Source organism: Streptococcus sp. 27098_8_75 (assembly GCF_041432475.1).
Lineage (GTDB): Bacteria > Bacillota > Bacilli > Lactobacillales > Streptococcaceae > Streptococcus > Streptococcus gordonii.
On the sequence record NZ_JAPVZR010000004.1, the window covers coordinates 230,687 to 287,168 of the forward strand.

Annotated in this window: 60 protein-coding genes and 4 pseudogenes (2 of these 64 cut by a window edge); 42 read left to right on the top strand and 22 right to left on the bottom strand. The window is 36.8% G+C overall.

The window, feature by feature from the left end:
• The 8 genes from O3640_RS08160 to O3640_RS08195 form a co-directional block, all read right to left on the bottom strand.
• Positions 1-919, bottom strand: the 5' portion of a protein-coding gene (locus O3640_RS08160) for a replication initiation factor domain-containing protein (protein WP_371586832.1). It extends 314 nt beyond the left edge of the window; the window shows 919 of its 1,233 coding nt (coding positions 1-919); it begins with the start codon at positions 917-919; its stop codon lies beyond the left edge, outside the window.
• Positions 920-1,130: 211 nt separating this feature from the next.
• On the bottom strand, positions 1,131-2,771 hold the full coding sequence (locus tag O3640_RS08165) for an FtsK/SpoIIIE domain-containing protein (RefSeq protein ID WP_008809674.1): 1,641 nt from the start codon (positions 2,769-2,771) through the stop codon (positions 1,131-1,133).
• Between the two features lie 6 nt (positions 2,772-2,777).
• Entirely contained in the window at positions 2,778-3,188 is a 411-nt protein-coding gene (locus O3640_RS08170) for a DUF961 family protein (RefSeq protein ID WP_008809673.1), read from the bottom strand.
• 35 nt (positions 3,189-3,223) lie between these two features.
• Complete coding sequence (locus tag O3640_RS08175; protein ID WP_008809672.1) at positions 3,224-3,538, bottom strand: hypothetical protein; 315 nt, start codon at positions 3,536-3,538, stop codon at positions 3,224-3,226.
• A 121-nt stretch (positions 3,539-3,659) separates the two neighbouring features.
• On the bottom strand, positions 3,660-3,887 hold the full coding sequence (locus O3640_RS08180; RefSeq protein WP_008809671.1) for a hypothetical protein: 228 nt from the start codon (positions 3,885-3,887) through the stop codon (positions 3,660-3,662).
• Positions 3,888-3,891: 4 nt separating this feature from the next.
• Positions 3,892-4,122: a hypothetical protein gene (locus tag O3640_RS08185; RefSeq protein ID WP_020992746.1), complete on the bottom strand. Its 231-nt coding sequence runs from the start codon at positions 4,120-4,122 to the stop codon at positions 3,892-3,894.
• 84 nt (positions 4,123-4,206) lie between these two features.
• Positions 4,207-4,485, bottom strand: a complete 279-nt coding sequence (locus tag O3640_RS08190) for a type II toxin-antitoxin system YafQ family toxin (protein WP_008809670.1) — start codon at positions 4,483-4,485, stop codon at positions 4,207-4,209.
• Positions 4,486-4,758: a type II toxin-antitoxin system RelB/DinJ family antitoxin gene (locus tag O3640_RS08195; protein ID WP_020992747.1), complete on the bottom strand. Its 273-nt coding sequence runs from the start codon at positions 4,756-4,758 to the stop codon at positions 4,486-4,488.
• 158 nt (positions 4,759-4,916) lie between these two features.
• On the opposite strand from O3640_RS08195, the gene O3640_RS08200 reads away from it, so the two are divergent.
• The 3 genes from O3640_RS08200 (at position 4,917) to O3640_RS08210 (ending at position 7,643) form a co-directional block, all read left to right on the top strand.
• Positions 4,917-5,651 carry a hypothetical protein gene (locus O3640_RS08200; protein WP_008809668.1) on the top strand — a complete coding sequence of 245 codons (735 nt, stop codon included), beginning with the start codon at positions 4,917-4,919 and terminating at the stop codon, positions 5,649-5,651.
• A gap of 771 nt (positions 5,652-6,422) precedes the next feature.
• Positions 6,423-6,785 (top strand): helix-turn-helix domain-containing protein, encoded by a 363-nt coding sequence (locus O3640_RS08205; protein ID WP_008809667.1) that lies wholly within the window; start codon positions 6,423-6,425, stop codon positions 6,783-6,785.
• Positions 6,786-6,791: 6 nt separating this feature from the next.
• Positions 6,792-7,643, top strand: a complete 852-nt coding sequence (locus O3640_RS08210) for an ImmA/IrrE family metallo-endopeptidase (protein WP_008809666.1) — start codon at positions 6,792-6,794, stop codon at positions 7,641-7,643.
• 26 nt (positions 7,644-7,669) lie between these two features.
• Here the strand turns inward: O3640_RS08210 and O3640_RS08215 are convergent, their stop codons facing one another.
• Complete coding sequence (locus O3640_RS08215; protein ID WP_008809665.1) at positions 7,670-8,017, bottom strand: hypothetical protein; 348 nt, start codon at positions 8,015-8,017, stop codon at positions 7,670-7,672.
• Between the two features lie 430 nt (positions 8,018-8,447).
• On the opposite strand from O3640_RS08215, the gene O3640_RS08220 reads away from it, so the two are divergent.
• Genes O3640_RS08220 through O3640_RS08230 form a run of 3 tightly spaced genes read left to right on the top strand, consistent with a single transcriptional unit; the run spans position 8,448 to position 10,624 of the window.
• The gene (locus tag O3640_RS08220; protein ID WP_008809664.1) at positions 8,448-9,080 is read left to right on the top strand and encodes a GyrI-like domain-containing protein; all 633 of its coding nucleotides are present in this window, start codon (positions 8,448-8,450) and stop codon (positions 9,078-9,080) included.
• 10 nt (positions 9,081-9,090) lie between these two features.
• Entirely contained in the window at positions 9,091-9,615 is a 525-nt protein-coding gene (locus O3640_RS08225) for a PadR family transcriptional regulator (protein ID WP_008809663.1), read from the top strand.
• Positions 9,616-9,646: 31 nt separating this feature from the next.
• Positions 9,647-10,624, top strand: coding sequence for a BtrH N-terminal domain-containing protein (locus O3640_RS08230; protein WP_371586833.1), 978 nt, complete (start codon positions 9,647-9,649; stop codon positions 10,622-10,624).
• Positions 10,625-10,826: 202 nt separating this feature from the next.
• Here the strand turns inward: O3640_RS08230 and O3640_RS08235 are convergent, their stop codons facing one another.
• Complete coding sequence (locus O3640_RS08235; RefSeq protein WP_008809661.1) at positions 10,827-12,209, bottom strand: PLP-dependent aminotransferase family protein; 1,383 nt, start codon at positions 12,207-12,209, stop codon at positions 10,827-10,829.
• Between the two features lie 88 nt (positions 12,210-12,297).
• Here O3640_RS08235 and O3640_RS08240 point away from each other — a divergent pair, with 88 nt between their 5' ends.
• From O3640_RS08240 to O3640_RS08250, 3 genes are all read left to right on the top strand, one after another.
• A complete protein-coding gene (locus O3640_RS08240; RefSeq protein ID WP_268723147.1) occupies positions 12,298-13,656 on the top strand; it encodes an MATE family efflux transporter in 1,359 nt (452 codons plus the stop codon).
• Between the two features lie 2 nt (positions 13,657-13,658).
• Positions 13,659-14,627, top strand: coding sequence for an alcohol dehydrogenase catalytic domain-containing protein (locus O3640_RS08245; protein ID WP_008809659.1), 969 nt, complete (start codon positions 13,659-13,661; stop codon positions 14,625-14,627).
• A gap of 367 nt (positions 14,628-14,994) precedes the next feature.
• Entirely contained in the window at positions 14,995-15,888 is an 894-nt protein-coding gene (locus O3640_RS08250) for an alpha/beta hydrolase (RefSeq protein ID WP_008809658.1), read from the top strand.
• Between the two features lie 45 nt (positions 15,889-15,933).
• Here O3640_RS08250 and O3640_RS08255 read toward each other — a convergent pair whose 3' ends face one another.
• Both O3640_RS08255 and O3640_RS08260 read right to left on the bottom strand, forming a co-directional pair.
• Positions 15,934-16,179 (bottom strand): TraX family protein, encoded by a 246-nt coding sequence (locus tag O3640_RS08255; protein WP_061596958.1) that lies wholly within the window; start codon positions 16,177-16,179, stop codon positions 15,934-15,936.
• 42 nt (positions 16,180-16,221) lie between these two features.
• Positions 16,222-16,560 carry a TraX family protein gene (locus O3640_RS08260; protein WP_061596957.1) on the bottom strand — a complete coding sequence of 113 codons (339 nt, stop codon included), beginning with the start codon at positions 16,558-16,560 and terminating at the stop codon, positions 16,222-16,224.
• A gap of 105 nt (positions 16,561-16,665) precedes the next feature.
• Here O3640_RS08260 and O3640_RS08265 point away from each other — a divergent pair, with 105 nt between their 5' ends.
• From O3640_RS08265 to O3640_RS08280, 4 genes are all read left to right on the top strand, one after another.
• Positions 16,666-17,277 (top strand): TetR/AcrR family transcriptional regulator, encoded by a 612-nt coding sequence (locus O3640_RS08265; protein WP_371586834.1) that lies wholly within the window; start codon positions 16,666-16,668, stop codon positions 17,275-17,277.
• Between the two features lie 199 nt (positions 17,278-17,476).
• Complete coding sequence (locus O3640_RS08270) at positions 17,477-17,824, top strand: hypothetical protein (RefSeq protein WP_371586835.1); 348 nt, start codon at positions 17,477-17,479, stop codon at positions 17,822-17,824.
• Positions 17,825-18,181, top strand: a complete 357-nt coding sequence (locus O3640_RS08275) for a class Ib ribonucleoside-diphosphate reductase assembly flavoprotein NrdI (RefSeq protein WP_371586836.1) — start codon at positions 17,825-17,827, stop codon at positions 18,179-18,181.
• Positions 18,182-18,214: 33 nt separating this feature from the next.
• Positions 18,215-18,400: a hypothetical protein gene (locus O3640_RS08280; protein WP_045773562.1), complete on the top strand. Its 186-nt coding sequence runs from the start codon at positions 18,215-18,217 to the stop codon at positions 18,398-18,400.
• 775 nt (positions 18,401-19,175) lie between these two features.
• Here O3640_RS08280 and O3640_RS08285 read toward each other — a convergent pair.
• Positions 19,176-19,538 (bottom strand): hypothetical protein, encoded by a 363-nt coding sequence (locus O3640_RS08285; RefSeq protein ID WP_061597420.1) that lies wholly within the window; start codon positions 19,536-19,538, stop codon positions 19,176-19,178.
• A gap of 426 nt (positions 19,539-19,964) precedes the next feature.
• Between O3640_RS08285 and O3640_RS08290 the strand changes: the two genes are divergently transcribed.
• The 4 genes and pseudogenes from O3640_RS08290 to O3640_RS08305 form a co-directional block, all read left to right on the top strand.
• Positions 19,965-20,951 (top strand): ATP-binding cassette domain-containing protein, encoded by a 987-nt coding sequence (locus O3640_RS08290; protein WP_061597419.1) that lies wholly within the window; start codon positions 19,965-19,967, stop codon positions 20,949-20,951.
• A complete protein-coding gene (locus O3640_RS08295) occupies positions 20,948-21,742 on the top strand; it encodes an ABC-2 family transporter protein (protein WP_061597418.1) in 795 nt (264 codons plus the stop codon). The genes O3640_RS08290 and O3640_RS08295 overlap by 4 nt, the downstream gene beginning before the upstream one ends.
• A 1-nt stretch (position 21,743) precedes the next feature.
• Entirely contained in the window at positions 21,744-22,529 is a 786-nt protein-coding gene (locus O3640_RS08300) for an ABC transporter permease (RefSeq protein WP_037585174.1), read from the top strand.
• 424 nt (positions 22,530-22,953) lie between these two features.
• A pseudogene (locus O3640_RS08305) lies at positions 22,954-23,356 on the top strand (SDR family NAD(P)-dependent oxidoreductase); the annotation flags it as partial.
• An 82-nt stretch (positions 23,357-23,438) separates the two neighbouring features.
• Here O3640_RS08305 and O3640_RS08310 read toward each other — a convergent pair.
• Together O3640_RS08310 and O3640_RS08315 are read right to left on the bottom strand one after the other, a co-directional pair.
• Complete coding sequence (locus O3640_RS08310; protein WP_061597417.1) at positions 23,439-23,714, bottom strand: helix-turn-helix transcriptional regulator; 276 nt, start codon at positions 23,712-23,714, stop codon at positions 23,439-23,441.
• Positions 23,701-24,066 (bottom strand): type II toxin-antitoxin system RelE/ParE family toxin, encoded by a 366-nt coding sequence (locus O3640_RS08315; RefSeq protein ID WP_061597416.1) that lies wholly within the window; start codon positions 24,064-24,066, stop codon positions 23,701-23,703. The genes O3640_RS08310 and O3640_RS08315 overlap by 14 nt, the downstream gene beginning before the upstream one ends.
• 399 nt (positions 24,067-24,465) lie before the next feature.
• Here O3640_RS08315 and O3640_RS08320 point away from each other — a divergent pair, with 399 nt between their 5' ends.
• The gene (locus tag O3640_RS08320) at positions 24,466-25,932 is read left to right on the top strand and encodes a serine/threonine-protein kinase (protein ID WP_371586837.1); all 1,467 of its coding nucleotides are present in this window, start codon (positions 24,466-24,468) and stop codon (positions 25,930-25,932) included.
• A 204-nt stretch (positions 25,933-26,136) separates the two neighbouring features.
• Positions 26,137-26,919, top strand: a complete 783-nt coding sequence (locus O3640_RS08325; RefSeq protein ID WP_061597414.1) for a toll/interleukin-1 receptor domain-containing protein — start codon at positions 26,137-26,139, stop codon at positions 26,917-26,919.
• 320 nt (positions 26,920-27,239) lie between these two features.
• Here O3640_RS08325 and O3640_RS08330 read toward each other — a convergent pair.
• Positions 27,240-27,425, bottom strand: a pseudogene (locus O3640_RS08330) (transposase); the annotation flags it as partial.
• A 439-nt stretch (positions 27,426-27,864) separates the two neighbouring features.
• Here O3640_RS08330 and O3640_RS08335 point away from each other — a divergent pair.
• Positions 27,865-28,756: pseudogene (locus tag O3640_RS08335) on the top strand (IS110 family transposase); the annotation flags it as partial.
• Here the strand turns inward: O3640_RS08335 and O3640_RS08340 are convergent.
• Both O3640_RS08340 and O3640_RS08345 read right to left on the bottom strand, forming a co-directional pair.
• Positions 28,735-30,054, bottom strand: a complete 1,320-nt coding sequence (locus O3640_RS08340; protein WP_008809656.1) for a sensor histidine kinase KdpD — start codon at positions 30,052-30,054, stop codon at positions 28,735-28,737. The pseudogene O3640_RS08335 and the gene O3640_RS08340 overlap by 22 nt on opposite strands.
• Positions 30,055-30,744 carry a response regulator transcription factor gene (locus tag O3640_RS08345; RefSeq protein ID WP_003703141.1) on the bottom strand — a complete coding sequence of 230 codons (690 nt, stop codon included), beginning with the start codon at positions 30,742-30,744 and terminating at the stop codon, positions 30,055-30,057. It lies immediately after the preceding gene.
• 171 nt (positions 30,745-30,915) lie between these two features.
• On the opposite strand from O3640_RS08345, the gene O3640_RS08350 reads away from it, so the two are divergent.
• From O3640_RS08350 to O3640_RS08360, 3 genes are read left to right on the top strand one after another with little or no spacing between them, the layout of a single operon-like run.
• Positions 30,916-31,824, top strand: a complete 909-nt coding sequence (locus tag O3640_RS08350) for an ABC transporter ATP-binding protein (RefSeq protein WP_008809655.1) — start codon at positions 30,916-30,918, stop codon at positions 31,822-31,824.
• Positions 31,824-32,564, top strand: coding sequence for an ABC transporter permease (locus O3640_RS08355; RefSeq protein ID WP_008809654.1), 741 nt, complete (start codon positions 31,824-31,826; stop codon positions 32,562-32,564). Before O3640_RS08350 ends, O3640_RS08355 begins: the two co-directional genes overlap by 1 nt.
• Positions 32,561-33,289 carry an ABC transporter permease gene (locus tag O3640_RS08360; protein ID WP_008809653.1) on the top strand — a complete coding sequence of 243 codons (729 nt, stop codon included), beginning with the start codon at positions 32,561-32,563 and terminating at the stop codon, positions 33,287-33,289. Before O3640_RS08355 ends, O3640_RS08360 begins: the two co-directional genes overlap by 4 nt.
• Before the next feature lie 325 nt (positions 33,290-33,614).
• Here the strand turns inward: O3640_RS08360 and O3640_RS08365 are convergent.
• Together O3640_RS08365 and O3640_RS08370 are read right to left on the bottom strand one after the other, a co-directional pair.
• Positions 33,615-34,817 (bottom strand): annotated as a pseudogene (locus O3640_RS08365) (IS110 family transposase).
• Positions 34,818-35,573: 756 nt separating this feature from the next.
• Entirely contained in the window at positions 35,574-35,837 is a 264-nt protein-coding gene (locus O3640_RS08370) for a SemiSWEET family transporter (protein ID WP_002902394.1), read from the bottom strand.
• 272 nt (positions 35,838-36,109) lie between these two features.
• Between O3640_RS08370 and O3640_RS08375 the strand changes: the two genes are divergently transcribed.
• The 11 genes from O3640_RS08375 to O3640_RS08425 all read left to right on the top strand — a co-directional run bounded on the left by O3640_RS08375 (position 36,110) and on the right by O3640_RS08425 (position 44,901).
• Positions 36,110-36,556: a LytTR family DNA-binding domain-containing protein gene (locus O3640_RS08375; RefSeq protein WP_045504207.1), complete on the top strand. Its 447-nt coding sequence runs from the start codon at positions 36,110-36,112 to the stop codon at positions 36,554-36,556.
• Positions 36,557-36,561: 5 nt separating this feature from the next.
• A complete protein-coding gene (locus tag O3640_RS08380; protein ID WP_045634056.1) occupies positions 36,562-37,230 on the top strand; it encodes a membrane protein in 669 nt (222 codons plus the stop codon).
• 126 nt (positions 37,231-37,356) lie between these two features.
• On the top strand, positions 37,357-37,545 hold the full coding sequence (gene rpmB, locus O3640_RS08385) for a 50S ribosomal protein L28 (protein ID WP_001140948.1): 189 nt from the start codon (positions 37,357-37,359) through the stop codon (positions 37,543-37,545).
• A gap of 174 nt (positions 37,546-37,719) precedes the next feature.
• A complete protein-coding gene (locus tag O3640_RS08390; RefSeq protein WP_008809648.1) occupies positions 37,720-38,085 on the top strand; it encodes an Asp23/Gls24 family envelope stress response protein in 366 nt (121 codons plus the stop codon).
• A gap of 2 nt (positions 38,086-38,087) precedes the next feature.
• On the top strand, positions 38,088-39,752 hold the full coding sequence (locus tag O3640_RS08395; protein WP_268723260.1) for a DAK2 domain-containing protein: 1,665 nt from the start codon (positions 38,088-38,090) through the stop codon (positions 39,750-39,752).
• A gap of 248 nt (positions 39,753-40,000) precedes the next feature.
• Positions 40,001-40,876 carry an ABC transporter ATP-binding protein gene (locus tag O3640_RS08400; RefSeq protein WP_045773599.1) on the top strand — a complete coding sequence of 292 codons (876 nt, stop codon included), beginning with the start codon at positions 40,001-40,003 and terminating at the stop codon, positions 40,874-40,876.
• 10 nt (positions 40,877-40,886) lie between these two features.
• Positions 40,887-41,621, top strand: coding sequence for an ABC transporter permease (locus tag O3640_RS08405; RefSeq protein WP_045773600.1), 735 nt, complete (start codon positions 40,887-40,889; stop codon positions 41,619-41,621).
• A gap of 4 nt (positions 41,622-41,625) precedes the next feature.
• A complete protein-coding gene (locus tag O3640_RS08410) occupies positions 41,626-42,726 on the top strand; it encodes a sensor histidine kinase (protein WP_045773601.1) in 1,101 nt (366 codons plus the stop codon).
• Positions 42,723-43,322, top strand: coding sequence for a response regulator transcription factor (locus O3640_RS08415; protein ID WP_045773602.1), 600 nt, complete (start codon positions 42,723-42,725; stop codon positions 43,320-43,322). The genes O3640_RS08410 and O3640_RS08415 overlap by 4 nt, the downstream gene beginning before the upstream one ends.
• Positions 43,323-43,679: 357 nt before the next feature.
• Complete coding sequence (locus O3640_RS08420) at positions 43,680-44,567, top strand: SPFH domain-containing protein (RefSeq protein ID WP_008809642.1); 888 nt, start codon at positions 43,680-43,682, stop codon at positions 44,565-44,567.
• A gap of 115 nt (positions 44,568-44,682) precedes the next feature.
• On the top strand, positions 44,683-44,901 hold the full coding sequence (locus tag O3640_RS08425) for a hypothetical protein (protein WP_008809641.1): 219 nt from the start codon (positions 44,683-44,685) through the stop codon (positions 44,899-44,901).
• Positions 44,902-45,182: 281 nt separating this feature from the next.
• Here O3640_RS08425 and O3640_RS08430 read toward each other — a convergent pair whose 3' ends face one another.
• Positions 45,183-45,923: an amino acid ABC transporter ATP-binding protein gene (locus O3640_RS08430; RefSeq protein WP_223350239.1), complete on the bottom strand. Its 741-nt coding sequence runs from the start codon at positions 45,921-45,923 to the stop codon at positions 45,183-45,185.
• Positions 45,920-47,485: an ABC transporter substrate-binding protein/permease gene (locus O3640_RS08435; RefSeq protein ID WP_125377247.1), complete on the bottom strand. Its 1,566-nt coding sequence runs from the start codon at positions 47,483-47,485 to the stop codon at positions 45,920-45,922. The genes O3640_RS08430 and O3640_RS08435 overlap by 4 nt, the downstream gene beginning before the upstream one ends.
• A gap of 297 nt (positions 47,486-47,782) precedes the next feature.
• On the opposite strand from O3640_RS08435, the gene O3640_RS08440 reads away from it, so the two are divergent.
• The 8 genes from O3640_RS08440 to sufU form a co-directional block, all read left to right on the top strand.
• A complete protein-coding gene (locus O3640_RS08440; RefSeq protein ID WP_371586838.1) occupies positions 47,783-49,702 on the top strand; it encodes a DUF2207 domain-containing protein in 1,920 nt (639 codons plus the stop codon).
• Between the two features lie 88 nt (positions 49,703-49,790).
• Positions 49,791-50,639 carry an undecaprenyl-diphosphate phosphatase gene (locus O3640_RS08445; RefSeq protein ID WP_008809637.1) on the top strand — a complete coding sequence of 283 codons (849 nt, stop codon included), beginning with the start codon at positions 49,791-49,793 and terminating at the stop codon, positions 50,637-50,639.
• 121 nt (positions 50,640-50,760) lie between these two features.
• A complete protein-coding gene (gene mecA / locus O3640_RS08450; RefSeq protein ID WP_008809636.1) occupies positions 50,761-51,489 on the top strand; it encodes an adaptor protein MecA in 729 nt (242 codons plus the stop codon).
• Positions 51,483-52,649 carry a glycosyltransferase family 4 protein gene (locus O3640_RS08455; RefSeq protein WP_008809635.1) on the top strand — a complete coding sequence of 389 codons (1,167 nt, stop codon included), beginning with the start codon at positions 51,483-51,485 and terminating at the stop codon, positions 52,647-52,649. Before mecA ends, O3640_RS08455 begins: the two co-directional genes overlap by 7 nt.
• Before the next feature lie 86 nt (positions 52,650-52,735).
• Positions 52,736-53,506: a Fe-S cluster assembly ATPase SufC gene (gene sufC / locus O3640_RS08460; protein ID WP_008809634.1), complete on the top strand. Its 771-nt coding sequence runs from the start codon at positions 52,736-52,738 to the stop codon at positions 53,504-53,506.
• A 41-nt stretch (positions 53,507-53,547) separates the two neighbouring features.
• The gene (sufD, locus tag O3640_RS08465) at positions 53,548-54,810 is read left to right on the top strand and encodes a Fe-S cluster assembly protein SufD (protein ID WP_143877759.1); all 1,263 of its coding nucleotides are present in this window, start codon (positions 53,548-53,550) and stop codon (positions 54,808-54,810) included.
• Positions 54,811-54,849: 39 nt separating this feature from the next.
• Positions 54,850-56,082: a cysteine desulfurase gene (locus tag O3640_RS08470; protein WP_227221463.1), complete on the top strand. Its 1,233-nt coding sequence runs from the start codon at positions 54,850-54,852 to the stop codon at positions 56,080-56,082.
• Positions 56,069-56,482: the 5' portion of a Fe-S cluster assembly sulfur transfer protein SufU gene (gene sufU, locus O3640_RS08475; RefSeq protein WP_002902442.1), read on the top strand. It continues 24 nt past the right edge of the window; the window shows 414 of its 438 coding nt (coding positions 1-414); its start codon is at positions 56,069-56,071; the stop codon falls past the right edge of the window. The genes O3640_RS08470 and sufU overlap by 14 nt, the downstream gene beginning before the upstream one ends.

Here is a 56,482-nt window from a genome sequence, read left to right on the forward strand (position 1 = left end):
AGATTCTAGCTCCGATTTTTGTTAAGTCCGTTTCCAGCGTGTACCATTCTTCCAAAATATCAAATGCTTTGGTATCATGAAGTTCAATTTCATAACGGTTTTTGAAATTATAAGCTTCATGGATATAGTCAACAGACACATCTTTTAGGAGCGCCTGTTCGTAGTCTTTTTGATAAAAGCGAATCATGAGACTAGATTGACGGCTGCCAAAGTTTAGGGTTAAGCCTTGATTGACAAAGCGATTTTCTACTTTTTTCAAGCCCTCAATAGCAGTAAAGGTACGAAGTTTTCGCATGATAATTTTATTGTCAAAAATACGTGCCTTTATATCAAACAAATCAAGGTTGCCAGTTTTTTTATAGAGTTCATCAAGAGCAATATCAAAGCGAGGAAAGGCTAGAAAATCTTCTAGGGTTCTATCTTTTCGTTCTTGTTCCGCAAAGAGAAAGACATCATGAAGGAAAGAAAACCAATCCCGCCCTTGTTGCAGGAGTAGTAATTCAAGCTCTCTACAACCCGTCCCTGTTAAATCAATGAGCGTTCCAGCTTCCGTTTTTTTCTCGGAATCGGAATAAAGAACACGGATAGAGCCATAGGTTACCATATTTGAATAACTGTAGAGACTTTTTTCTTCATGAAAGAAGTCAGCGGGCTTTAACTGCAAAACCTGTATAATGACCGCTTTAAAATCTAGAGTTTTAAACCGAATTTTGAGCCAGTCCACGGTACTTTCTAGTTTTGTTTCAGATTGACGATTTAAGAACTGAAAGAGAGAGTTTTCAAATTCCTTTGTCATTTTTCGCTGTCCCTGCTCGATGTTGCGGTAATTGTAGTAGCTATATCCGATAGTATCCGCCATTTTCCGCTGGGTAAAACCTAACTCCAGCCTAATACGCTTTAAATCCGTATTGCTTATCAATCTGTTTAACCTCCTTTTGTGTTCATTCTAGCGGTGTCTAGGAACGGGCAAGCTAACAGTCTTTTTAGGGCTTGTGTTAGTTTTAACCCCCCTATTAGTATCGGGTGGTTAAGCCCTTTTGGGGCGTGCCTACGGCACACCCCAAAGCGCCAAACTTGTCAGCTCGGTCGGGCAGGTCGGACGGGCTACGCCCTGACCTTGACCTTCGTGCCTACGTTGGCTCGGTAGATGTAAAATGCTCTAAGACGACCTGTTTATAAGATAAGCCTGATTGTTCCTTTTCCGTTAGTAGTTCCTCCAATAGGCTAATATCCGCCCTATCTAGCATAATGCGATTCTCTGCCCTTGTAAATGTATAGTCCTGTTCTTCTATATATTTGACAAGATTTCGTAGCGTTGAAACGGATATTTCAGCGTCTTCCGCAAATGTATTGAGAGATAGTAGTTTATCCTCTGTTTCTTCCGTTTCAACTGTGTTAGGTAGATGATTAGCAGGTTGGTTGATTGCCAAAGGGTCTTCAAGAGGAGGCAACTTTTTAAACTCATCAAAGAAAGAAAAACCGTCATCAAGTGGTACAAGAGGAGAATAAAATTCTCTAGCGATTTCTCCGCCGTTGGCGATATAGCCACGACCAGAAATTTCTTCTCCGTCAATCTCATCTATTTTCTTGAAAAGTTTATTTGCATTAGCGTCCCCGAACATCATCTTATAGCCAACGTCTTCTAAGTGACCGACTGAAATTCGCTTCATGAATTGGTCACGCAAAGAGGTTTTTAGATATTCCCCGTCAGGTCTTTGCATAGCAGAAATCATATAAACCCCTGATTGACGACCTTTTAGAATTAACTCGGTTAGATACTCAATAAAGGCACTAGCAGAAGCATAGTCTCGCTCTAGTTTAGCAGCTAAAGCAGCTAGTTCATCAATGATGATAAAGCGAGGCTTCAAACCATAGGCAAAATATTTTTTCCCTGCTTGATAATCAGACTGACTTGTCATGTAATCAAAGCGCCTATCCATCTCCTGCTCCGCTTCTTTGAGGCAATTCAGCATATCTTCTTTCTCCCAGAAAACACGTCCTTTAAATACAGGGATATTTTTTAAGCCGACAAAATCCGAACGTTTGGGGTCAAGGATTTCAACATAACCAATTTGAGCTAAAATCCAGACTAAAACCATAATAAGAATGGTTTTACCTCCACCAGTCCCACCACCGATTAGCAAGTGTGGGTGTTTATCAAAATCCCAATAGACACCTTTCATAAGGCGGATTCCCTTATCTGTCATCTTCACATCAAAGATAGACAAGCGCCCTGAAAATTGGTCAATCGCAATGGTATAAGAGACGTAGCCGTTGGTAAATTGCTTATTCATAAAATCCCCGTCAAACATAATTTCTAGAGATTTTTCAAGGGATATAAAGCGTTCTTGAAATCGGCTTCCTTGAAGCTGAAAGGTCACGGTGACACTAAAGCGGTCACGTTTGAGATACACTTTAGGCAAGCTTGTTCGTTCAATAAATCCTTTTTCTGTTTTGATTTTCTTGACCAGCACTAAGTTATTTTCTATCAAAAAGTGGGAAATAATTCGCAAGCTATCTAATCGACTAAAAAAGAGTAACTTCTGGTAACAAATCGCTTGAAGAAGAAGCAGAAGGAGTATGACTATTAAAAGACTTACTCCTAAGCCAATTCCATAAGGAAGGGGAGATTGTTGAAGCTGAACCTGATGAGTGTAAATAAAAAAGCCAAAACCAATTAGGAATGGCAGTAAAAAAATAAAGAAGGTTGTTCTTCTAATCTTTTCATGATATTTTTTGACACGAACACCACGATAGGTGAACAGCTTCATGGCTTATCACCCTTCCTTTTTAGCTTCAGGTTTATTGGGCAGGGACACATCTTTGGCACGGATTTTTACCCCGCTTGATACGATACGATTACCGTTAATGATTTCTGTATTTGTCCAGAAACGAGCAGTTGGAGCAACTAGAACCACTTCATCATTGTAGTTCTTTTCAGCGGTCATTTGGGCTACCTTTGCTTCAGGCGGAACAGTCACTGTAATATCCCCATTCACGGCAGAAGAATAGAGCTTGACGTCCACTTCTTCCACAAGGTCTGTTTCCCGACGTTTTTCTTCACCTGTTGCTTCATCCACATAGTCTTCCCATTTTTTGTGAAGAATCGTTTCTAGAAAGTTCAGTGTTCCTAGTGTTTTTTCAGTATCAAATGTTTCAATTACATCAGTCGCATATTTTACAGTCATATTTATTCTCCTTTATTTAGCTATTTTCTAGGTTTTTATTTTGTTTTAATAATCCGCATTTCTTCAGCTACAAAGACATTTTCACGTTTTCGTTTTCCTCCAAAGCGGAAGTTGCGGCGCTCAATTGCAATCCCACGAGGGAAGACAATTTTTTGACGACCTTCAGGGACATCTGACATTTTAAAGCCTTCTACAATCAAGAAAGCGGATGGCTCTTTACGGCTTGAGATTTCAAAGACACGATAAGAGACAGGGTTATAGTCATTGGCACGAATTTCTTCCATACCTGATACAAAGACCTCGTTTCCAAGGACAGTATTTTGGTCAACATAAACTTTTGTAATTTCCATTGATTTTTACCTCATTCATTTATTTTTCAGACCTTTTCATGACTTGTCTAGGTCAATTTTAAGTAATAATTGGTTCAAGTTTTAGTGATTTGGTGCTCTTACTCTAGTCATTTCTATCTCCTCATATTCCTAGATAGGCTTTTTTGACTTTGCATTGAAAAGCATTCTTACAGTCCAGAAGCTTTTTAGCAAATCGGTCATGGGTATCATGGCGCAAAAAAAGACTGTCCATTTCACCTAGGCAGTCTTGGTAGCAGGCTTCACGACGTGAAGAATCATAACTATAAATTTTAAGAGAGAAAAGAAATTTTTCATAAATCTGTTGAAACCGTTCTTCAAAGTAACTCATCTATTTAACCTCCATTCATCATGTAATAGTGTTGTACTTTAAATTTGTAGTGATTTTTCCATTGTACTAGGGGATAAAGTGGCAATTCTAGCTTTCGGTAATGTTCAAATAAGGTATCTATCCTTTCTAAAATCTGATAAAGTAAGAGTTTTTGGTGGTATTCATCAGGATATATTTTTAAAGAAAAAACGAAGCTTTCATAGATTCGTTGAAAACTTCGTTCATAATAGTTCATATCAGTCCTCCTTTTTAAGATTTTAACTGTTTCATCAGCTTAAAAGAGTAGAAAACAAAAAAGACAGCTCACAAAGAACTGTCTTTACATCTTAAACAAATCTGCATGACTGCCTGTATCGGCTAAAGTAAGGGTTAGAATATCGTCTTCAATCAGATAAATCAAGAGCCAATCGGGTTTGATATGGCATTCCCTAAAGCCGACGAAGTTCCCCTTCAATTCATGGTCACGGTATTTTTCTTCGAGTGTCTGCCCTAGGCGAAGTTTTTCAATGACTTCATCTAGCAGGGCTATATCTAAGCCTCGTTTTTTTATTCGTTTATAGCTCTTTTTGAAAGCAGAGGTAAACTTGACTTGATACATTTAGGCTTCCAGAGCTTTCTTTAAATCTTCCATATTGTCATAGGAGGCTACAGAACTATCACGAGAAATCCGTTTCGCTTCAGCAATAGCTTCGAGTGTTTTTGCATTGTAGTTTGGTACTTCCACCGCAAAAGGAATCCCTCCACGTAAGACACATTGGCGAAGAAAAATGTTGACTGCGCTGGACATATCCATGCCCAAATCATTAAATAATGAAGTTGCTTGCGCTTTTACGGTCTCATCAATCCGAATTTGAGTTGGTACAGTTGCCATCAGCGTCACCACCTTTCATTATTTATTGTAATACGTTTAGTTTACATTGTCAATCGTTTGTATTTGTTTTGGATGTTTTCTACTCTTTTAAGCAGGAATCATCTGTTTAAAAGAGTAGAAAAAGTGATATAATAAAATAAAAATTCAGGAGGTTTTCTATGCCTATTGATTTTTCAACCATGCTACCTTATGATATTGACTACATTGATTTAATGAAGCACTTTGAAACATTTCCAATATTTGATAATCGAAATCTTCAAAAAAATCACCTTAATAAATGGAAAACAGTATTAAAAAGTGCTGATTCCAAAATTCGTAAAATCTTCAAGAATCCTAAGAAATTAAAAGATATTCTAGATATTGTTATGACAGAAGAATCCTTTCAACAAGTTACTCATTTTGGTAAGAATACAGTAATTCTTAATTTTACTATTGCACCTCTTGTCAAACTAGCTGAACAAAATAAGCAAAATGCCATAGAAATCCCATTAACTTATTTTGAAAAATCTAGGGAATTTGTTACTTGGACACCTATTTCACAAACAGATAATAGAAGTCTTAAAGTCCTACCTATTTTATTAACCCATTTTTACAATGCCAGAACATTTGGTTTTCTTCTTATTGACGGGAATCATCGAGTATCACAAGCTATTAAAAATCATGATAAAACAATTGAGGCCCTAATTTTTGACCCAAGATACATGCTAAATGATAATATTTTTAGAAGTGAATTCGACAAATTATTCTTCATCTTTCAAAATGAACTCTACTACCTATCTCATTGTAAAAAGCAACATCAAATGAAAGACAAAGAACTTTTATCACGCTCTTATCTAACAAATTTTGAATTTAACTTTTTAGATGTAATGCCTGACCTAAAGATTTGGATTTGAACTAATAAATCCTTTCCCTTGACCAACTTTACCCATGACCAGAATGTGGGGATTGGTATAAGGTTTTTGACAATTTTCTTTATCTACTTTAGGTTTATAAAAAACTATCTTTTTCAACATATACCTCACTTTCTATAAACAAAAAAGCGAACTAACATTAGCTCGCATACAGTTATTCACCTTTTTCTATTCTTCTAAACAGGAAATCCCTGTTTAGGGTGTGCTCATATCGTCGCACACTCATATTTTGTCACTATTCTATAGTTGTACTTGTACAATCTCTGTAGTATGTACATCTCACTTCACTATAGATTAGCTTACCGCCTATGCTTACCCCAGCAGAACTAGTCTTACCTGTCAGCATTTCCGACGCTACCAGCGCCAGCAGTTCCCCTTTGTTATTCGGTCAAGAGGGGCAAAAAGCCGAGTGCGTGAGATAACTCCAAAGGATTTTTGTGTTTATCTACTCCAACCTCCTTGACTTTTTGCGATAAAACCGTTACAATAATAGTTGCTAAACAATATTGTGTGTTGGTCGACTAAGTTTTCGTGAGGTTGTCTGACGCACTTTTTTATTCAATTTTCAAAGGACAAATTCAACTATTTTGCTAAATTGCCTTGTCTATTCTTTATCGAAGGTAATTTCACTTTTAGGTCAAGTCTAGCAAAATTATTATATAGTCAACTGACTATATTTATATTATATAGTCTTGTGACTATATTGTCAAGAGTTTTTTGTAAAAAAAGAAATTTCTTTAAAGAGGTACAAAAATGTTCCCTGAACGCTTAAAAGCTCTGCGTTTAGAAGCCAATCTGACACAAAACGATATAGCTAAAAGTTTAAATATATCGCAACCTTCATATGCCCAATGGGAAAATGGACGAAGAAAACCATCTTCAGAAACATTAGAAAAGTTTGCGCAGTTTTATAATGTTTCGACAGATTATCTTTTAGGTAAATCTGACTACAAAAATTCAGATGAAATTGACTTATCAACGTTTGAAGTTCTGTATCGGAAAACTTCTAAAAATTTATCTGATGAAGAGAAAAAAATACTAGAAGAAGATTTGAGAGAATTTCTGTTAGAGAGAGAAAAAGCCATTAAGGCTATGAATAAAGAAAAGAAAGACTGATGTTTCGTGCAAAGAATTTACTTTAATGTTTGGAATCGTGTCAAACAAACACTTTATCCATTCATGAAATTAAATAAAGTACATCCTCTTTATTATACCTTTCAGGATTACTTCAATTATGAAGTCAACAAGAAAAATATACTGGTTATTCCTCACCATATCCGAATAGATATAGCAGGTTTTAATATCAATGATGATGTTTTAACGATTTCCTATCAAGATAGCGATTCTATCAATCGTCAAAATTTCACAAAATGTCATGAATTAGGACACATCTTATTAAATCACAGTGGGCGAGTATTCACTGATTTTCATGATGATTCTTTACAAGAAAGAGAAGCCAATTTTTACTCAGCTTTTCTCTTAATGCCTGATATTGTGCTTCTAACTAAGATTTTTTATCAGCAAATGGCTTTTCAAGAGGTAGAAACAGCATTACAAGTTTCTGGACAAGCTCTTAAAACTCGTTTGACGGACTTCTTAAATTTTGAATTAGACATCAATAGATTATCTGCAAGACAAATTGTAGAAGATTATTTAACTAGAAAAAATAAACATATTATCGGTTATTTCAATCAAGTGAAAGACTATATCATCTCTGATTACAATGGATTTGAACCTAGTGCAGTAGAAAAATTTAAATATTTAATGAATCAGTCAAATTTTATTTCAGACATTGACTTACCAGAATTAGCAGATAATCAATTGATTTCTTTGGTAAAACAATGCTATCCCAAATTCAAAGTTTGGGGAATATATGAGAAAGGGAAGTCAATTAGCTATGCTTGGAATCCAAAGCAAATGACAGAAGCAGAAGCTAAACGACATGCAAAGCTCCTTTTAATAACAAAAAAATGACTTAGAGAAAATTTTCTAAGTCATTTTTATTTATCATATCCATATTTCTTCAGAGCTTTTTTATAGGCCTCACTACCTTTTTTATAATAATCTCGTTTAACACCTGTTAGATTAGCTGTAAATATACCATCTTTATAAGTATAATCATTGGTTGTTCCCGATGATGTTTTATAATTTTTCTTATCCGTATCTAAAGTAATGCTATATCCACCATCGCTATTAACAGTTCCCTTGTTATTGTCAATGGTTAGAACTAGGTCATTGCGAACATCATCAATCCAATAATACTCTCCATTTAAACTATCTTGTTTGGAGCAAGAAATCAAAAATAGAGCAGCCATACCTAAAAACAACAAAGTAAATAGTTTTTTCATTGTGAGAAACCTCCTTTCGTAATATTATACTAGAAGAATGTTACAAACATATTCTACATTTGCGAAAATTATTAGTAAAACATAAGATATTGCATACAGTTTGGCAGGTAGAAAAGCCTATTTTGACAATAATTTAAAACAAAGTGATGAATTTGAGAAGGCTCTAGGTCTAGTAGTATTAGCAGTTAAATATCTTGACCCACAGACCAAATCAACGCAGGTATCACAGTTCAGACTGATGCTTGAAAAGAACGAGGGGGAATTGGAAGATTGTAAAATAAGTGGTCTTTATAGTGTCAGTGTGACAACTTTTTAGTGGGCACATTGATTACTAATTTTCACTTTTCTTGACAAAACTATATTCTAGTGTTAGAATATAGTTGATTAATATTCTAACACTAGAATAAAATTAACAAAAGGAGAAAATATCATGGCATTTGATTTCAAAAAAGAGTTGAAGGAACTTTATCCGACAAAGACTAATCCAATGATTGTCAAGGTTCCTAAAATGAACTTTTTGGCAGTTCGGGGACAAGGTGATCCTAATGAAGAAGGTGGCGAATATAAGCAAGCTATCAGTTTACTTTATCCGCTGGCCTATGCCATTAAAATGAGCAAGAAGACAGATTACCAGATGGACGGTTATTTCGATTTTGTTGTCCCACCTTTGGAAGGATTCTGGTGGCAAGAGGGAGTCACAGGTGCTGACTACAATCGTAAGAGTGATTTTCATTTTATCGCCATTCTTCGCTTACCTGATTTTGTCAGTAAGGAAGATTTTGACTGGGCAGTCGCGCAAACGACCGTCAAGAAGAAAATAGATTTTTCTAAGGTTGAATATTTTACCTATGATGAGGGGTTGTGTGTTCAATGTCTGCATATCGGTTCCTACAATGACGAGCCTGCAACAGTTGAACGCATGCATGCTTACATGGAGGAAGAGGGATATCAACTGGATATTACCGATGAACGTATGCACCATGAAATCTATATTGGTGATGTCCGTAAAGTGGCGCCAGATAAGCTAAAAACAATTATTCGTCATCCCATCAAAAAGAAGTAGGGAGTAAAAAATGAGCATTAAGACATCTTTAACAGAAGAGTTGATTCTAGGACTATTGGCAGAGCAACCTAGACATGGTTATCAAATTGAAAAGCTAATTGAAGACAGGGAGATGAGGCGGTGGACCGAGGTTGGTTTCTCTTCGATTTACTATGTCCTTGATAAACTGGAGAAAAAAGAGCTTGCTAAAAGTGCACCAGCAAAAGGAAAGGAGAAAAAAGAGTATGCCATTACAGACTTAGGACTAACAGTTTTGGCAGAAAAAACCAAACAGCGTTTGCTAGAGCGCCAACCAGCCAATTCACATTTCATGACTGCCTTGGCTAATAGTCAAAATATGTCACCAAAGGATTTGTTACAAGCTTTCAAGGCACGTAAGAAAGTTTTAGAAGAGGACTTGCAGGTCTTGAAATTACAAGAAGTAAGGGAAGGTTTTGCACCGCGCTCTGCCCAGCAATTATTCAGTTTAGGCATGACCATGCTCCAAGCAGAATTAAATTGGTTAGAATCTGAAATAGAGGATTTGCAACTATAATGAAATTTGAAAATTTTTCAGAGGATAGTATATGAAGTTAGATATAAAACCGTTCATAGGACAGCATTGTGAATCTACCGCAACAGGAACTCTCTTGAACCAACTTGGTATTGAATTAAGTGAGCCGATGTTATTTGGTTTAGGAGAAGGTCTGGGATTTGTTCTATGGAATATGAAAACCATGAATATGCCATTCATAGGTGGGAGAATTAAACCTGATTTACTGACACAAAATATAGCAAAAAATTTAGGATTAAAACTTGAGGTAAAAGAAACTTCTTCAAAGGATAAAGCATGGAAATCTGTCAAAGGATTATTAGATAGAGGTAAGGCGGTTGGTCTAAAATTAGATTGCTACCACTTGGAATATTTTACTAATCCAATCCATTTTGCAGGGCACTATGTTGCTATAATTGGATATGATGACAAAGATGCTTTTTTAGTAGATACTGCCCAACAAGGAGGTGAAGTGATAACTTCTCTAAAAAGTTTAGAGCAGGCACGGAGTGAAAAAGGTTCTATGTCGTCTAAGAATTTGTTTTATACAATTGAAAAGGGAAAAGAACTAATACCCTTAAAGGAAGCTATCATGAAAGCAATTCATAGCAATGCAGTAACCTACTTAAATCCAGCAATAAAGAACTTAGCATATAAAGGTATTTATAAAACAAGTGATGAAATCCTCAAATGGTTTAATAATTCAAAGAGTATTGAAGAAGATCTTAAGATGACTGCCATGTTAATGGAAAGGGCAGGAACAGGTGGTGCAATATTTAGAAATTTATATCGCGATTTTCTAGAAGAGGCATATACTATAACAAATAATTACAATATTAAAACAGCTTATTTGGATTTTATAGAGATTGCCAAGAATTGGGAGACGATTATTGCTATATTCAAAAAAATATCTGATACTAAAGACAGATATTATATTTTAGAAGCTTCAGAAATGATGAAGAAAATCTCGGTACAGGAAAAGGAAGCTATGTATATATTAGCAAATTTCTAGTAATACAAGATAATTATTTATGTTATTTTCTTCATGATAGCGCAGTGATCTCATGCTGATATTTGTTAAATCTGAGACTTCCCCAATTTTCATAAGTCTTCCTCCTGTTGTTTCGTCTATTATACAGCTTGACATCATGTGAAGGTCAATAAAAAATTTCTCTTTTTAAAGAAAACTTAAGGAGCATTTTGGGATTCTTATACTATGCAAGAGGCAGCAGCTTTTTTAGTAACTTAAGGCCTTGTTCTAACTCTTCTGTTGTATCTGGTGAACAGGTGGCTACACGAAGAAATGATTGTTCTGTTGCTCCTCCTACCAGAAAGCGTTCTGCACATAAAATTTCCACACCGTTTTTCTTGGCCAATTCTTCAAAGTCATACCCATTTATGTGCTCAGGCAAAGGCAGCCATTGAAATAAAACGTAAGGATTGGCAGCAGCTGATTTTGGAAAATACTGACGGTACAAAGCATTGCGTTCTTGAGCTAATGCTTTTTTTCTTTCAATAACCTCATCGGCTTTACCGCTGACAATTAGCTCGCTGACGATATTAGCATTAAGCAAGGGGATATGAGTGTTAAGAGTGTCAGCAGTTTTTGTAAATTGAGGCTGCAAATGATTAGGAACAACCATATACGCCACACGCAGACCGGAAAATAGAGACTTAGACAGTCCATGAATGTAAATCGTATGTTGGGGAATGAGCTGAACAAAAGGTGGTGTATCTTTAGCATTTATAAAAGCATAGGTATCATCTTCTATCAGCAGCAGCTGTTTTTTGACAATAAGCTCTGCTAACTGTTTTCGGCGCTTCATGGACAGGCTGACAGCGGTTGGATTATTAGAGGTCGGAACCAAATAAAGGGCCTTGAGTTTCTGCTGTTTGAGTGTTTTTACTAAATCTTGAATGAGTATTCCTTCTTTGTCACTTTTTAAAGGCACCAGCTCAATCTGGAATTGATTAGCAAGAGCTATAAAATTTGTATAGGTAAAAGTGTCTACTCCAATTTTATCGCCAGCTTTAAAGAGAGTCAAAAATGCGATGACTAAAGCGTTCTGGGTGCCATCAGCCAGCAAGATATTGTCAACAGAAGTTTGAACTTGAAATTTTTGCAGCCAGTTTTGAGCAGTAATTTTTTGCTTTTGCTCCTGTTCCGTTTGACCGGCATCAAATTCAAACAGCTGATCAACTGATTGGCTCTGCATCAATTTTCTAGATACATCGGATACGATATGATTCAGTTGATAATAGGAGCATAAGACACTGAGACGGATACAAGTCTCGTCCTTTTTAAAGGCTGATAAAGGAAGAGGAGGCTGAGATGAGACAAAAGTCCCCTTGCCAATTACGGCATGAATGAGCCCCTTTTGCATGCAAATTTTAAATGCTCTTGTGACAGTGCTTAAATTAATGTCCAAAAAATCTGCCAATTCTCGCTGTGGCGGAAGCTGAGTTCCAAAAGGTAAGCGTCCTGCCCTGATGTCTTGTTCCAAGAGTTGGGCTAAATGAAAATACAGGGGTGTTTTTAGTAAATTTCTGTCAGGCTTCCAAGTCATAGGGTAATTTTCAAACGAATTAATAGACATAGGCTCTCCTTAAATTGTCTGTCATACAATCTTATCGGTCCTCGTCAAAGAGTTTTCCTTTATAATAATTGTATGGATTGTATGCTTTATTATATCATTTTTAAAGGAGTTTAAAATGACTGACCTAACAAAGGGAAGTGAATTAAAAGGGCTTTTTGTTTTTGCTCTCCCTATTTTCTTAGGAAACTTATTTGAGCAGCTTTATAATGTTACAGATACTGCTATCGTTGGTAATTTTTTAGGGGCTGAAAAACTTGCAGCTGTCGGTTCTAGTACTCAAATAGTGGCGCTGACAGTCTCAGTATCTACAGGGATGTCTATTGGTGCAAGTGTTATTATTTCCCAACTTTATGGCGCTAAAAGAAATCAAAATATGAAAGAGGTCGTTGACACAAACCTTATTTTTATCTGCTTGTTTTCTTTCTTTTTAATGATCTTTGGCCTACTTTACTCTCCTGTTTTTTTAGAGCACTTAAATGTTCCAGCTGGTTTGTTATCCGATGCAAATGCTTATTTACAGACTATTTTGTTAGGTTTGCCCTTCCTTTTTGCTTATAATACTCTAGCCAATGTTTTAAGAGGTTTGGGGGATTCTAAAACACCGACTTTTATTTTGATTAGTTCAGTTTTTCTAAATGTTTTGTTAGACGTTATTTTTATAAAAATTTTTACTTACGGTGTTATCGGCGCTGCTCTAGCGACTGTACTTGCACAGGGATTTTCCTTTGTGGTCTGTTTGTGCTATATGTATAGGTATTATCCTAAATTAGCTCCTAATCTTCGTCATTTAAGGTGGAAAGTCAATATTTTAAAAACTTCTTTGGCTATCGGGCTTCCTGCCATGTTACAGCAAATTTTTATCAGTTTAGGTTTTTTGGTTATCCAATTTTTAGTTAATGGTTTTGGAGCAAATGCGATTGCTGCTTATACTGCCGCTTCCAAAGTGGATGCTTTTGCAGAAATGCCTGCTATTAATTTAGGTCAGGCTCTTATGAATTTTACAGCTCAAAATAAAGGAGCAGGTGAACAAAAGCGGATTGCAAAAGGTGGTAAGAGCGCTTTAATAATAAGTTTGGGGCTTTCGATTGCTATTTCTGCACTTATTTACAGTTTTGCTCCTCATTTTATTGCTATTTTTAATCATCAGAAGGCAATTGTTCAGATTGGAAAAGGCTATTTACGAATTGTATCTATTTTTTACTTTGTTTTTGGCGCTATGCAGGTGTTGAATGGTCTATTACTGGGATATGGGAAATCCCTATTGCCATTAATTGCTTCTGTCACTACCTTTTGTCTGTTGCAGGTTCCGTTAGCTGTCTGCTTATCCCATACAGAACTAGGTTTTAACGGTATCTGGTTAGCAGCCCCTTTTGGATGGTTTGCAGGCTTCTTAATGAGATTAATTTATTTTATTAGTATCTCAAAATATGTTGAGAGAAAGGAGTAGAAATGAAAGCAGTTTACGTTTATGAGCAGGGAGACCCTTCAGTCATCCAAATTGGTGATTTGCCTGTCCCAGAGGTGATACCTAAAACAGTTCTCATCAAAGTTTTGGCAGTTTCGGTCAATTATGTTGATACCTTTATTCGCTCGGGACTCTATCAGACCCAGTTGCCTCAACCTTATATTCTCGGTCGGGATGCTGTTGGCGAGGTGGTCAGCGTTGGTGATGACGTTAGCCAATTTGCCGATGGTGATTTAGTCTGGACCAATAGTATGGGTTATGATGGCAGGCAGGGAGTTACTAGTGAGTATGCTTTAATCCCGGCAGAAAGGCTTTTCTCAGTTCCTGAAGGAGCCGATCCAGTAAGACTCATTGGAGCTGTTCACTCTGCTGCGACTGCGGCCATCGTTTTGCAGGATGTTATGCAGCTGGCAAGAGGTCAAACCTTATTAATTGAAGGGGCAGCAGGCCATGTAGGCAGCAAACTGCTTTGTCTTGCCCATGAAGCAGGTGCAAAGGTTGTTACTACCTCGAATTGTAAGGACTTTTCAAAATTGCGGGAAAGTGGGAGTTCTGCCTGCTTTGATTACCATGATGACAGGCTTTTTCAGAAGCTGACAGAGCAATTTTCAACAGGTTTTGATCATATTATTGACACTTCTGGGGAGATAGCTTTACAGACTAATATTGATTTACTGGCTTTAAAGGGTGTCATAACCCTCATAACAGCTCCTCGGATGAGTGCCTTTGATGCCCAGCAACTCTATATGAACTGTCAGCAAATCAAAGGTTTTGTTATCAGTCAGGCCAGTTTAAGTCAGTTGCAAATGGCAGGAAGACTTTTGAATAAAGCCTTTAAGGACAACTTGCTTTTAGAAGATGATATTGTTATTAAATCATTTGACGAGGCAGCAGAGGCCCACCGATTACTGGATAATAAAAAAGAAAAGCGAAAAATTGTCTTAGTACCGTAGCAACTGAGGATATCAAAAGCTCGGGAAAAAGAAATCATATTATGATGTGCCACCTATCCCAATAGCTCAGTGGGTGGGAGTAAGACTTGTTGGCTATGCCAAGACCCCTTTCCCTTGCACAGTTTATTAGGTGCTTTAGCACCAATGAACCACTGCTGGCTGGCCTTGCTTTGCCTGTCAGCAGTTAGCATCACTTGCCTAAAATTCTAGTCGCTTTTTACGCCCTTTGTATCTTGTGATTGAACACGGGCTAAAAACCTAGTAAAAAAGACAGAGCTCCTTGAGTCTTTGCAGACTCTCCGTCACTCTCCTATTTTTATTTGGTTTTCTTTACGCCCTTTTGTATCTTAGTTAAAGGAGAATTCTCATGAAAATTAACACATATGAACTTTGGTCAGGAGCTGATAAAAGCTCGGTTACTTATACAGCCTACTTAGTGGAGGAAACGCCAGATATTAAGAATCATAATCCACGCCCAGCTGCGATTATCTGCGGTGGGGGCGGTTTCTTTAAAATAACAGACCGGGAGAAGGAACCAGTAGCGCTTTATTTTCTTAATAAAGGCTTTCAAGCTATCACGCTTGATTATACAGTTGGCAAAGATAGTAGCTACCCGACTCCCCTTTATGATCTAGCGAAAATGCTGTTAGTAACAAGAGAAAAAGCGCAGCAATGGAATATTGATCCAGATAAAATTATTCTTATTGGCTTTTCTGCAGGTGCTACTCACTGCGCTTCCTTGGCTAATCGCTGGAATGAGTCTATTTTGCAAGACTATTTTAACTATCCAAAGGAAAAAATAAGACCAACTTTAGTAATTTTATCTTATCCCTTATTAGACTTCAGCTATCAATATGATAGTGTTGTGGCGGATCCAGATAATCAGCGGCCAACAAAATTATCTCCCATGCCCAAGCTAGACTTTTTAACTGGGGCTCTGAAAACGGTCGTGGGCAAAGAGCTAATCAGAGAAAATCTGCAAGAACACAGCCCGATAGAACATATTTCCGCAGATACCGTTCCCACTTTCATTTGGGGTATGCAAAATGACGACTGCATCTATAACAATGCTCTCTTGGACTATGCAAAAAAACTAAAAGATAATGCTGTTTTATATGAATTGCACATGTTTGCGATGGGAGAACACGGTTTATCTGTCATTAATCAAAATACACAGACAGAATTTTCAGACTATAAAGAGTTAGCAATTTGGAAAAAATTGTGTATAAACTTTATCAATCAGGTATTAGACTTAAATTAAAGAATATCAAAAAACGAGACTTTGCATACATCAAAGTCTCGTTTTCTAATGCCCTAAAAGGATAAAGCGGATAAGCCAGAGCAGGCTGATATGCAGGGGATAAAAAGAGTAGAAGCCCCATTTGACCCAGAGTGGAGAGCAGCCGTGCTGGCCATTGTAGGCTTCCAGCAGCGGAATGACCAGTAAAATACCAAATTGGGCTAGAAAGACGGTCCGGTTTTCAAGACTGGGATAGGACAGCAGCGCACTGCCATATAAGAGAACAAAGGCAAGAAAGATACTGCCAACCACTTTGCGGATACCATTAGGCTTTTGATAAGTATGGTAGAATCCTCAGATAATAAGAATGCCAAAGATTTCCCAGTCAGAGAAAATGGTTAGCATAACAAAGAGTGGCAGCAGCAGAGCGTTTAAGACAGGCTGTTTAACCTTTTCCAAACACATCATCATGAGCACGCCCATCATAAGGGTGAACATGATATTATTAAAATAGGGAACAGGAAAGCCAGGGTTGAACAGAGATTCAAAAGGAATGATGGAAATCAGCCAGAAAATAGCCATCCGTCCTACATATTTCCACTTGCTGTGGGTGTACGGTTGAAAAATTCTTAGAAAAATAAAAGTAATTACCAGTAGGGGGATGGTACCCTGGTTTCGTCTTTCCTTGAGCATAGCTCAACCTCCAAAATATAATCTAAAAAATAATTTGATTAGCAAACTATCTTTTTTGTATAGTATCGCATAAATGCTTGACAAATAGCAAGAATATGTTAGAATATGAATGAATATATAAATCTATTCATTCATAAAAGAGGCATAGAAATGGATAAAAAAAATGAGCTGTTGGCTGCGGCTAGGGAAGTATTTGCAGAAAAAGGCTATAAGGCAGCTGGAATTTCTGATATTGCTAAGAAGAGCCGAATGGCTGTCGGATCCTTTTACAAGTATTATGAGTCCAAGGAAGATATCTTCTTGGAGGTTTATGTAGCTGAAAATAGCCGTATACGTGAGGGAATCATACAACGCGTAGACTGGCAGGGCGAACCCGAGACAATCGTTGAACAGCTTTTTGCAGTCACTTTTGAATTGATTTCACCCAATAAAATTCTGGCTGAGTGGAACAAGCCAGGCATTTCTCAGATTCTGCACGATTACTATAATCAGGATTCCGGACGAGCATCCAATGCCTTTCATCAGTTTCTGATTCAGACCTTCAGCCAGCGCTTGCAGGAAGAGGGCTTTTCGCAGGAGAAAATAGCTGAGATCATGAAGGTTTATGACTTGATTTATTACATAGACATGCATGTCACAGAGCAGGATTTTTCAGGCTACTTCGATAGTCTTGAGACTTTAGTGAAATATTTTGTTAAGGGAATTTTTTCCAAATAGAGGAAATTCCTTTTCTTAGAAGCAGATATGAATGAATATATATAACCATTCATTCACGAATAAAGGAGGTGATGGCTTATTTAGTGCGAATAGGAATAGGAAGAAATGTGATTGCATAAGTATAAAGTGAATTACTTTTTAGAAAGATTTGAATGAATATTTGGAAGCGTTCATTCAAAAATAGAAAGTGAGGAAAAGAATGAATAAGCAAGGAGGATTTGCTATGAGTGGAATGGCTATTTTGGGTATCTGTCTGGTCGCAATTGGTCTTTTGACCATTGGCTACGGCGGTGTGACAGTTGGTTTTAGTTTAAGTGTGGATTTTCAGTCATTTTTAGTCGGAGGTCTCATCCTTGTCCTAATCGGAGCAGCTTTGATTCCGGGTTTGCCGGCAGTTGCTAAGCTGACAGCACTGGCTTTGACAACTTTGTCATTGCTGATTTACATTCACATGATGCCAGATTTAGAGTTTATGCTTATGCTCATCTCTGATGTTGTGGTTTTAGGCTTTGCGGCCTGGTTTGCTATCCTTTTTTTAAGAAAGTAGGTGATGAAGATGATTGTAGTTTATGATTCAAATACTGGTGTTGGTAAACGATTTGCAGAATCACTGGGCTATCCGACCCAGAGCATTAAGGAGAAACTGGAAGTGCCCTGTATTCTCATTACTCGAAATGCTGGAGCTGGGAAAATTCCTTGGTCTACCAAACGCTTTATCAAGAAACATCCTGGGCTGATTAAAGGTTTTGTTAACAATGGTGACTCTGTTAAACACGGCCGGACCTTCTGCGGAGCGACTGCCTTGATTATCGAAAAATATGGGCTCCAGCATATCTGCGATATTGACCAAGGCGGTAGTTCAGAAGATGTCAAGACTGTACAGGCATTTTTGGCGGAGTGCTAGTCTCATCAAGTTTTGTATAAATGGAGGATTCGTATGTCTAGGTTCAAGAAAATTGGGAGCTTGTTTCTGGCTCTGATTTCTGTCTTTATCCTAACGGCCTGCGGGCATGTACAGAAAGATCCTGACACTTCAGATAAGACGGAAAGAAATTCTTCCAAACAAGAAGAAGTAGATCAGAATCAGGTAGACGCAACTTCCAGTGCGTCACAGAAAGATTGACTTTTTTCTCAAAATAGAAGATCTTAATTTGTTCAATGATTTTTAGGTCATCTTTTGACCTGTTTTGTGTATTAATAGGAGAGAGAAGACTTAGCATCTTCTTTCTCCTTTTTATTATAAAACCCTGAGAGCATTCCTATAGTTTTTTAATAGTCAATTCACTTAGCTGATGATGGCTATCTAGTAAATGCCAATTACAAAGGAACCATTAAACAAATCCAAGAATTTTTACTACAAACGAAAGATTTATCGATTGGCGGTTATTCTTTAAAATTGGCATCGTCCCAACCATTAGATACTGTTTATTTTCTTTCTCAAGTAGGATTAAATGATTCGGGGACTCTTATTGTATCAGATAAAGTTATTAAAGAATTGAACGAAGACTTTTCAACTGTAAAAACAACGTTTTTAAAAAATTATGCTCAAAATACTTCTTCCCTATCCATAGGTGGATAGGGTTTTTCGTTGTTCATTACACGTTCTAAACATTCAACACTAGATTGCAGATGAAACATTTCATATTTTCTATCTACCTCATCTCGAGAATTCCATAGTCCTTCTAGATGTCGCTTTATATGCCAGATCGCTCTTCTAATATTTTCTTCTTTTAAATTATTCATGAATCCATTGTATAATAAAATACAATCCAATCTCTTTGATTAAACTAATTTGCATGAAATATAAACTATTCGGTTAAGAATAAGTTTAAAAGTTTTTTGAAGTAATCTATTCAGCACAAAAAAACACCTATTCGGTAAAATAGGTGTGAATGATGTTATTTATATCCATATTGTTTTAGAGCCTTTTTATACGCTTCGCTACCTTTAAGATAGTAGTCATGCTTAACTCCACTAATATCAACAGAAAAGACCCCATCTTTAAATGAATATTCTTCTGTCCGACTTGCAATATTTTGTCCAGTTAATTCGACCGTATTTTTTTGTTTGTTAATGGTAAAGCTATCGGCTTCTCCATGCTCAATGGAAGCATTATTTCCTTTAATAGTAAACGCTAACTCGTTTCTTTCACTTGAGATCCAATAATACTCACCATCAAAAGATTGGTAGTTGTTTTTAGAGCAAGCAATTAACGTAATTATTGATAATGAAAGTAGTAGTATACCTATTAATTTTCTCATAATCTGTGCCTCCTTCTATAATTTTAATTATACCAAAATAATATTACAAGAGTATGTCAGTGTCTGTTATAACGGAAAAATGAAGAAATGTCTATTATAACAGAAAATAATTAATTTTAGGGAAAGTACTTATTTTTCGGAAAGATACGTGAGAATAATAATCTAAGAAGAATTCTGGAGCCATATAACCAAAAATTTTTTTAGAGCTAATTATCCTTAATTATGTACTTTATTTAAGTGAAAACTAAAAATTTTTCAAATGTACATTTTATAATTAATTTTTAGGTGGAGAATTATGTTATAATCGAATTGAAATTGAGGCTAGATAATATAAGGAGATTTATAATGGCGACAGTGTTTGATGTAGCATTTTGGTAAAGTATGGAAAAAGTACAAGTAAATATATTTTATCGAAAGGAGAGATATATGAGTGAAATAGTTATTAATGCTCAGAATTTATCTAAAAATTTCTATAATTTTGATTCAAGACTCCCATTTATCAAGAGATTTTTGAAACGTAATCAAATAACGATTCGAGCTGTTCAAGATATTAGTTTTACGATTAAGAGAGGGAGTATAGTTGGCTTTATTGGGAGTAATGGAGCTGGTAAATCCACAACGATTAAAATGTTGACTGGGACTCTTTATCCTAGTTCCGGAAAATTAGAAGTGAATGGAGAAATTCCATTTAAAAGAAGTATAAATTTTAGAAAAAAAATTTCAATAGTAGTAGGAAATAAATTACAGTTATTTCAAGATGTTTCGGCTATAGATTATTTTCAATTGATTGGTACTTTATATGAGGTAGAACCGGCGATTTTACAAGAACGAATTCAGGAGTTAAGCAATTTGTTGAATGTAAAAGATCAGCTTTACCAGCAGGTCCGGACCCTCTCTCTTGGACAAAAAATGAAAATGGAGTTTATCGCGGCATCTTTAACAAGTCCGGAAATATTATTTTTAGACGAGCCTACTATAGGGTTAGATATACAGTCTAAAAAAGATATCAGAACATTTTTAAAGAAAATGAATGAAGAATGTCATACTACTATTATTTTAACGAGTCATGATATGGATGATATTTCGTCTGTTTGTGACGAATTAATCGTCATTGACAAAGGAAAAATTATTTTGCAGGAGTCAATGGATGTTATTTTATCTAAATTTTCTGATTTTAAATATTTAAAGATAAAAACGACATTAGATTTGGTACCAGAGTTATGCTCTGTTAAAGGAGTAGTAGTCATTTCTCAAACAAAATCGGAATGTATACTAAAAATACCTAGAGATTTTGTCTTTGAGACATTAGAATCAATCAATAAGCTTGTAGATATAGAAGATTTTGAAATATCAAATCTTTCTTTAGAAGAAATTATTTTACAAAACTATTTTACAAAAAAGGAGCACAATTGAAAAAAGAAATGTCTATTATTCTGATATCATTTCGATCTATTTTGAACTATAAATCAAGTGTACTATTGTTAATGTTACAGGCAAGTATACAAATTATGATATCAGTATTTTTATGGACATATATATATCAGAGTAACCAGATAAATATAGCAGGATATGATTTTACCTCAATGGTTCAATACTATTTGGGGACTATAATTTTTTCATATTTTGTTTTTTATCCAGTTGATTGGGAAATCAATGACGATGTTCATTCAGGAAATTTTTTTAGCATATTAATAAAACCTGTTACTTTTTATAAGTATTATTTTTGTAAAATGCTTGGAGATAGGATTGCTCATTTATTATTTATCATCATTCCTGTCATTTTATTCTCCAGTGTTTATTACAAGAATGAGTTATTAACCATTGAAATTCTTATTTTAGGAAGTATTGCAATTATTCTATCTATGGTTCTATGGTTTTTAATATCATGTTGTGTAGGTATGCTTTCTTTTTGGTTAGAAAATATATTTTTTGTCCTTACTGTTAAAGAAATAGTAATTCAGTTTTTATCAGGAATATTATTGCCTTTAAGTTTTTTTTCGAATAATTTTCGTCTGTTTTTAGATGTATTACCTTTTAAATACTTAGTATATGAACCGCTTCAGATGTTTAGTAATGATACATATAAATTAATAGACTATTTGAGAATTATTTGTATTCAATTGATTTGGTGCATCATTTTTTATATTATATCAAGATTCATATTGAGAAAAGGAGTGGAGCACTTCTCAAATGTGGGAGGATAAAATGTTTAGAATAAAAGTAATTTTTAGGCTACTTCATTTTGGTTTTAAATCTGATATGAATTTTCATTTTGACTTCTTTTGTGGTCTATTTTCGTCGATACTGTGGATTGGTTTACCTATTGTATTTTTTAGATTGATTTTCTTAAACATAGACTATTTTAATGGTTGGGACTATTATCAAATTTTATTTTTGGTAGGTTCCTACACTATTGTAGATGGAGTTATGATGGGATTGTTAATTAGAAGTATGGGAATTTTAGAATCAGATATTTTGAGTGGTAACTTGGATCAAATTTTATTGAGGCCGTTTGATACTCAGTTGTTCTATATTTTTAGATCATTTAATTTAGTTCAATTCGTGAATACTTTTTTTGGTCTTGCGATCATTTTTATAAGTTATGGAAATTTAAATGTACATTTAAATTCATTAAAAATATTATTTTATATCCTTTCTTTAATGTGTGGTTGTATTATATATTATTCAATTTGGTTTCTAATAACGATTAGTTCATTTTGGTTCCCAACTAAATTTTCAAAAGTAGATGTATTTTTGAATTATATTGGAATTTCTAAGTATCCATATAATATTTTTACAGGTATTAACAGATTGATCACTATGTTATTTGTTCCCAATTTATTAATTGCCAATCCTGCAGTATTAATATTTTTAGGGAAAGATACATTGAACCTATTTTTCTATCAAATAGTTTTTACAGTTTTTTTGATTATTATCAGTCGTACAATTTTTAGAAAAGGATTGAAAAAATATGAAAGTGCAGGAAGATAAACAATGTTGTTCAGTTATATGTTTGACTAAAGGAAGTGATTCGCTGTACTTTGTTTTGTGGTCATTGAAACATCAGATAATTATAAACTATAATTTAAAGAATAGTATTATTAACTTATAGGTGCTAAGAAAAAATTTAAAGAAATTCCCTCATTCAATCAAACTTATTCATATTTTTTAAAATAAGAAAATAGTTGGATTTTGATGATGGTTGATATAAAGCTAAACTGAAAGTACCTGAAATCCAACTGTGCCAAACCAGGATTGAAAAAGGCCCGTAAAGCGTCACAATTTAGTAAACGTTAAAACTTATTTACACTTATTGAAAGCATTTCGTCTAATACGAGATGCTTTTTTCTGGCTTAATTTTACAAATTGGGGGAAAATATAAATTCACTTTATTAAGAAAGAGGTGTATAATGTAATGATTCATCTAAACATTGAAGCTTTAACCATTTTATCAACTCTGTATGTGAGAGATTATAAAGATTGTAAAGGTGCTCAATTGATTAACTTATCATCTAGAGGCGGATATGATGGTTTCAAATGCGGTTACATACTGTGCGAGTAAATTTTATGTCAGTGCTTTCACAGAAGGTTTGGCATTAGAACTAGAGGCAAATAAAAACCAATTAAAAGCTAAGGTTTTGGCTCCAGCTGCTACAGATTCGAAAGAGTATGATTACGATGAACACTTTGCCAAATATCATACGGGCAAAGAGATGGCACAATTTTTGATAAAATTATATCAAAGTGACGAAGTTGTTGGTTTAGTTGATGTTAAAAACCTTGAGTTCCACCTTTGTGGGCCATTGTTTAGCCATTGATTGTTACATATGATATTACATGTGATAAAAAAAGCTGATGAATTTATATTTCATCAGCTCTTTTGAGAGCTTAATTTGACTATTAGCTTATGTTGATAGTTAGATTTTTATTCAGAGCAAGTGCAATTTTGCTCATTGTTTCAATGCTTGTGTTATTTCCGCGTTCAATGCGAGCAATGGTAGACTGTGGGACATGAGATAGGGAAGCTAGCTCTCTTTGGGTGAGGCCTGCTGTTTGTCGTGCGTCATAAACTGCAATAGCACTTTCCAAAATAGCTTTTTCAGTTAAAAAGCCTTCTTTAAAATTATTGTTTGCTAGTTCGTTTTCTAAAAAATCATCAAATTTAATTGTGGTCATGGTTGTTGTCCTCAAATTCTTTCTTTAAATCCTTAGCGTGTTTTATCTCACTCTGGGGTGTTTTTTGTGTTTTTTTGGTAAAGCCATGGGTGATGATGTAGCGTTCATTGATAACATGAAAATAAAGTGCCCTTTGAATGTTAGAAGCAACCTTTGAGCGGATTTCAAAGATGTCGTCATCTAGCTTTTTCACCCATTCCATACGTTGAGCAACTAAAAGACCATGCTCTTGTATAGTGGCGATAGTTGCCAGTAATTTTTGTTTGTCTTTAATTGGTATAGTTTGTAAAAATTCTAGGAACTCGGTGTGTCCATTTAACCGAGTATAAAACTCAAATTTTGGCTTTTTCATTGTACCTCCATGATAGCATATATTGTTCTTTTCTTCAAGAATAATGGTGTGAGCTTTATCCAAATGCTATGCTACAATCATATAGTAATTATGTATTTTTTATTCTTAATCTTAGTTTTGGTTGTGAAAATAGTAGTAAATTTATTCTATCTGTTGACGGTTGAGATAAACTCTAAGTGACATATATGTATGCCAAAGGAACACTTTGGGTATTTCTTGTAATTTTAGATTAATTTCTATATTAGGATAGTGTTGTATTATGTCACTAAATAAAAGGAAATTATAACTAAAGTAGAATTGGATTTGGTATAATAGTAATTGAAGTCACTGTACAGTAATTTTATGTATAACTTGAAAATTATTTTGTAAAGAAAGATTCTAAGTTAGAATGGGGTTATAATGGCAAAAATTACTTTTCATGATAAAAATATAATAAAAAAATTTTTCAATGAAGGTGGGTATGTTCTAGATTTTTCAAATCGTACCTTTGATGAATTTACATATCACTCTGTTGGTGTAAAAGTTCAAGAAAAATACGGTTTATCAAAAGGGAAATCATTTGAAGCATATATAGATGAAGCTTTTGATGAAGATGTTATTAAGTTGGTAGGAGATTTACTAATCTATTATGATGACCTTCCAGATGATAGTTTTAAAAAGAGTGATATTAAGAATAGGCAAGCAGAGAAACTAAGAAAAAAGATAAATGCCTATATAGAGAAAGTAATAGTAAAAACTGACAAATCCTTTCTCGCTAAAGGTGGATTTGCTGATATTTATTTACAAAATCATTCTCAACGGATTGTGAAAAAGTTGAAAAATGAATATAAACAGAACTCTGCTCTAAAAAGTCGCTTTAAAAGAGAGTTTGAAATCATGCAGTCTCTATCGCAAGTAAATGGGATTATTAAAGTTTATGAATTCGATGAGTCAGAGTTTAGCTATACGATGGAAAAAGCTGATTTTACTTTAAATGATTATATTGTAAATAATGAATTAGAATTAAACCAAATATTTAATCTGTTGTTTCAAATATTGACAATAATGGCTGATGTTCATTCTCGTGATATCTATCATAGAGATTTGAGTCCAAGCAATATTTTTCTATGTGATGGGATTATAAAGATATCTGATTTTGGATTAGCTAAAGATTCTACTGTCAATCATTCTCATTTGACTATGAACACAAATAATTATGGGCAGTTTTATTATTGTGCGCCAGAACAGATAACTGGTCTAAAAAATGCAACTAAAATGAGTGATGTCTATTCGTTAGGAAAGGTGGTTAATTTTTGTTTAACTGGAAACCCAACTAATGAAAAACATGTTCTACGAACTTTTGTTCAAAAAGCCACCTCTTATCAACCAGAATTAAGGTTTAGAGATGCAGGGGAAATGCTTGAACAACTAAGTTATCACCTGCGAATTTTTCATCAAAAGGATTCAAAGCAGAAAATATTAAAAAAAATTCAACAGAGAGAATATGATGAAACAATAACGATATATCTTAATAATATTTCGAACGTGGATTTGTGTCGGGAACTTATTGACATAGGAGAAAATTACAAATTGGCTTGCATTAAATTTATGAAAGTAAGCCCAGAAAATGCACTATTCTTGATTCAAAAACTTTTTCCATCATTAAAAGAAGTTGCAACCTCTTTTTCTTCAAATGATATTTTTGCATCTCTTGCATTTGATGTATTAAAAGATAAGCATTTTGATTACTTGAGTAAAGAAATGGCTGCAAGGATGTTATATTATGTAGCTCGGGAAGTAAATCGTTTCTATGCCCAGAGGCTTATAGAGGACTTGAAACATAGTTCTATCGAACCAATGTTAGAAAATATTTTAGATGGTGAGTAATTATGTAGATTTGGCTTAAGTTGGGAATAAGATATTGAAAAGGAACATCTTAATGTGTACTCCCTCATACAGTAGACAGTGAAAAACAAAGCCTTTATTGTACCCAAAAATCGGTGTTTTCACATAAAGGGATAAAGACTGTTATTAAAGTATGGATTTATGATAAAATAGTTTTCTTATAAAAAAGAAGTTATAGGGGATTGTATGATTTTTATTAGTTATAATCACAATGATCAACAGTTAGTTGATATGGTTGCTAGGCAGTTAGAGGTATCATTTGGTAGAAATAATATTTTTTACGATAAGTGGTCAATGCAACCAGGTGACAGTATTGTAGGTAAGATGAATGAAGGACTAGAGCAGTATACTACTTTTTTCTATTTTTTATCTAATAATTCTCTTAAAAGTAATATGGTTATAAGGGAATGGCAGAGTGCATTAATGAGTGCAATTAGTAATAATTTAAAATTTGTACCCATCCGCCTTGATGATTGCAATCCTCCAGCTATTATGAAAGATTTGCTCTATATTGATTTATATGGTTCTGGTATTGATGAAGCTATTTCACAAATGCGAGCTGTCGTAAGTAGAGAAAATAATTACAAACCCTTAGAGGATAAAGAAAATCTTGTTGCTATTTTACATAAAAAAACGGACTTTGAAATTGAATTCGAGATACGAGCAACAATGTTTAGTGTCCAAAGTGTTGATTTTGCATTTGTATGCGATAATGATTTTGATGACTTCGATGTTTTAATTCATGATGAACAAATGATATATACTCGAAATGGAGAGGCGTTTAAAGTTTTATCAAATGGGGAACAGAAAAATATAAATATGGTTGTTAAAACAATATATAGAGTTTTAACACCAAATAGATCATTGAGAGGTGTCTTAAAATCTAAAAAATCCCCTCTTAATTTCGAAGGGATTCTTCATTATTTGTCCGAAAATAATTTTAAGGAAATAAATTTAATTTGGACGTAAAATTGTTAAATGGTGTGAATTTTATGGTAAAATCTAGCTCAATCCGTTTATTTTTAGGGGAAAATTCACACCATTCAACTGAAATTTATTCAAATTAAATGAAAATGTTCTTTCTGAAAACGTGGGAAAACATTGATTTTAAGCATATATTGAAACTTATTCAAATAAAAATCTTTCAAACCAGGTCTTAAGAAAGCACGTAAAGCTTCACAATTTAGTAAACGTTAAAACTTATTTACACTTATTGAAAGCATTTCGTATCAAAAATACGGGATGCTTTTTCTGTTCACCCCAAATATTTGAACCTTGAATTTCCTTTAATACGTTCCGTTACGACTGTTGGCTTTAAAATAATTAGCTTTATCGTAAGGCTCATACCCTAAAAAGGCTGATAACTCTGCTTGAAGCAGATCGTTCATAACTGTTTCAAGGGATGAACGAAAAAATTCATCAATATCTTGCTTTTGGGCTAAGAAGTTAAGTAGTTCTGTGGTAAACTGAGTCATAGGAATAAACCTCGTTCTAGTAATGTTTCGTAACTCTACTATAACGGATTTCTTCCTTTTTGTGTTTACACAACCTATTTTACACTACCAAAAGAACTTTAGCTATTGGGTATGCAAGCTAAAGTTCTTGGCTCTATAATTTCTGTAGTAGGTAAAGCCACCATAGGAATTATAGAGTCTATTTTGTTGTAGAAAACATACTAAGATTAGTAGTGAAGAAATCTCCGACGCGAGAGAGTACTCACTACTTTTTCTTTATGTTAAAGTAGTGGTGTCTTGTAAAGTCGTAGTGCTCTATGGCGCTAGACGTCGTTTGACAAACTGGCAAGACACCTTGTTTTAGGTGGAGTTTGATCAAAGTATGTGGGACGCTAAACGTCGCGTATTGAAAATAAAATCATTAAAACATGGAATTATTCAAGACAAAAGAGGTAATGTCATGCGTGCAGTATTTGGAATTGATGTCAGTAAAACAAGTTCTGAGGTGGCCATTTTAGTCAACGGTGAGAAGGTTCATGGCTACACCATACTCAATGATGCCATTGGATTCAATCGCCTGTTGGGGGACTTGAAAACTGTTCATAACCCTAAGATTATATTTGAGGCCACAGGCGTCTATTCTCGACGTCTTCAGGCCTTTCTTGAGGAATGTGGTTACTCTTATACACGGCTAAATCCACTGGAAGCTAAGAAGCAATTGGACAGTCTGCGAGTTCGTAAAACAGATAAAATTGACGCTGAAAAGTTGGCTAAATCTCAGCTTGTGCACAATCGTAAACCAACTTACGTGCAGGAAGAAGTTTATCAACACCTGCGTGATTTAAGCCGTTTCTATCAAAATATGACTGAAGATCTTGTTCGAGCTAAAAACCGTGTAAAGAGTTTGTATTAAGCCTATCTCAAAGTGACTTGTGTGAGATTATCCGTCAATCTACCTCCAAACGCATCTCTGAAAAGCGTATTGCTTACCTGACTGATAAACTTATAAAACTCGCTAAACAATCTTTTTGTGCGGTCAAGAATTGCTTCGTCTTTCTGAACGCAGACAAGTTATCTTAAACGACATGGTAGCTCTAGCTCAGCCTTTACCAGAGTATGACATCTTACGCTCGATTCCTGGCATCGCAGAAACCACAGCGACATCTATCATTGGCGAATTGGGAGATATTCGTCGCTTTCAGTCTACCAATCAAATCAACGCTTTTATTGGCATTGACCTGAGACACTATGAATCTGGGAACTTTCTCGCCAAGGAACACATCACTAAACGAGGGAATCCCTATGCCAGAAAAATCTCGTTCAAGTGCATTCACAACATCGCTTCAGCTACTAAAGGTAAAGAAATGGTGACTTTTAAGCCTGGATGATTGTCCAAAAAAACAATTTCACCTTGATGTAATTTAACAATTTGTTTGGTGATAACTGTTCCCATACCATGTGATTCATAATTAGTTGATTTTTGATTTAGCTCAGTAATTTTTTGAGCTGTAATATCTCCTTGATCCGCAATGACGATGAGCACTTTATTATCAGATAATTGATAAGTCAGATCAATCTGGTTAGAGCCGCTGTGCATAATACTATTAAGCAAGAGATTTCTAAAAGCTCTTGCTAATAAAGTTACCTCTCCTTTTACCAACACTGTCTCGGCAGGCAAATCAAAATGAAGTGTAATTGTTTCATAATTATTCAATATATCGGCAATTACTGTTCGTAGGACAGCAACCAAATCAAGATTGGAAAATTCGGAGTGACGCTTTTGGTTATCCAATAAGTAGCTCATATTGAGATTAGAAATCATTTCTTTCATAGTTTGAATCTGATTTTCAATTTCCTCTGTCTGCTTTCCTTTGCCATATTGCTGCTCTAACTGACTGTTATAACCTGATATGAGCATAAGAGGATTGCGTAAATCATGACTGACCCCTCTAATCCATTGCTCTTTCATCGTGTTGCTTTCTTCCAAAATATGAGATGTTTCATTGAGAGCCGTCTTAATTTCAGAGAAATTTCCCTTTTCTTTAAGAACGATATTTTGACCTTGAGATAAAGAAGTGACAGCAGTAATAATCGGCTCCATCTCCTTTTTAATACGCAACTTTGATCGGCTCAAAAGAATAAAAATAAGTAAAAGAATAATACCCAAGAAAACAAGTCCCAAACTGAGAAAATTCCTAATAAATTGCGTATTAGCATAGAAATTAAATTTTGCTAAGGAATGCTTTTTAGGATAGCCCAAAACTAAAATTTGCTGACCACGTACATAGGAGAAAACAGGGTAATCTTCTAAATACCAACGTGAAAATTTAACCATATCAGCATTCGTATAATGCCTTTTGAGTCCTTTAGGTAAATGATAAGATTGGACAATATTGCCATCTTGATTCAGTACCATAGCCCAAGTATTTTGTTTATCCATTTCAATTTTGCTGCTTTTATCAAAATTGAAATTATTCTCTTGACTCGATTGAGCGATTTTAGTGTAAAGTAGTTCCGGTTTTTCCTTTCCATAGAAACTAAAATAGGCTGAGAAAACCAAACCATAAACAAAAACAAGTCCTATGATTAAAGCCAAGATTAATAGAACATACCTGGTTAATAACTTAGTAAAAAATTTAACGGTATCCATTTAATTCACCTTTAGTTTGTAACCCAAACCTTTAACCGTTATTAAGCTTTCTGGTTTAGAAGGATTGGCTTCAATCTTTTGTCGAATCTTACGAATATGAGCCATTAGGGTATTATCATAGCCTTGGTATTGTAATCCCCAGACCTTTTCTAAGAGTTGGTCAAAAGTGACAATGCGATTCTTGTTATCATATAAGACCTTAAGAATACTGTATTCCTTAGCTGTCAGCTGAATCTCTAGTTTTCCTTTGGTAATCAAGGCTTGGCTAAAATACACCTGGCAAGCAGGTAAAACAAGGGTATCTTCCTTTTCGGGATAGGCTCTTTTTAGGATGGAAAGAATACGCAACTCCAAATCTCTTGGACGGAAAGGCTTGATAATATAGTCATCTGCCCCTAACTCAAAGCCCTGATATTGTTTTTCTATATCGGAGATTGCTGACAAAAACAAAACAGGAACCATTGAAGTCTTACGGATGCCCTTTAAAACTTCAAATCCTGATCCTTCAGGCAGCATAATGTCTAAAATAACTAAATCAAAAGATTTTTCTTCAAATTGCTCCAAAGCTTCTTTTTGTGATTGTACACTTGTTAGATTGCTAAACCCAGCAATGCTCAATGATTCTTGCACTATTTCTAAAATTTCTGGGTTATCGTCTAAAATTAAGATCTTCTTTTCTTTATAATTCATACTATTACCTCAACAAGACTAGTATAACACATTGCTTCCTTGGTCAAGGACTTTAAAGTAAAAATTAAGGAAGAATTAAGGTAATGAACAGGTTAAAATAAAGGAGGTTCATTATAATGAAAATAGCGAAAGGATATAACATCACTCTAAGATTTTTAAAGGAGAAAACAAATGAACAATTATATCGTTGAAACCAACCAATTAAGTAAGGATTTTTCAGGTGAAGTAGCCGTTAATCAGCTCTCTATTCATATTAGAAAAAATGAAATTTATGGTTTTTTGGGACCAAATGGTGCTGGTAAGAGTACTGCTATGAAAATGCTTTTAGGATTGTTGCAACCAAGCCACGGTTCCATTAAGCTCTTTGGAAAAACCTTTAATAGCAATCAAATATCACTCCTCTCAAATGTAGGTTCCCTCATTGAAGAGCCCTCTTACTATGCTAATCTGACCGGTTATGAAAATCTTGAAATTATCCAAAAATTGCTTAAATTACCAAAAAGAAATATTGATGAAGTCTTAAAGATTGTCAGACTTTTCGATCAAAAAGACAAGCTAGTTAAAAACTATTCACTAGGCATGAAACAACGTTTAGGAATTGCGTTAGCTATTGTTAAATTTCCTAAATTACTGATTTTGGATGAGCCAACTAATGGTTTAGACCCTGCCGGTATTCAAGAAATTCGTGAGCTTATCAAGTCTTTACCACAAAAATACGATATGACTATCATCGTTTCTAGCCATATTCTTTCAGAAATTGAACAGATGGCTACAACTGTTGGCATTATCAATCATGGTCAATTACTTTTTGAAGGCCACCTATCTGACCTTGAAGAAGATGAAAAATATCTGTTTGAGACCAGTGATGATGTAACTGCTAAAAGAATACTAATGTTCAATGGTTTTAATTTGGATGATGACCCAAAATTGATTATCAACGATAACAATAAAGTTAATATAGCTACTGCTATTCGACTCTTAGTTGAAAATAATGTTGATATTTATCAAGTTCGTATGATTCGTCGATCGCTGGAAGATGTTTTCCTTGATATGACAGGACGGGAAGGAAGTGTTTTGTAATGCTAAATTTACAATTAGAATTTATCAAACTAAAAAGACGGTCTTTCTTGCTATCCTTGATTGCTATTGTAGCAGTGGGCTTGATTTGGAGTAGCGTTGTTATCAAATATGAATTACCTAAAACACATGAGGCCTATAATGCCATTTATACCATGACTTACTTGAATGATTTTATTTTGCCACTTTTCATTGCAGTTTTAGCGTCTAGACTACTGGAATTGGAACATCTAGGCAAAACTTTTAAACTCTTGCAAACCAGTAACGAAAGTCCTTGGCAACTTTTTAAAGCTAAATTGACTGTGATGGCTATTTTTGCCTTTGTTGTCAGTTTGATTCAAACGCTTTTTCTGAAATTTATTATTCAAGGCATGCAGGTCAGTGTGACACCTGTTTCATTGAGTCTCTTTTTGTTCACAACTTTTTTGGTTTGTCTCTTTCTGTCTTGTTTACATCTTTGCTTAGCTTTTATCTATCCAAAGCCAAGTGTGACAGTAGTAACAGGCTTAATTGGTTCCTTCCTGTCATTTATAGGTATCGGTGCGTTACCAGTTCCTATTCGTATTTTCATTCCTTGGCAATATTTCTCTATGATGGGAATCGCTAAACGGGTGGCTGGAACTAACACTTATCTTTTTCAATACGATAATGCTTATCCCTTTAAATTAGTCGTATTATTGCTTATCATTTTTTTAAGCATCTTTGCCAGTAAAAAACTCATTGGAAAGGCGGATCTATTATGATTATTTTTGAATTTAAAAAAATCAAAAAAAGTGCTATTCCGATAACGCTAATCTTCTTTAACCTTGTTGGGTCCTTATTGGGAGCAATGATTTACGCTCTCAATCGAAAGGTGCTCCTAGATGGTACACAAGCTCACGTCCTTTGGGGACAAACAGTTTTCTATTCCTCGCAGATATTTACTCCTATTCTGATCGGGATTATCTGTTCCATCAGTTGTCAATTCGAGGAAAATAATAAAAACTGGCAGCGCTTATTAAGTATTCCAGTTAAAGCCAATCGTATCGTTTTATCAAAAATCACCAGCTTGTCACTAGTCATGGCTATTAGTCAACTGATAGCTCTCCTCTTTTATATTATCAGCGCTTTGGTTTTGAAGGTACCTTTTGCAAATTATCTACTGGACTTTTTGCTTTGGTCTATCACAGGTTGGCTAGCAACCATTACTATTGTCACCATTCAAATTTTTCTTAGTATTCGCTTAAAAAATTTCGCAGTGCCTATTCTTATATCAGCTATTTTGGCTATAGCAGGGCTTATGACCCTCTTTATTGGACAAGGTCTTTTTAGAATTTTCCCTTATGCTCAGATTGCTGTTGGTGATCGAGCTCGTTCCTTAGTCCCTTTTACCTTATCTGAATTTATCCTTTTCTTAGTTGTCAATGGTGCTTATATTTTTGTCTTCTATACCTTAGCAGTTAGACAGCTTAAAAAGGGATTTATTTAATCTCATTTATAGTGAAAAACATGAAAAAAGCAAAGAACTATCGTAATTGTTATACAATTAATGATCAGCAAATAAAAAGTGTAGAGATTTAATAAGGATATATCATAAACCAGTTTCGTATGAGACTGGTTTACTTTTTTAGGCTCTTTTCTACCATTTGTCAAGTCTATCAAGGCTTTAAGTAAAAAAAGAGATAAGACAGTATCTATTCTGAGGTTACTGTCTTATTTTTAACACTTTTTAATCTATAAATGGGCATGCTAAAAAAACACCTCATCTGGTATTTTTTGAAACAAGGGGTTACAATAATACGGCATAGACAGCCTTATCGATTTTGGGTCAAAGAGTAATCGTAAAGTTTGTTATGCGTTATGAAGTAATACATTGTTCGAATGAGACGATGTATAGAGGCAATCGTATGTGGCTTAGTTGAAGCTATTGTCGATTGTCTTTTTCGTTTCTCATAAAAGTCAGCGATATGGCAGGGATTGGTATGACTAGTTGAAGCTATGTTGTGAATGCACTTGAATAAGATTTTTTTGGCATAGGGATTACCTTGCTTAGTGATGTGTTCCTTGGCGAGAAAGTTCCCAGATTCATAGTGTCTCAGGTCAATGCCAATAAAAGCGTTGATTTGATTGGTAGACTGAAAGCGACGAATATCTCCCAATTCGCCAATGATAGATGTCGCTGTGGTTTCTGCGATGCCAGGAATTGACCGTAAGATGTCATACTCTGGTAAAGGCTGAGCTAGAGCTACCATGTCGTTTAAGATAACTTGTCTGCGTTCAGAAAGACGAAGCAATTCTTGAGCATAGTAACGAACCTCTTCAAGCATTGGAGAGGTTTTCTTGACCGCACAAAAAGATTGTTTAGCGAGTTTTATAAGTTTATCAGTCAGGTAAGCAATACGCTTTTCAGAGATGCGTTTGGAGGTAGATTGACGGATAATCTCACACAAGTTACTTTGAGATAGGCTTAATACAAACTCTTTGCACGGAAAAGCCATCACTAAGTTCCAATATTGCTCTTCAGTAGGTGTGGATAATAGATTTTCCAATTCAGGAAATGTGACTTGTAGGACCTTGTGTAGACGGTTTTTAGTTCGAACAAGATCTTCTGTCATATTTTGATAGAAACGGCTTAAATCACGCAGGTGTTGATAAACTTCTTCCTGCACGTAAGTTGGTTTACGATTGTGCACAAGCTAAGATTTAGCCAGCTTTTCAGCGTCAATTTTATCTGTTTTACGAACTCGCAGACTGTCCAATTGCTTCTTAGCTTCCAGTGGATTTAGCCGTGTGTAAGCGTAACTATATTCCTCAAGAAAGGCTTGAAGACGTCGAGAATAGACGCCTGTAGCCTCAAATATAATCTTAGGGTTATGAACAGTTTTCAAGTCCCCCAACAGGCGATTGAATCCAATGGCATCATTGAGTATGGTGTAGCCATGAACCTTCTCACCGTTGACTAAAATGGCCACCTCAGAACTTGTTTTACTGACATCAATTCCAAATACTGCACGCATGACATTACCTCTTTTGTCTTGAATAATTCCATGTTTTAATGATTTTATTTTCAATACGCGACGTTTAGCGTCCCACATACTTTGATCAAACTCCACCTAAAACAAGGTGTCTTGCCAGTTTGTCAAACGACGTCTAGCGCCATAGAGCACTACGACTTTACAAGACACCACTACTTTAACATAAAGAAAAAGTAGTGAGTACTCTCTCGCGTCGGAGATTTCTTCACTACTAATCTTAGTATGTTTCATACCGTTGTCTTGACTATCCTCCTTAGATGATATGGATAGTTGAATTCCTTTTCATGAGTTTTGACAAAGAATTTTTGGAAAATCTAGATATTGTTTTAATCTCTATTTATTTTTCTAAAACGGGGAAATCTGATATAATAAGCTTTGTAGGTGTATTATTTTAATACTTACAGAACTAAACTATTCCCCTATTTAAAAAATATTGATTCAAATTTTATGAAATTAATCAGTAGATATCATTCTGAAAAGCCTTGATATTACGCTGTTTTTAATCCAATTAAAACTCATACTTTCCAAACCAGGTTTTACGAAAAGTTTTATTTGTACCAAATTTGTACCAAATTGAATTTTAGTCTATTTGTATATGAAATCTAATTTAGTTAAATTAGCTTTAAATTCGGCATATTATTGTTGAGTTTAGTTCGTCCAAACAACTAGAATGCTTGCAATCGGCAGAAAGAAAACCAGCAACTTTTTCATGGGTTGCTGGTTTTGTTTATATAATTTTTATAAAGAAGTAAGAAAAGTTAGACCGCCTAATATCACTCCCGCCGCATTGGGAATGATAAGGATCCAGTCTTTTTTAGGTTCTTTGGTCCAACCATAGATTACCCAAATTAAACAAGAAACTGCTGCGAATAGTGGTTGGAATGGTTGAGCTTTTTCTCCTTGCAAGTTAGCGATAATTTGTGGAATATATGCAATAAAGACAAGAATCCCAATAAAAGCTCCAATAGATCCGACAAAGCGATTAATTTTTTGTTTAGACATATAGTACCTCCTGAAGTACTATTATATCAGAAGGAAAAAAGTTTTCAAATTCGTTTGATCATAAAATAAGACAGATATTCAATAAATGTAAGTAGTGCTTTTATACTAAACGAATCTATTGGAGAGTCTAGGATGAGAAATCAAATTTGCTTAACATTTTTTGAGAAGGGTAAGCAACCACTTAGTTATCAAAAATAACCACTTACTGAAAATGCCTTGTTTCTTTTTTGAAAATTGTTATAATGAAGTCAGAAGCAAGGAAAGGAGTGGCTATGAAGATTAGGATTGAGCTTGATACAGATATGGCAGAAACTGAAGTCGTTATCCGAACGGCTCAATATGGTGAAGAGGTGGCTCGTATTCAAGCAGCTCTTGAACAAGCCAACCGTCAACCGATAGCTTTCTATAAGGATACAAGTGAATATTTTGTCGATTTGAAGAATATTTTATTTTTTGAAACAGATGGCACTAAAATTTATGCTCATAGTAGGGATGATGCTTATGAAGTCAAATTGAAGCTATACGAATTAGAAGAGAGACTTCCGGCATATTTCTGTCGCATTTCAAAGTCTACTATTGCCAATGCCAAGGCTATTTACGCTTTGGATAAATCATTTTCGGGAACCAGTACTATCCAATTTTATGACACACATAAACAAGTGCACGTTTCCCGACACTATTATCAAATTTTAAAAGAAAAGTTAAACGAAACGAGGTAAATATTATGAAAAAAACATTGATTGGAATTCTCTTCCTTGGACTAGCAGCATTGGTTTTATTCCAGGGGCAGTTTGGATTTCCTTATTTGAATATTAATATTTGGACTCTTGCAGTGATTGCTGGCTTTGCTTATTTTTCAATTGAGAACTTTTTGAAGCGAAATATGGCTGCTGGCTTTATATTTGGTTACATTGCTTTAGTCATTGCAAATAGTCATTACCACTTCTTGCAAATTTCTAGTGGTACCTTGTTTGCTGCTAGTGTTTTAGCTTGTATTGGTTTAAGCTTAATTCTAAAACCTAAGACGATTTGGCCATCTAGTCGTTTTTGGAAGGAAAAAGCCTTGTCTACTAAAGAAGGCGAAATAGCATTTGGAACTGGGACGCGCTATATTCATTCAGAGAATTTTACATATGAAAAAATAGATTGTTCTTTTGGCAGTGCTTCTGTATATTTTGATAATGCGACTATTTTGGGAGAGTCTGCAACCTTCGAGGTAGACTTATCTTTTGGTAACGTGACTCTGTATGTTCCAAGTAAGTGGCGAGTAGAAATTGAGGTGGATAACGCCTTTGGTTCTGTTACTAATCCTCGCAATGTCAACGAGAAAGAAAAGACTTTATATGTCAGAGGTGACGTTGCTTTTGGGTCTTTAAAGATTATATATATTTAAGAAAACGGATTAATTTCGAAAGTTTGGAGAAATGTACTTGTCAAACGTCAAGTTTTTTGGTAATATAGGAAGGTATGTGGTGCTAGCACATCCGTAATATTAGATCTAATAGGAGGAAACACGATAATGGCTAAAGTATGTTACTTTACTGGTCGTAAGACTGTATCAGGAAACAACCGCTCTCACGCGATGAACCAAACAAAACGCGCTGTTAAACCAAATCTTCAAAAAGTTACTGTTTTGATCGACGGTAAACCTAAAAAAGTTTGGGCTTCAGCTCGTGCCCTTAAATCAGGTAAAGTTGAACGCGTTTAATTAATAAGGTAAAGGAGCCTATAAGGCTCTTTTTCTTTGGAATTGTAAATGAGGAAGGTTTGGATATATTTTACTATGCTAATTATTGATTTTCTAAGTTATTCCCGTCCTTCTCTTTTACAGCTTGTCTAAAATATGGTAAAATAAACTATAAAAACTATCGAGGTACATGTCATGACTGTAAAAATCAATACAAAAGATGGCCAAATCGAGCTGACTGATGACGTCATTGCAACAATTGTTGGCGGAGCAGCGACTGAGATTTTTGGTGTAGTGGGTATGGCTAGCAAAAATGCAATTAAAGACAACTTCCAAGCTCTTTTAGGTAAAGAGAATTACTCAAAAGGTGTTGTTGTAAGAACTACAGAAGAAGGAAGCATTGCAGTTGATGTTTTTGCAGTACTTAGTTACGGAACAAAGATTAGTGAAGTTTCAAAAAACATTCAGGAGCGCGTGAAGTTTAGTTTAGAAAATCAACTAGGCATCACAGCACAAACGGTGAATGTCTATATTCAAAATATCAAGGTCGTAGGAGAATAATCGTGACAAATATTACAACTAGTTTATTTCAAGAAATGGTGCAGGCAGCATCAACTCGTCTGAATAAACAAGCCGAATATGTGAATTCTTTAAATGTCTTTCCTGTTCCAGATGGTGATACAGGGACCAATATGGGAATGACTATTGAAAATGGTGCAAAGGAAGTTTCTAGTAAATCTGCTTCTTCAGTAGGTGAAGTAGCAAGTATTTTTGCCAAAGGCCTCTTGATGGGTGCTCGTGGAAACTCTGGGGTTATCACCTCTCAACTCTTCCGTGGTTTTTCACAAAGTGTGAAAGAAAAAGAGGAATTAGACGGACATGATTTGGCGCATGCTTTTCAGGCAGGTGTAGAAGTTGCATATAAGGCAGTCATGAAGCCGGTTGAAGGAACTATTTTGACGGTTTCTCGTGGTGCAGCAATCGGAGCCAAGAAAAAAGCAGAAGAATCGGATGATGCTGTTGAAGTTATGAAGGCAGCTCTTGAAGGTGCTAAGACCGCTTTGGCAAAAACTCCAGATATGTTACCAGTTTTAAAAGAAGTTGGTGTTGTGGATTCAGGTGGTCAAGGTTTGGTTTTCATTTATGAAGGTTTCTTGTCTGCTTTGACTGGTGAGTACATTGCTTCGGAGGACTTCCAGGCAACTCCTGCTACTATGAGCGAAATGATCAATGCGGAGCACCACAAGTCTGTTGCAGGTCATGTTGCGACCGAAGACATTAAGTTTGGCTATTGTACAGAAATTATGGTTGCTTTGAAGCAAGGGCCAACTTATGTGAAAGACTTTGACTATGATGAATTCCGTAACTACCTAAACGAGCTTGGGGATTCTTTGTTGGTCGTTAATGATGATGAAATTGTAAAAGTCCATGTTCATACAGAAGATCCAGGTCTTGTTATGCAAGAAGGACTTAAGTATGGTAGCCTAGTCAAGGTGAAAGTGGATAACATGCGGAACCAGCATGAAGCTCAAGTTGAAAAAGAAGAAAATGCATCAAAACCAGCTCAAGAAAAAGAATATGCTATCATTGCCGTCGTAGCGGGTGACGGACTAGCAGAAATCTTTAAAGCTCAAGGTGTTGACTACATTATCTCTGGTGGTCAAACGATGAACCCGTCGACAGAAGATTTCATCAAGGCTGTTGAGCAGGTTAATGCTCGCAATATCATTATCTTGCCAAATAATAAGAATATCTTCATGGCTGCCCAGTCAGCTGCAGAAGTCTTGGAACAACCAGCAGCTGTCATCGAAACGCGTACAATTCCGCAAGGTTTGACAAGCTTACTTGCCTTTGACGAAAGTAAATCAATTGAAGAAAATCATGATCGGATGACAGCTTCTCTGTCAGATGTTATTAGTGGTAGTGTGACGACTGCTGTCCGTGATACAACGATTGATGGACTTGAGATTCATAAAAATGACAATCTAGGAATGGTTGACGGAAAAATCGTCGTATCTAATCCAGATATGTTTGCGACCTTGACTCAAACCTTTGAAAAGATGCTAGATGAGGACAGTGAAATTGTTACAATCTACATTGGTGAAGAAGGGGATGAAGACTTGGCCAATAACCTGGCTCAAGACTTGATGGAAAAATATGAAGATGTAGAAGTTGAAATCCATCAAGGAAATCAACCGGTTTATCCATACCTCTTTAGTGTAGAATAATCTTTCTTGCTAATTTATACTTAAAAAAGAAGATCGGAAAATTTCCGGTCTTTTTTGTTATGACATTTGTCATGTCAGACGGTGACAAAATCAACTAGTAGGAAAAATTTCTTTCCCTTATAATATAGTTAACAACATGATAAAAGGTTGCTGTAAGAATTCAAAAAGCATTTGGTCTTTCTTCTTCCGGTTTTGGAAAAATAAAGGAAAGATGCACATGCGCTTTATCGAATCAAAGGAGGAGCAAAATGGAACTGATTGAAGTAAAGAAGCTTTCAAAAAGCATTCATGGTAAGGAGATTTTAAAGGATATTTCGTTTGAGATCTCTCAAGGTGACTGTGTGGCCTTGATTGGTCCCAACGGAGCAGGGAAAACGACTCTCATGGATTGTTTGCTGGGCGATAAGTTTCTGACAGCGGGTGAAGCAAGGATTCAGGGACTCAAACCAACTGATAGCCAACTCAAGCAATCGGTAGCGATTTTACCACAAGAAAATACAGTGGTGGAGGATTTGAAGGTCAAGGAACTCTTGACGTTCTTCCAAGCCATTTATCCAAATAGTTTATCCAATCAAGAAATTGATGACTTGCTGCAATTTACAGACAAGCAAAAGAATCAGTTGGCCAGCAAGCTGTCTGGTGGACAAAAGCGTCTCTTCTCTTTTGTTCTGAGTCTGATTGGCCGTCCTAAGATTCTGTTCTTGGACGAACCAACTTCAGCTATGGACACCTCCACTCGTCAGCATTTCTGGGAAATTGTTAATCAGCTTAAGCAGCAGGGAGTGACCATCGTTTATTCCTCTCACTATATCGAAGAAGTCGAGCATACAGCTGACCGGATTTTAGTGCTACACAAGGGCGAGTTGATTCGAGATACGACGCCTTATGCCATGCGCAGTGAGGAGCAGGAAAAACACTTTACCTTGCCGCTGACTTATCAGTCTGTGCTGGAAAAACTGGATAATGTGACTGATTTAGAAATCAAGCAAAAGGCTTTATCTTTTGCGACTAGAGATGCTGGTCAAGTATGGCAAGTCCTGCAGGAACACGGCTGTACAATCGAAGAGATTGAAGTACGTAACCGTACCCTCTTGGATAGTATTTTTGAAACGACACAAGAATAGGAGAGTAATCATGAAAAATATGGCAAGTCTTATGAAGGTTGAGTTGATTTTAATGAAGCGGCAGGCAGCTTATTATCTCTTGTCTATTGGTCTGCCCAGCGTCTTTTACCTGATTTTCTCAGGAATGATGTCTGGAAGTGATACGCCTGAACCTGTGCTTCGAGGCTACCTCTTCTCTATGACTCTTTTTAGTATCATGTCTAGTGCCTTCTTTAGCATTCCAAGCACTTTACAGTCTGATAAAAATAATAACTGGCAAAAAATGATTCAGCACTCTCCAATTTCTATGGTAAAATACTATATATCAAAACTTTGCAGTACGCTGTTGACTTTTATGCTTTCTATCATTGTAGTTTTCTCAATTGGGCATTTTGTTCGCGGGGTTAATCTACCAATGGTGGACTGGCTTCTTATTGCCTTGATCCTTCTGGTAGGAAGTGTGGTCTTTATTGCCATGGGGGTATTGGTCAGTCTCTTGCCAAGTGCTCAGCTCATGTCTGTAGTGGGCAATATCGTCTATATGGCACTGGCTGTTCTAGGAGGTCTATGGTTCCCTCTGACTATGTTTCCAAAATGGCTCCAGCCAATTGGTAAGTTGACACCAAGTTATCAACTGATGCAGGTCGTGTCTTCTTATCTAGAACACCATCAGTTTAATGGCAAGGCAGCTTTGATTGTTCTGATTTATACGGTTTTGGTCAGCATTCTTGTGTTACAACTTAAAAAGCGAATTGAGGTAAAATAAAACCATGTGGGAAAAACTTAAACAAGTCCACTATATGTTTCATATTGCGCTGGTCTTTATCATCTTTCCAGTTGCGGGAGTGATTAGCGGGGAATACCCGCTTTTCCTCTTGTTTTGGACAGCTATTTTTGTTGCTGCTTACTATGCGGTCTTGTTGAGCAACCATCGCCTTATCCAGTTTTTTTCTTGGTGGCTCTTAGTTGCTTACATATATTATGGTTCTGTCTGGCTAAATACAGGTTTTACCTGGTATATTTTTTATCTATCTAATCTGCTTATCTACGAACTGGATGATATTTCTTTTAAATCCTGGCGCTTTCTGACCTTTATCGCCTTGCAGCCCATTATTGTGATGACTAATTACTTGATGGGTCATGTTGGTCCAGCGGAGTTGCTTTTCTTTGTTGTAACCTTTCTCTTTTCGGATGGTTTGACCTTTGGTCTCCATCGGATTCAGATGACGGAGCGAATCAAGGAAGAAAAGGTCAAGCAAAATGCCCAACTGAATCTTTTTCTGGCAGAAAATGAGCGCAATCGGATTGGTCGAGACTTACATGATAGTCTAGGACACACCTTTGCCATGCTCAGTGTTAAAGCGGAGCTGGCTCAACAGTTTTTACAGATGGAAGCTTACGATAAGGCAGCAAAAGAACTGCAGGAAGTGCAAGAGATTAGTAAGAAGTCTATGGCTGATGTTCGACGGATTATAAATAATCTAAAGGAGCGAACTCTGGATGAAGAACTAGTAACCATTCGAGCTATGCTTGAGATGAGCGGTATTCAGGTAGAAATAGATAATCAACTCAATGTTGCTAGTATTCCACCGAGTCAGCAGTCAACGATTAGTATGATCTTACTGGAGGCGGCGACCAATATCATTAAGCATGCCCAAGCTAAAAAGAGCTGGTTTTCTTTAGTGAAGAAAGACGACAAACTTGTTTTGGACATTCGAGATGATGGTTATGGTTTTCAAAAACTAACTGGTCAGGAGTTGCATAGCATTCGAGAGCGATTAGTTACTATGTCAGGAAGGGTCGAGATTCTTAGCAGTAAGAACCCGACACAAGTTCGAATAGAATTACCATACGGAGGGAAGGAAGCATGAAACTTTTGTTAGCAGAAGATCAAAGTATGCTGAGAGATGCTCTAGCTCAGCTCTTGCAGTTGCAGCCAGATGTTGAAGAAGTCTATCAGGCAGAGGATGGGCAGAAAGCTATCGATTGTCTCAAGTCAGAAAATCTTGATGTAGCAGTTTTGGATGTGGAAATGCCCAACAAAACTGGACTAGATGTTCTCGAATGGGTCAAGGCCAATCGACCCAACATCAAGGTCATCATCGTCACAACCTTCAAGCGACCGGGCTACTTTGAGCGAGCTGTTAAGGCGGATGTAGATGCCTATGTGCTCAAAGAACGCAGCATTGCGGATTTGATGAAGACCATCCATACCGTTCTAGATGGGCAAAAGGAATATTCGCCGGAATTGATGGAGGTACTGATGACCAGCAGGAACCCTCTCTCTCAGCAGGAGAGGCTAGTCCTACAAGCTGCAGCGACTGGCCTGTCCAATAAAGAAATTGCTGAAAAACTCTTCCTGTCAAATGGAACGGTTCGTAACTATATGTCGGCTATTTTGACCAAGCTAGATGCTGAAAATCGAACCGAAGCAGTCCGAATCGGGCAAGAGAAAGGTTGGTTATAAGATCTCGGTTAAAAAAGAAGGTGTCAGATGAATAGCCTTTTGAAATTGAACCCTGTTATATACACACACACATATATATATATATATAAGTAAATAGGTTAAATCCTCTAATCCTGTAAGTTCAGAGAATAGCTGACAGGATTTTTTGTTGAAGAAAAAGCCTTTTCTTTTTAATTAGAAAAAAGGAAGAGAGCTTCCAAATAAGTTTGAAAATATTTTTCTTTTTTGTTGATTTTTCTTTGCTCTCATTTTTGCCTTATGCTATAATACATTCTATAAAAACATGATTTAAAAGGTAGAGTTTAAGCCGTTTCAGGACAGTTTAAATCCCTTTGGATCAAAAAGGAGAAGCACATTATGGGAATTGTTATTCTATTAGTTGTCATCTTTTTAGCTATTTTATTGCTAATAAGTTCCATTTATGTTGTTAGACAACAATCCGTTGCCATTATTGAACGCTTTGGTCGCTACCAAAAGACAAGTTCAAGTGGTATGAACTTCCGTATTCCTTTTGGAATTGATAAAATTGCAGCGCGTGTTCAATTACGTTTGTTACAAAGTGATATCGTCGTTGAAACAAAAACGCAAGATAATGTATTTGTTACGATGAATGTTGCGACACAGTATCGAGTAAATGAAAATAATGTTACAGATGCCTATTACAAGCTGATGCGTCCTGAGTCACAAATTAAGTCATATATTGAAGACGCTTTGCGTTCTTCTGTTCCTAAATTGACCCTCGATGAGCTCTTTGAAAAGAAAGATGAAATCGCACTTGAAGTTCAAAAACAAGTGGCTGAAGAAATGTCTACTTATGGATACATCATCGTTAAAACATTGATTACAAAAGTTGAACCAGATGCAGAAGTTAAGCAGTCCATGAATGAAATCAATGCTGCTCAAAGAAAGCGTGTCGCTGCTCAAGAATTGGCTGAAGCAGACAAGATCAAAATCGTTACTGCTGCTGAGGCTGAAGCTGAAAAAGATCGTCTACACGGGGTTGGTATAGCTGAGCAACGGAAGGCTATTGTTGATGGTTTGGCAGATTCTATTAAAGAGTTGAAGGGTGCTAATGTAGAGTTGACGGAAGAACAGATTATGTCTATTTTGTTGACCAACCAATACCTTGATACACTGAATAATTTTGCAGATAAACAGGGAAATAATACAATCTTCCTGCCAGCAAATCCTGATGGAGTTGAGAGTATTAGGACTCAAATTCTATCTGCCTTAAAAGCTAAGTAAAAGTTCTCAGAATATTCTGAAATATTTAATTTCCGTTTACTATCTTGTTCTTATTGACAAATCAACTAAAAAGCTTTAGAATTAAATATCGATAATAATTAGATAGGAGAACGAAATGGCAAAAACAAGTTTTGAAAAAGTAGAAGCAGTCGTAGGTTGGGTTCGTGAAAAAAAATTAACAGGTTACCGTATCAGTAAAGAGACAACAGCCCGCGAAATGTCTATTATTGCTCTAGCTCAAGGTCGTGCTCAAGTTAAAAATATCTCATTTGAAACAGCTCTTAGTTTGATTGACTTTTATGATAAAAACCACGATAAGTATGAAGATAAATAATGAGTAGGCATAGCCTACTCCTTTGTTTATTTACACAATAACAAACATTTTTCTACAGTTGTTTTTAGGGGCATGTGTTTGTTTGTAGATAAAAGTTTGGAGAAATTATCCAATAAGTCTAAAAATGAATGGCTTTGTCTTTAAATTAGATATTCAAAATGCAAGTTATTTGAAAGTTAAATAGTTTGATTTAAAAATGAATAAAAACACAGAATGGCGGATAGCCATTCTGTGTTTTTTAGTTGGTCAGTTAGTTAGTACTCAACAGGTATTTGTTAAGATTATTTAAGATAGCGTTGAAGGAATTCTCTGGTACGTTCTTCCTTTGGCTGAGTAAAGATAATTTCAGGTTTACCTTCTTCAGCAATGACTCCCTTGTCCATAAAGATGACTCGATGCGAGACATCTCGAGCAAATTCCATTTCATGGGTAACGACGATCATGGTTAGGCCTTCTTGAGCCAATTCTTTCATGATCTTTAAGACTTCGCCAACCATTTCAGGGTCCAAGGCAGAGGTCGGTTCATCAAAGAGAATAGCATCTGGATTCATGGATAAGGCGCGAGCGATAGCGACACGCTGCTTTTGACCACCGGACAATTGTTTGGGTTTAGCTTGCCAGTATTGTTCGCCCATGCCTACTTTTTCAAGGTTTTCTTTGGCAATTTTCTCTGCTTCAGATCGTTCGCGCTTGAGAACAGTCGTTTGGGCAACGATTGTATTTTCTAAGACATTTAGATTTTCAAATAGATTGAAAGATTGGAAAACCATTCCTAATTTTTCACGATAGTGCGTTAAATCATAATTTGGTTCAAGGACATTTTGACCTTTGTAAATGATTTCTCCAGCGCTAGGTATTTCAAGTAGGTTGATAGAGCGAAGGAAGGTTGATTTCCCGCTTCCGGAGCTTCCAATAATGGAAATAACTTCCCCTTTGCGTACGGTGAGTGAAATGTCTTTTAGGACTTGATTTTCACCGTAGGATTTTTTCAAGTGTTTGATTTCTAAAATTGTTTCTGTCATGGTTTCAATTCTCCCGTCTGCATTTGATTGGCTCCGGTGGTGTAGCTATCAGTATCAAAACGATGCTCAACGTAACGAAGGATTCGGGTTATAGTAAATGTCAGAACAAAGTATATAACGGCGATGATGGTGAAGGTTTGGAAATACTTGTAGGTTTGAGTCGCTATGGTATTTCCAGAGAAGTAGAGCTCTACTACAGAAATAACATTCAGTACGGAAGTGTCTTTAATATTGATGACAAATTCATTCCCTGTAGCCGGGAGAATGTTGCGAATGACCTGTGGTAGGACGATTTTTCTCATGGTTTGTCCGTGAGTCATGCCAAGAGCAGTAGCGGCTTCAAATTGACCTTTATCAACAGCGAAAATTCCTCCACGTACGATCTCGCTCATGTATGCACCAGTATTGATGGAAACAATAAAGATAGCGGCGATTGTTCTGTCGATTGAAATGCCAAAGGCTTGGGCAGAACCGTAGTAGATGACCATGGATTGAACAATCATTGGTGTACCACGGAAGATTTCGATGTAGACGTTTAGGAACCAGCCAAATAGTTTTTGTAAAATTGCAAGAGCTTTATTTTTTGATGTTGGGGCCGTACGGAAAACTCCAATTAGAAGTCCAATCAATAAACCTGTGATGGTTCCTGTGATAGAGATGAGTAAAGTTAAGCCTGCGCCTCGAAGAAATTGAGGCCAGTTTTCTTGCCAAATCTTTGTGACTTCTTTAAAGAAGTTTTGTTTTTCCTTGGCAGGTGTTTTTTCTACAGGCTGTTTCTTGATCATCTCATCCATTAACTTCACTTGGTCTTGAGAGCTAATTTTAGAGATTGCTTCATTAACTTTTGCCATCCGCTGATCGTCTTTTTGCATCCCAATTGCAATGGAAGCATCTTCTTTTCCAACCTCGAAGCCTTTTTTGAATTGAATCATCTTAAAGGATGAATTGGCGGCTTCTGCTGTCAAAGCTTCTGGACGTTCAGAGATGTAGCCATCTATCACTCCGGACTCAAGGGCTTGGCGCATTTGAGCAAAATCCCCCATTGCAGTTTCTTGTTTAGCTCCCTTGAGTTGCGAAATCAGATTGTAGAGGTAAACTCCTTGTTGGGAGGTGATTTTAGCTCCCTTAAAATCATCCAGTGTTTTGGCCTGTGCGTAAGCCCCGTTCTTTTGGACAAGAACAACTGGTTCGCTGGTATAGTAACTGTTAGAAAAGGCAATTTCTTTCTTTCTCTCTTCAGTTGGGCTCATACCTGCAATAATCATATCGATCTTTCCAGAGGTCAAAGCGGGAATTAATCCATTCCAAGATGTTTTAACAATAAGGGGCTTTTTTCCAAGTTCCTTTGCGATTTTTTTTGCAACTTGGACATCGTAGCCATTGGCATATTGGTTGGTGCCATCTATTTTGACAGCCCCGTTTGAATCATCGTCTTGGGTCCAGTTAAAGGGGGCATAAGCCGCCTCCATTCCGATTCGAAGATATTCATCCGCCTGAACAATCTGGCTGGCGCCAAAAGTCAGCAGAATCAAAGATAAGATGCTAAAAAATATCTTTTTCATGGGTTCTCCTATCTATCATATTAAAAAGTAAGTTCTTTCTATTGTACAAGAAAATGCCCTTCTTTTCAATCTTATAAAGTCTCTCTACGAAAAAAATGATATAATGAGAAGAAAATGAAACCGGAGGATCAATGCTAATTTGAACAGTAGAAACGCTAAATTTCTAGCTTTTTTTCAATAACAACTCCTGAATCTGCATGAGGGAAAATAGAATTGGCAGGCTACTTTTTGTATATTGAAGAAGCTTCCAAGGGAAGTGCTAGTGATGATTTTGAAGGAATAGAATGGAGAAAATACGTGAAAAAAAGATTACTATTCATTATATCCATCTTGTTTTTGGTGACTTTACTGATCCCTTTTAGGGGTAAGGCGGCTGAAATTGACAGTCGAATTGAACAATACAATGGGAGATTGGAAATCCATCAAGACAATACAGCAACTTTTATCGAAGAGGTGACCTATGTCTATGATGATCCCTACAATGGTCAATACATTACCCTAGGGCGGGCGGGAAAGGTGCCCTCGAATTTTCAAATAGAATCTAAGCCTTTGGTAGAAATTGAGACGAATGGCAAAACCAAGGAACCCGAAAGTATTGAGGATGTACCGATTGAAGACGGGAAAAAGCTCAAGATATATAATTCTGGAAATAGTGGGGACCGAGTTAAAATCAAAATTACTTGGCAATTAAAAAACCTTCTTTTTCTGTATCCGGATGTAGCTGAGTTAAATTGGATTCCAATTTCTGACTGGGAGGTTGGGATGGATCATGTCTCATTTGTGGTCACCTCTCAGCTGGATTCTAGTGCTCGCTTGGTTGCTCATACTGGTTTTTTCAAAAAAAATCCAGAAGTAAAGAGAATTGAAAATGGTTTTGAAGTAACTTTGGATTCTTTAGGTGCTAAACACCATTTTGAACTTCATGGTATCTGGGATCGGTCGCTTTTTAGTCAATCATTAACCAATGACGGTGGTATTACAAATCGACGGGCTGGTTTTGAAAAACAGGAGCAGGATATTGTTCGCAAAACAGCCTTTTATCAGAATTTGATTTATAGGATACTTCCAGTGGCTATTGTGGTCATTTTTGTAGTTTCTATATACTATTTAATCCGGTATTTTAAGACGACTCGTCAAAAAACAAGCTTTTCGGATCAGGCTCGACTTTATGAAGTTCCACAAGATCTTCCACCCATGCTAGTAGCTCTAAATATCTATGATGTAGATATCGAAAAGGTAGGGCCTGTACAAGGCAAAAAGGGGCGTCTATTATTTTCTAACTTAATTCAGGCGACCTTACTTGATCTGGTAGATAGAGGAAATCTCAAATATGTGACAGAGGGACAATCTCATCGCTTAGAGATTGTGCATTATGAAGGGATGGCAGGTTTTGAGTTGACTTTTGTGGAGATGGTATTCGGTGATGAGAGCTCCGTTGAACCAGACACGATGTTTTCTGCCTATCAGATTGACAAAAAAATTCTCAAAGGAGTTAAGGATAAGGACGACGAGGCTGAGGTTCGTAAGGAAGGGAGCGATAAAAGATATCGTTTTATCAAAGATTTACGCAAATTATCAAATGATATAAAAGAAGAAGAACAAAGACTGGGCTTGCATCCGCATTTTCGTAGTCTAAACAAGGAAGAAGAAAAAATGAGGAATCGTGGTTGCTTGCTCTATCTCTTGGTTTTTCTGCTACTAATGTTTTCTTTAATTGGATTTGGTTTCCTATTTAGGGAGTTCTTTTGGCAATATTCTTTGGGATTTTTGCTGGTCTTGATTATTGGAATTCCTTTGAATGCTTTTGTGACCAAACGTAGCGATAATCTCCTGAATGAGGATTACATTGATGAAGTGGTGGAGTGGCGGAGTTTTGCCAATATGCTTCGCGATATTGCTAAATTTGATAAAACAGAAGTTGAGGGTGTGATCCTTTGGAATCGTCTGTTGGTCTACGCTACTCTTTTTGGTTATGCAAAACGAGTCAGCAAGGTGATGAAAGTCCAAGATATTCATCTAGAAAATGAAGAGCTAGAAAGATTTGTTTTGACGGATCAAAGTCTTCATTTTGCGGGTGGTGTTGACCTGCTAAATTCCTATGTTCAAACCGCCAGTTCAGCAAGTACTTTCTCCATATCAAGTGGAAGTGATTCAGGCGGTTTTGATGGTGGTGGCTTCTCTGGTGGAGGAGGCGGAGGGGGCGGAGGCTCCTTCTAGAAATTCCCCAGTGACACAGTTTTTAATTGAATTTTTTATCGATGTTTTTTATAATTTTTAAAGTATAAAAGTAAATTTAGGAGAAAAGATGTTCTTCATTGAGATTATAAAGTCCGTTATTTTTGGAATTATCGAAGGGATTACAGAATGGTTGCCCATTTCTAGTACTGGACACCTGATTCTGGTTCAAGAGTTTATTCATTACCAAAAGCAAAATGCTGCTTTTATGGAAATGTTCAACGTGGTTATCCAGCTGGGGGCTATCTTAGCTGTTGTCTTCATTTATTTTGATAAGCTCAATCCTTTTAAACCGGATAAAACCCCCCGCCAAGTTCAGAAAACATGGCAACTCTGGGCTAAAGTAGTAGTGGCTTCCTTGCCAGCAGTTATAATAGGAATTCCACTTGATAACTGGTTTGAAAAGAATTTCCATAATTTTGTTTCTGTAGCAATTATGCTGATTATTTATGGGATTGCCTTCATTCTTATAGAACGACGTAATCAGGAAGTAGAGCCAACTGTGACGAATATAGAGAAGCTTCCTTACAAAACAGCTCTCTACATAGGTTTCTTCCAAGTTTTGTCCCTCTTTCCAGGGACTAGTCGGTCAGGAGCAACTATTGTTGGTGGTCTTTTAAATGGAACTAGTCGTTCTGTTGTGACAGAATTTACCTTTTTCTTAGGAATCCCAGTTATGTTTGGGGCTAGTGGTATTAAGGTTCTGAAGTTTATCCTAAAAGGAAATAGTCTTGATTTGGGTCAATTGACTCTCTTGCTGGTGGCTATGATTGTGGCCTTTGGGGTAAGTATGTATGTCATTCGATTCTTGACAGATTATGTTAAAAAACATGATTTTACCGTGTTTGGTAAATATCGGATTGGCCTAGGCACTTTATTGCTTGTTTATTGGGTTTTTAAGGCCCTATTTGCAAAATAAACTGAAAGAGTTGGGATACCAGCTCTTTTCTTTTGAAATCAAGAAGAAGACTGACTTTAACCTTTGAAAAACATAGGGGAATTTAGTATAATGGAAGGACTAGTATGTACGAGGTAGAACAATGGAAGTGAAGCAAATTAGTGAATCAACAATTAAGATCACCATCAAATTAGAAGATCTAGAAGAACACGGCATGGAGATGGCAGATTTTCTTGTTCCTCAGGAAAAGACGGAGGAATTTTTCTATACCATTTTAGATGAACTTGAAATGCCAGAAAGTTTTCTAGATAGTGGAATGTTGAGTTTTCGGGTGACTCCAAAGCCAGACAAATTAGATGTTTTTGTCACAAAATCTAAAGTAGATAAAAATTTGAATTTTGAAGATTTGGCTGACTTGCCTGATATGGACGAACTGTCTCAAATGACTCCGGATGAATTTCTAAAGACGCTTGAAAAAAATATCTTTGAAAAAAGCCGTGAAGATATAGATGCTGTTCAAATGCTGGAAAAAGCAGAAGAGGAAGATGCATCTGAGCCAGAGGAAGGGCAAGAACAAGATCGCTATATTTATTATATCTTGCGTTTTTCTGACTTGAAAAATCTGATCGCTTTCACCAAGACTATCCACTATCCAGTTGATACATCAGAGCTATACAAGATGGATCAGCACTATTATTTGACTATTCTAGTGGATATTGAAGGTCGTCCGAGTCGTTATCCTGCCTGGCTTCTGGCAGCAATGCGTGAACATGCTGAGGACACAGACACGACGAGAGCCCTTCTTCAAGAGCATGGTCACTTGTTGATTGTAACAGATGCTGTGCAACATCTTCAAAAGGTAAACTGCTGATGGTTACATTTCCTTTGAAATTTATTATGGTCTTGCTGGGCACCTTTTTTATCGGTATCTTGTTGACGCCTTTGGTTCGTATTTTGGCCTTTAAAATTGATGCAGTTGACTATCCTAATGCCCGACGAATTAATAAAAAGCCTATGCCTAGTGCAGGTGGCCTAGCGGTCGTTATAGCTTTTTCTATCACAAGTTTAATCATGATGCCAACCATTGTGCAGGTGACTTTTCGTGGAGAAACTTATTTCGATTATATTTGGCCAGTTGTCCTAGGAGGTGGAGTGGTAGCCTTAACAGGTCTGATTGACGATGTAAAAGAGTTATCTCCTTTGCCTAAGTTGCTTGGAATTGTTGTTGCTGCTTCTTTGATTTGGCTCTTGACGGATTTTCGCTTAAATGACTTTAAAATTCCTTTCGGTGGTCCTCATCTCTTTTTCCCTCCTTGGTTATCCTTTATTTTAACCTTGATTTGGATTGTATCTATTACAAATGCGGTGAATCTTATGGATGGGTTAGATGGTTTGGTTAGCGGTGTATCAATAATCTCCTTGCTGACAATGGGAGTTGTATCTTATTTCTTCCTGCCTGACCATAACTTATTCTTAACCCTGACAATTTTTGTCTTAGTAGCTTCGATTGCAGGCTTCTTCCCTTATAATTACCATCCAGCAATTATATATGGTGGAGATACTGGAGCCCTTTTTATTGGGTTTATGATTTCGGTTCTGTCTTTGCAAGGTTTGAAAAATGCAACGGCTGTTGCTGTGGTGACGCCTATGATTATTTTAGGTGTGCCGATTGCGGATACTTTCTTGGCGATTGTCCGCCGGACTTTATCTGGTCAAAAATTCTATCAGCCTGACCGCAATCACTTGCATCACCGTTTGCTTTCTTTAGGCTTGACTCATAGAGGAACGGTTTTGGTGATTTATGGGATTTCGTTGATTTTTGCTACAATCTCTCTATTACTCAATATTTCAAGTCGAGTTGGTGGAGTACTTCTAGTTATTGGTTTGCTTTTTGGAGTAGAGTTGTTAGCAGAATTGATTGAAATTTTAGGACCAAACCGTACACCGCTTTTAAAGATTATGCGGTATATTGGAAACTCTTCTTATAGAGAAGAAGTGCGTCGACGTTGGAAGAATAAAGAACATAAATAAGAACAATTCTAATCAAAATAAAAGCCTTTTGGGCTTTTTTTTGCTATACTAATGAGTGGAATACGATAAAGAAAGGAAAGGACGCAATGTCTGTATTAGAAATCAAAGATCTTCATGTTGAAATTGAAGGAAAAGAAATTCTCAAGGGGGTTAACCTTACCTTGAAAACAGGAGAAGTGGCTGCTATTATGGGACCAAATGGTACAGGTAAATCCACTCTTTCTGCTGCTATTATGGGGAATCCCAATTACGAAGTTACCCAAGGAGAAATCCTCTTTGACGGAGTTAACATTTTAGAATTGGAAGTAGACGAGCGTGCTCGTATGGGGCTCTTTCTTGCAATGCAGTACCCTAGTGAAATTCCAGGTATTACTAATGCCGAGTTTCTCCGTGCAGCTATGAATGCTGGCAAAGAAGACGAAGAAAAAATCTCTGTTCGCGACTTTATCATGAAGTTGGATGAAAAGATGGAACTGCTCAACATGAAAGAAGAAATGGCTGAGCGCTACCTTAATGAAGGTTTCTCCGGTGGTGAAAAGAAACGCAATGAAATCCTCCAGTTACTTATGCTTGAGCCTACTTTTGCGCTTTTAGATGAGATTGACTCAGGGCTTGATATTGATGCTCTTAAGGTTGTGTCTAAAGGGGTTAATGCCATGCGCGGTGAAGGTTTTGGTGCTATGATTATTACCCACTACCAACGTCTGCTTAACTATATCACGCCAGATAAAGTTCATGTTATGATGGAAGGTAAGGTTGTTCTTTCTGGCGGTCCTGAATTGGCAGTACGCTTGGAAAAAGAAGGTTATGCTAAGTTGGCTGAAGAATTGGGCTTCAACTACAAGGAAGAAGTTTAGTCAAACACTCTTTTGACTTTGATAAAAGATAGGAGAATGACATGACTAAAGAATTAATTCAAGAATTTTCACAGTTGCACGCTGAGCCGGAATGGTTGGCTAGTCTCCGTCAGAAGGCTTTTGACAAGATTGATCAACTGGATTTGCCCATTATTGAGCGGGTTAAATTCCATCGTTGGAATCTGGGCGACGGACGGATTTCTGACAGCGAGCCTTTGACCAGTGTGCCAGATTTCACGTCTCTTGGGGACAATCTCAAGTTTATCCAAATGGGGACTCAAACAGTCCTTGAGCAATTGCCAGCTGACTTGGCAGAGCAAGGGGTTATTTTTACAGATTTTCACACTGCCTTAGAAGAGATTCCAGAGCTGGTAGAGAAGCATTTTATGTCTGCGGTTAGGTATGACGAGGATAAATTGGCTGCTTACCATACGGCTTATTTCAACAGCGGCGCAGTTCTTTATGTACCTGACAATGTTGAGATTGACCAGCCGATTGAAGGAATTTTTTATCAGGACAGCGAAAGCGATGTTCCTTTTAACAAGCATATTTTGATTATAGCAGGCAAGCATTCTAAGGTTAACTACTTGGAACGCTTGGAAACTTATGGTGAAGGAGCTGTTCCAGCGACAGCTAATATCACAGTAGAAGTCATTGCTCAGGCTGGAGCTCAGATTAAGTTTTCAGCGATTGACCGCTTGGGCCAAAACGTCACAGCCTATATCAGCCGCCGTGGTAAGCTGGACAACGACGCTATGATTGACTGGGCTATCGGTGTTATGAACGAAGGCAATGTCGTAGCGGACTTTGATAGTGACCTCTATGGCAAGGGTAGTCATGCGGATATGAAGGTGGTGGCTCTCTCAAGTGGTAAGCAGGTTCAAGGGATTGATACCCGCGTAACTAACTATGGCTGCAACTCTATCGGAAATATCCTGCAACACGGGGTTATCCTGGAAAAAGGAACCCTGACCTTCAATGGTATCGGCCATATTATCAAAGGCGCTAAGGGAGCAGACGCCCAGCAGGAAAGCCGGGTTCTCATGCTGTCTGATCAAGCTCGCTCAGATGCTAATCCAATTCTCTTGATTGACGAGAACGATGTGACGGCTGGTCACGCAGCTTCTATCGGCCAGGTGGATCCAGAAGATATGTATTACCTCATGAGTCGGGGTCTTGATAAGGCGACGGCAGAGCGCTTGGTCGTACGTGGTTTCTTAGGCTCAGTGATTGTAGAAATCCCTGTTAAAGAAGTCCGTGATGAAATGATTGAAAATATCGATATTATTCTCGCAAAAAGATAAAAAGCTGGGCCTTGGCCCGTGTAGTAGATAGGAGTCTTTATGTCTGGATTTAATGCAGAAGCAATCAAGCAAGATTTTCCCATTTTGGACCAAATTGTCAATGATGAGCCTTTGGTTTATTTGGACAATGCGGCGACAACCCAGAAACCCACGCGGGTGCTAGCGGCTATCGAGAACTACTATCTTAGAGACAATGCCAACGTCCACCGTGGTGTGCATACGCTGGCCGAGCGGGCGACGGCAGCTTATGAAGCAGCCAGAGAAAGAGTTCGTTCTTTTATCAATTCGGCTTCTAGCAGAGAAGTCCTCTTTACACGAGGAACCACGACGAGTCTCAATTGGGTGGCTCAGTTTGCGGCTGAAAGGCTGCAACCTGGTGATGAAGTGCTGATTTCGATTATGGAGCACCATTCCAATGTCATTCCCTGGCAGGAAGCTTGTAGAAAGACTGGAGCCAAGCTGGTCTATGTCTATCTCAAAAATGGTGCTCTGGATATGGAAGATTTCTGTGCCAAGCTTAATGAACGGACCAAGTTTGTCTCTCTGGCTCATGCCTCTAACGTCCTTGGGGTCATCAACCCCATCAAGGAGATTGCTCAGTTGGTCCATCAGCAAGGAGCGCTTTTGGTGGTGGATGGGGCTCAATCTACTCCACACATGAAGATTGATGTACAGGATTTGGATGTAGATTTCTTCGCCTTTTCGGGACATAAGATGGCTGGTCCGACTGGTATCGGGGTTCTCTATGGCAAGGAAGAGCTGCTAGAAGAGATGTCGCCTGTCGAGTTCGGTGGCGAAATGATTGATTTCGTCTATGAACAGGAAGCGACCTGGAAGAAATTGCCTTGGAAGTTTGAGGCTGGAACGCCGAATATGGCAGGAGCAATCGGTCTTGCAGCGGCTATTGATTATTTGGAAGACTTGGGCATGGATGCTATTACTCAGCATGAGCAGGATCTGATTGCCTATGTATTTCCTAAACTTCAGGCAGTGGAAGGCTTGACCATATATGGCTCTCAAGATTTGGCTCAGCGCTCAGGCGTGATTGCCTTTAACCTGGATGGTCTCCATCCGCATGATGTCGCGACAGCTTTGGACTACGAAGGAGTGGCTGTTCGGGCGGGTCATCATTGTGCCCAGCCCCTACTCACCTATCTGCAGGTGCCAGCGACTGTGCGGGCTAGCTTTTATATCTACAATACCTATGCAGATTGTGACAAGCTGGTAGATGCTTTAGAAAAGACAAAGGAGTTTTTCAATGGCGCTTTCTAAGTTAGACAGTCTTTACAAGGCGGTTGTGACCGACCACTCGGCTCACCCCCATCATCATGGGAAACTGGAAGATGTGGAGCAGGTAGTTCTCAATAATCCGACATGTGGTGATGTTATCAGCTTGTCTGTGAAGTTTAATGCTGAAAATCAGATTGAAGATATTGCCTTTGTTAATTCCGGCTGTACCATCTCAACGGCTTCGGCTAGCATGATGACGGATGCGGTTCTGGGCAAGACAAAAGAGCAGGCGCTGGAATTAGCAGAAGTTTTCTCGCAGATGGTTCAGGGGCAAGAAGATAGTCGCCAGAAAGAATTGGGAGATGGAGCCTTTTTAGCTGGCGTTGCCAAATTCCCGCAGCGGATTAAGTGTGCGACCTTGGGTTGGAATGCCCTCAAGCGA

What these genes read in the sequence shown, in the direction of transcription:
- O3640_RS08165 (WP_008809674.1), bottom strand. Translation starts at nt 2,771, where the DNA reads ATGAAGCTGTTCACCTATCGTGGTGTTCGTGTCAAAAAATATCATGAA.
- O3640_RS08170 (WP_008809673.1), bottom strand. Translation starts at nt 3,188, where the DNA reads ATGACTGTAAAATATGCGACTGATGTAATTGAAACATTTGATACTGAA.
- O3640_RS08175 (WP_008809672.1), bottom strand. Translation starts at nt 3,538, where the DNA reads ATGGAAATTACAAAAGTTTATGTTGACCAAAATACTGTCCTTGGAAAC.
- O3640_RS08180 (WP_008809671.1), bottom strand. Translation starts at nt 3,887, where the DNA reads ATGAGTTACTTTGAAGAACGGTTTCAACAGATTTATGAAAAATTTCTT.
- O3640_RS08185 (WP_020992746.1), bottom strand. Translation starts at nt 4,122, where the DNA reads ATGAACTATTATGAACGAAGTTTTCAACGAATCTATGAAAGCTTCGTT.
- O3640_RS08190 (WP_008809670.1), bottom strand. Translation starts at nt 4,485, where the DNA reads ATGTATCAAGTCAAGTTTACCTCTGCTTTCAAAAAGAGCTATAAACGA.
- O3640_RS08195 (WP_020992747.1), bottom strand. Translation starts at nt 4,758, where the DNA reads ATGGCAACTGTACCAACTCAAATTCGGATTGATGAGACCGTAAAAGCG.
- O3640_RS08200 (WP_008809668.1), top strand. Translation starts at nt 4,917, where the DNA reads ATGCCTATTGATTTTTCAACCATGCTACCTTATGATATTGACTACATT.
- O3640_RS08205 (WP_008809667.1), top strand. Translation starts at nt 6,423, where the DNA reads ATGTTCCCTGAACGCTTAAAAGCTCTGCGTTTAGAAGCCAATCTGACA.
- O3640_RS08215 (WP_008809665.1), bottom strand. Translation starts at nt 8,017, where the DNA reads ATGAAAAAACTATTTACTTTGTTGTTTTTAGGTATGGCTGCTCTATTT.
- O3640_RS08220 (WP_008809664.1), top strand. Translation starts at nt 8,448, where the DNA reads ATGGCATTTGATTTCAAAAAAGAGTTGAAGGAACTTTATCCGACAAAG.
- O3640_RS08225 (WP_008809663.1), top strand. Translation starts at nt 9,091, where the DNA reads ATGAGCATTAAGACATCTTTAACAGAAGAGTTGATTCTAGGACTATTG.
- O3640_RS08230 (WP_371586833.1), top strand. Translation starts at nt 9,647, where the DNA reads ATGAAGTTAGATATAAAACCGTTCATAGGACAGCATTGTGAATCTACC.
- O3640_RS08235 (WP_008809661.1), bottom strand. Translation starts at nt 12,209, where the DNA reads ATGTCTATTAATTCGTTTGAAAATTACCCTATGACTTGGAAGCCTGAC.
- O3640_RS08245 (WP_008809659.1), top strand. Translation starts at nt 13,659, where the DNA reads ATGAAAGCAGTTTACGTTTATGAGCAGGGAGACCCTTCAGTCATCCAA.
- O3640_RS08250 (WP_008809658.1), top strand. Translation starts at nt 14,995, where the DNA reads ATGAAAATTAACACATATGAACTTTGGTCAGGAGCTGATAAAAGCTCG.
- O3640_RS08260 (WP_061596957.1), bottom strand. Translation starts at nt 16,560, where the DNA reads ATGCTCAAGGAAAGACGAAACCAGGGTACCATCCCCCTACTGGTAATT.
- O3640_RS08265 (WP_371586834.1), top strand. Translation starts at nt 16,666, where the DNA reads ATGAATGAATATATAAATCTATTCATTCATAAAAGAGGCATAGAAATG.
- O3640_RS08270 (WP_371586835.1), top strand. Translation starts at nt 17,477, where the DNA reads ATGAATAAGCAAGGAGGATTTGCTATGAGTGGAATGGCTATTTTGGGT.
- O3640_RS08280 (WP_045773562.1), top strand. Translation starts at nt 18,215, where the DNA reads ATGTCTAGGTTCAAGAAAATTGGGAGCTTGTTTCTGGCTCTGATTTCT.
- O3640_RS08285 (WP_061597420.1), bottom strand. Translation starts at nt 19,538, where the DNA reads ATGAGAAAATTAATAGGTATACTACTACTTTCATTATCAATAATTACG.
- O3640_RS08290 (WP_061597419.1), top strand. Translation starts at nt 19,965, where the DNA reads ATGAGTGAAATAGTTATTAATGCTCAGAATTTATCTAAAAATTTCTAT.
- O3640_RS08300 (WP_037585174.1), top strand. Translation starts at nt 21,744, where the DNA reads ATGTTTAGAATAAAAGTAATTTTTAGGCTACTTCATTTTGGTTTTAAA.
- O3640_RS08310 (WP_061597417.1), bottom strand. Translation starts at nt 23,714, where the DNA reads ATGACCACAATTAAATTTGATGATTTTTTAGAAAACGAACTAGCAAAC.
- O3640_RS08315 (WP_061597416.1), bottom strand. Translation starts at nt 24,066, where the DNA reads ATGAAAAAGCCAAAATTTGAGTTTTATACTCGGTTAAATGGACACACC.
- O3640_RS08320 (WP_371586837.1), top strand. Translation starts at nt 24,466, where the DNA reads ATGGCAAAAATTACTTTTCATGATAAAAATATAATAAAAAAATTTTTC.
- O3640_RS08325 (WP_061597414.1), top strand. Translation starts at nt 26,137, where the DNA reads ATGATTTTTATTAGTTATAATCACAATGATCAACAGTTAGTTGATATG.
- O3640_RS08340 (WP_008809656.1), bottom strand. Translation starts at nt 30,054, where the DNA reads ATGGATACCGTTAAATTTTTTACTAAGTTATTAACCAGGTATGTTCTA.
- O3640_RS08345 (WP_003703141.1), bottom strand. Translation starts at nt 30,744, where the DNA reads ATGAATTATAAAGAAAAGAAGATCTTAATTTTAGACGATAACCCAGAA.
- O3640_RS08350 (WP_008809655.1), top strand. Translation starts at nt 30,916, where the DNA reads ATGAACAATTATATCGTTGAAACCAACCAATTAAGTAAGGATTTTTCA.
- O3640_RS08355 (WP_008809654.1), top strand. Translation starts at nt 31,824, where the DNA reads ATGCTAAATTTACAATTAGAATTTATCAAACTAAAAAGACGGTCTTTC.
- O3640_RS08360 (WP_008809653.1), top strand. Translation starts at nt 32,561, where the DNA reads ATGATTATTTTTGAATTTAAAAAAATCAAAAAAAGTGCTATTCCGATA.
- O3640_RS08370 (WP_002902394.1), bottom strand. Translation starts at nt 35,837, where the DNA reads ATGTCTAAACAAAAAATTAATCGCTTTGTCGGATCTATTGGAGCTTTT.
- O3640_RS08375 (WP_045504207.1), top strand. Translation starts at nt 36,110, where the DNA reads ATGAAGATTAGGATTGAGCTTGATACAGATATGGCAGAAACTGAAGTC.
- O3640_RS08380 (WP_045634056.1), top strand. Translation starts at nt 36,562, where the DNA reads ATGAAAAAAACATTGATTGGAATTCTCTTCCTTGGACTAGCAGCATTG.
- rpmB (WP_001140948.1), top strand. Translation starts at nt 37,357, where the DNA reads ATGGCTAAAGTATGTTACTTTACTGGTCGTAAGACTGTATCAGGAAAC.
- O3640_RS08390 (WP_008809648.1), top strand. Translation starts at nt 37,720, where the DNA reads ATGACTGTAAAAATCAATACAAAAGATGGCCAAATCGAGCTGACTGAT.
- O3640_RS08400 (WP_045773599.1), top strand. Translation starts at nt 40,001, where the DNA reads ATGGAACTGATTGAAGTAAAGAAGCTTTCAAAAAGCATTCATGGTAAG.
- O3640_RS08405 (WP_045773600.1), top strand. Translation starts at nt 40,887, where the DNA reads ATGAAAAATATGGCAAGTCTTATGAAGGTTGAGTTGATTTTAATGAAG.
- O3640_RS08410 (WP_045773601.1), top strand. Translation starts at nt 41,626, where the DNA reads ATGTGGGAAAAACTTAAACAAGTCCACTATATGTTTCATATTGCGCTG.
- O3640_RS08415 (WP_045773602.1), top strand. Translation starts at nt 42,723, where the DNA reads ATGAAACTTTTGTTAGCAGAAGATCAAAGTATGCTGAGAGATGCTCTA.
- O3640_RS08420 (WP_008809642.1), top strand. Translation starts at nt 43,680, where the DNA reads ATGGGAATTGTTATTCTATTAGTTGTCATCTTTTTAGCTATTTTATTG.
- O3640_RS08425 (WP_008809641.1), top strand. Translation starts at nt 44,683, where the DNA reads ATGGCAAAAACAAGTTTTGAAAAAGTAGAAGCAGTCGTAGGTTGGGTT.
- O3640_RS08430 (WP_223350239.1), bottom strand. Translation starts at nt 45,923, where the DNA reads ATGACAGAAACAATTTTAGAAATCAAACACTTGAAAAAATCCTACGGT.
- O3640_RS08435 (WP_125377247.1), bottom strand. Translation starts at nt 47,485, where the DNA reads ATGAAAAAGATATTTTTTAGCATCTTATCTTTGATTCTGCTGACTTTT.
- O3640_RS08445 (WP_008809637.1), top strand. Translation starts at nt 49,791, where the DNA reads ATGTTCTTCATTGAGATTATAAAGTCCGTTATTTTTGGAATTATCGAA.
- mecA (WP_008809636.1), top strand. Translation starts at nt 50,761, where the DNA reads ATGGAAGTGAAGCAAATTAGTGAATCAACAATTAAGATCACCATCAAA.
- sufC (WP_008809634.1), top strand. Translation starts at nt 52,736, where the DNA reads ATGTCTGTATTAGAAATCAAAGATCTTCATGTTGAAATTGAAGGAAAA.
- sufD (WP_143877759.1), top strand. Translation starts at nt 53,548, where the DNA reads ATGACTAAAGAATTAATTCAAGAATTTTCACAGTTGCACGCTGAGCCG.
- O3640_RS08470 (WP_227221463.1), top strand. Translation starts at nt 54,850, where the DNA reads ATGTCTGGATTTAATGCAGAAGCAATCAAGCAAGATTTTCCCATTTTG.